Source organism: Roseococcus sp. GW821-FHT12F05, assembly GCF_058806835.1.
In genome coordinates, this window is the sequence record NZ_JBXAQB010000016.1 from 1 (window position 1) to 55,416 (window position 55,416).

Consider the following 55,416-nt stretch of genomic DNA (forward strand, 5'->3'; position numbering starts at 1 on the left):
TCATCTGCAAATGCTGGACAGCCGAGCCTGAACGATTCAGCCTCGATCCAACCCATCAAATGCCGGGACTAAACACCGCATCTTCGAGGCTGTCTCGCGGGCCTATGACGGCGACCTGCAGATGGTCGATTCCTCCTCGATCCGCGTCCATCAGCATGGTGGCAACGTCAAAAAGGGGGTGCGCACGCCACGCCGGCCACCGCTCGGGACCACGCTCGAGCCCAGTGCATGGGGCGCTCGCGAGGCGGGCTGACGACCAAGATCCACGCGCTGGTCGATGCCAACGGCCTGCCTGTCCTGCTTAAGCTGACCGAGGGACAGGCCCATGATGGCCGTAGTGCCGCCGATATGCTGGGCCATCTCGGACCTGGCCAGATCCTCATGGCCGATCGCGCCTACGACAGTAACACCCTTCGCAGCACCATGGAGGCTCAAGGCGCCTGGGCCAACATCAAACCCATGCCGCGTCGGGTGAACCTCCCCGCCTTCAGCCCCTTCCTCTATCGCTACAGAAATCTCGTCGAGCGCTTCTTCAACAAGATCAAGCACTACCGCGCCGTCGCAACCCGATACGACAAGCTCGCTACCAACTACCTCGCCATCGTCAAACTCGCCGCTACACGCATCTGGCTTCGCGCTTATGAGTCGGTGACCTAGAGCATGATCGCCGCAGGGGGAAATCACCGGAGGCGTGGATCATGCTCTCGAAACAACAGGCTGCTAGGCGCGCCGCGCATCCGGCCAGAACCGCACGCCCTGCCGCGCCGGCCCGCCGCCGATCGCGACCGGCGCGCCGTCCGCCCGCCAGCAGGAGGCGCCTTCCATCAGCCCGTCCTCGTGCCAGCGGATCGCCCCCATGCCGCCCGCCACATGCGGCATGGCCACCGGCTGGTGGCCCATCGCCTCCAGCGCCGCGCGGATCTCCTCCGGGAAGGCGCCCTCCATCTCCACCGGACCGCCCATGGTCCAGAGCCGCGGCGCCTCCACGGCCTCCTGCAACGACATGCCGTGGTCGACCAGGTTCATCACCGCCTGGAAGGTCGAGGCGAAGATGCGCAACCCGCCCGGCAGCCCCAGCGCGGCATAGGGCTTGCCGTCCTTCCGGAGGATCAGCGGCGACATTGAGGTGGTGATGCGCTTGCCTGGCTCGATCGACTGCGCCAGCCCCGGCCGCGGGTCGAAGAGCGCCATGTAGTTGTTCGGGATCAGCCCGCTCTCCGGCAGCATGATCTTCGCCCCGAACAGGCTGTTGATCGTGTGCGTGCAGCAGGCGATTCGCCCCTCGTGGTCGGCCACCGTGATGTGCGTGGTGTTGGCGCTCTCCATCGCCTGGATGCCCGGCGACCAGGCCTTGGCCCGGGCGGTGTCGAGAAAGGCGCGGCGCTCGGCGGCGTAGTCCTTGCTGATGAGCTTCGCCACCGGCACGTCGAGGAAAGCCGGATCGGCGGTCGCGACGGCGCGGTCGGCGAAGGCCATCTTCAGCGCCTCGGCGATGAGGTGCAGCGTGGCCGGCGTGCCGAAGCCGCTGGCGGCGATGTCGTAGGCCTCCAGCAGGTTCAGCATCTGCAGCACGTGCACGCCGCCGGCCGAGGGCGGGGGCGGGCCATAGACCTCGATGCCGCGATAGGTGCCGCGCACCGGCTCGCGACGGATCATGCGGGCGGCCGCCAGGTCGTCGGTCGTGATGATGCCGCCCTTGCGCGCGAGGTCGATGGAGGCGGAGGTGCCGAGGTCGCCCTCGTGCAGTGCGGCCGCGCCCTCCTGGGCCACGGCGCGCAGGCTGTCGGCCAGCGCCTCGTTCACCACGCGCGAGCCGGCGGGGATGGGCTCGCCGTCCTGCAGGAAGATGCGCGAGATGGTGGCGTCCAGCTTCAGGTCGGCGGCGGTCTCGGCGATGCATTCGTGCAGGTAGCCGCTCGCCTCAAAGCCCTTCTCTGCGAGGCGGATGGCCGGCGCGATGACGTCGGCCATGGAGAAGCGGCCGTGCCGTTTCAGTCCGGCCTCCCAGGCGAGGAGGTTGGCCGGCACGGCGACCGAGAGCGCGCCCAGCGTCTGCTTTCGCGGGTCGCGCCTCTCGAACATCTCGGGCCGCGAGTTGAGGGGGCAGGTGGCCATGCCGTCCAGCACTTCATGCGTGCCGTCGGGCAGGGCGACGTGCATGAGGCCGCCGCCGAACATGCCGACCATCATCGGCTCGCAGACGGTGAGCGCGAGGATGGCGGCGACCGCGGCGTCCACCGCATTGCCGCCCTCGGCCAGCATTTGCGCGCCGGCGGCGCTGGCGGCGGGGTGGTTGGTGACCACCATGCCGCGCGCGCCTGTCGCGGGCTGCTTCTGGGGGGTGAAGGTGGTGCCCGCGCGGGCGCGCCATGTCGTCATGCCCACGAGGCTCGCGCGATGCGGGCCGGGCGGCAAGACGTTGCGAGAGCCATGCAGCGCTGACCCGGCGGAGCCGGCTGGCGATAGCCTCGGCGCGGGAACAGGCAGGCCTATGCCGACGGATCGCCATGGGAACGCTTGCTCCACCGGCTCGGCCAGCGCGCGCGACGGCCATTTCGGGGGCTCGCGGCAAGGTGCCAAATCACATCTCTGGGGATTTGCAATATTCCAAAGAATATTATTCCAATTTTCGGTTTCGTTGAAGTGATGTAAATTCGGCCATGAAAACGCCAAAGAAATGCCGCAGTAAGCGGCACAGCTTCGAGAATGTCACGAGGCCTTCCGATGCAAGACCACACCCCCGTCCCGAATCAAGTGACGCAAATCCTCAAGCGCCGTTTTCTTCTGGTCGCGCCCCTTGCCCTGCCTATGCTGGCGACGGCTCGGCGGGCCCGGGCCCAGAACGTTACTTGGTTGCAATATCCGGGGAGCGCGCAGGACATCGGCGCCGGCGGCGGCAAGGTTTGCGTCATCGGCCGCAACCGCAGCGGGGATGGCTACGGCATCTTCCGCTGGAACGGCCGCGCCACCGGCGATGTCTGGGACTCCTTTCCGGGCGGCGGCGTCAACGTCGCCGTGGATGGCAGCGGCAATCCCTGGGTCACGACGGCGAGCAACGGCATCTACCGCTGGAACGGCAGCGCCTGGGACCGGCTTCCGGGCGCCGCGCGTGACATCGCGGCCGGTGGCGGCAAGATCTTCGTGGTGGGGAACATCTCGGTGCCGGGCGGGTTCAGCATCCATCGCTGGAACGGCAATGGCTGGGACAGGCTTCCGGGTGGCGCGGTGCGCATCGCCGCGGACGACACGGGCGCGCCCTGGCTGGTGAACGACCAGGGCAAGGTCTACCTCTGGGCCAGCAACCGTTTCGATCAGGTGCCAGGGGATGCCAGGGACATCGGCGCCGGCGGCGGCGAGGTCTATGCCATCGGGACCAACGCCGTGCTCGGGGGCTATGGCATCTGCCGCTGGGCCGGCGTGGGTGCCCGGCCATGGCAGAACATTCCCGGCGGCGCCGTGCGCGTGGCCGCCGACGGCCAGGGCAAGCCCTGGGTCGTGAACGACAGCGGGAACATCTACCGGGGCTGACCTGCATCGCCGCCGAGCAGATTTGGCCGTGCGGCCTTCACCTCCGCCCGTTTGCCGGCACTATGGCCTGGCGAGCTGCTCCGCTCGCCGGAGACCATGGCATGAGCCTTCCCTTCTCGCCCGACCGCTTCTGGCAGAGCCTCGAACAGATGGCCGCCATCGGCGCCACGCCCGAGGGCGGCGTCCGGAGGCTGGCCCTCTCGGCCGAGGATTCCGCGGCGCGGGCGCTGTTGCGGGACTGGGCGCTGACGGTGGGCTGCGAGGTCACGGTGGACCGGCTCGGCAGCATGTACCTCTCCTATGCCGGCACGGATCCGGAGGCCGCGCCGGTCGCGGTCGGCAGCCATCTCGACAGCGTGCCGACCGGCGGAAAGTACGATGGCCCTTACGGCGTTCTGCTCGGGCTGGAGATCGTGCGCGCCCTGCAGGAGGCAGGACGGCGCACCCGGGCGCCGATCACCGTGGTGAACTGGACCAATGAGGAGGGCTCGCGCTTCAGCCCGTCGATGTCGGCGAGCGGTGGGGCGATGGGCATCCTCGACGAGGCGACGGTGCTGGCCGCGCCCGACAATTTCGATCCCTCGATCACCTATGGCGACGCGCTGGAGGCCACCGGCTGGGCCGGCACCGCCGATCCGGCGATGGCCCAGAAATTCGCCGCCTATTACGAGGCCCATATCGAGCAGGGGCCGATCCTAGAGCGGGAGGGCATCCCCATCGGCATCGTCACCCATTGCATCGGGGTCGAGCAGTGGACCGTCACCGTCACGGGCCGTGACGGCCACGTCGGCTCGCCCATGGCGGGACGGCAGGATGCGCTGGCGGCGGCGTCGGAACTTGTGCTGGCCCTGGAGCGCGTGGCGATCGCGACCGGCGGCATGGCCACGGCCACGCGGCTGCTGGCCCTGGAGCCTGATGCGCGCGGTAACATCCCGTCCCTGGCGCGCTTTGCGGCGAACATCCGCCACCCCGACGCGGACGGAAACGCCCGGATGACGGCCGCTCTCCAGGAGGCTGTCGCCGAGATGACCGTGCGCCGCGGCGTCCAGGTCGAGATCGAGCGCGTCGGCGGCTATCCGCGCGTTCCCTTCGCGCCGAAGCTGCTGGATTCCCTGCGGCGCGCAGCCGATGCCGCGCAGCTCCGGCATCGCGACCTGCCCGGGCCCATTCCGCAGGACGCCCTGCATGTGGGCCTCGTGGTGCCATCGGCGCTGATGTTCATCCCCTGCCACGGCGGCGTCAGCCACCATCCCGCCGAGAGCATTTCCCGCGAGTGGTGCGCGGCCGGCCTTGCCGCCATGGGACCCGCCGTGATCGAGGCGGCGGGCGGCATCGCCTAACCCGCTGGCCCCGGTGACTTGGTCCGGGAGGTCGCCTTCATCCCGCCCGCCGCGTAGCGGAGGATGGAGGCCTGGGCGGCGACATGCGGAAGGGTATCGCCCCATCGCCGGGAATAGGCCGTGGCGAAGGCCTCGAGTTCCAGCCTTTCGCAGATGTGGAGGTGGTGGAGCAGTCGCTTCATGCCGCGCGTGCTGCTGGCGGTCTGTCGCCGGAAGATCTTCCAGAGGATCAGCGCATTGACCGCCCAGGCGTCATAGGCGTGCTCGTGCAGGCGCCGGCGGATGAGGGGCGGCAGGGAATCGAAGGCTGCCCAGTCATCGCCGTCGAAGCGCCGCCAGATCTGCGGGCGCTCCGTCACGTCGTTGACGCCGAAACGCATCACGGCCGTTAGAAGGTGAAAGTCGCCAGCAGTCGCACGGCGCGCCCCGGCAGCAGCACCTCGTCCTTCTTGAAGGAGGCCGAGTTGCGCATGTCGGAGTCCAGCAGGTTGGTGCCGATGACCGAGAAGTTGACCGCCCGCGTCCCGCCCAGCTGCCGCGTGTAGCCGACGCGGAGATTCAGCAGGTCGTAGCCGTTGGTGCGGGTCTCGTTCTCGCCGGTGCGGGTCTGGTCGAAGGCGTGCAGGTAGTCGAGGGCGGCCTGCCAGGTGGGGCTGCGCCACCAGATCCCGGCGCCCAGCCGGTGCGGCGGGATGCGCGGCACGTTGCCGGCACCATTGGCGAATTCGGCCCGCACGAAGTCATAGCGCCCCGAGACGCCGAAGGTGCCGTTGCCCAGCTGCATCACGTCCTGCTCCGCGCGCCCCTCGAAGCCGTAGAAGGTGGCGTCGCGCTGGCCATAGGCGACCTGGCGGAACTCGCCGCCGGGACCCGAGGCGCAGGACGAGAATTCCTCGCCGCAGGTGTTGCCCGTGAGCGCGCGGTAGATGAAGCCGTTGAAGCGCGAGTAATAGGCGCTGGTGTCGAAGCGGAAGGCGCCCGTCGTGCGGGAAAGCCCGAGCTCGGCGGTCGTGGCCGCCTCCTTGCGCAGGTTGGGGTCGCCGACGTCGAAGGTGCCGGAGGCATCATGCGCGCCGCGGGAGAAGAGCTCGGCGGCGCTCGGCGCGCGCTGCACGTATTGCGCCGTGGCGCGGGCCTGCATGGCCCAGGGCAGGTCTCGCAGCAGGCCGAGGCTGAAGCTCGCGGGCATGAAGTCGCGGCGGCGCGAGGCGTTCTCCAGCTCCTGCTCCGCGTCGAGCGGGAGGTTGCCCGCCGGGAAGGCCGCGGTGGAGCCCGCGATATTGACGAATTCCAGGCGAGCCGCCGCCTGCAGCCGCCAGACGGGGGAGAGCTTCAGCTCCTCGAAGACGTAGCCGGCGGTGCGGCTGGTCCGGGCGGGTGGGAGGAACTCGAAGAACTCGCCCGTCGTGCGCAGATTCTCCTGCTCGTAGGAGAAGCCGAAGGTGCCGTTCAGCTCGCCGAACCGGGTGGAGACCGGCATGTGCTGGAGCTCCAGCCGGCCGTCCCAGGAGTTGTTGCGGAAGCCGCCATGGACGTGCCGGCTGCCGACATCCACCGTCCCGTCCTCGGCCAGATCGGCGCCGAGCTCCTCGTGCCGGTAGGTCGTGTAGCCGAGCCAGAAGTTCACGCTGCGGATGGGTCCCGAGCCCGGCCGGTACTCGCCGCGGCTGGCCCAGCGCACCTGCTCCATGCGGATGGTGGTGCCGACCACGGCATCGATGTTGCCGGGGATGCCGTAGGTGCTGTTGAAGCGCGACACCGAGGTGCCGACGAAGCCCTGGTCGAAGAAGTAGCTGAGGCCGACCGCCCCGCCGTCGGTCCTGACGCCGGTATTGGCCTGCCGGCGGCCGCCGGGGATGCTGTAGTCGCCGTCGTGGCGGCCGAAGAGGTCGCCATGCATGACGAAGTTGCCGGCGCGGACGTCGGTGCTGGCGGTGCCGTCCCAGCCGCGGCTGCCGCTGTTCCAGCCGCCGGAGACGCGGCCCTTCGCGACCTGGTCGGGCAGGCTGGTGGGGATGCGGTTGTTGATGACGTTCACCACGCCGCCGATCGCCTGGGATCCCCAGCGCAGCGAGGCCGGGCCGCGAATGACCTCGATCCGCTCGGCGGTCAGCGGGTCCAGCGGGACGGCGTGGTCCTCGCCATAGGCGGAGACGTCGCCGGCGCCGAAGCCGTTCTCCTGCAGGCGCACGCGGAAGTTGTCGAGGCCGCGGATGATGGGGCGGCTGGCGCCGGGGGCGAAGGTGGTGGCGGTGAGGCCCGGCTCGTCGCGCATCACGTCGCCGAGGGAGCGGGCCGGAGAGTCCGCGATGCGCGCCTGGTCGAGGGTGGTGACGGGCACGAAGCTGCCGGGCTGGTCGCCCGCGATGGGGCTCGCGGTTACCGACATCTGCGGCAGGGCGATGGGATCCGAGGTCTGGGCATGGGCAGCCGGGGGCAGGAGGCCGGCGAGAATCCAGATCGGGGAGAGGCGCATGACATGACCCTTGAGGCGTTCAAGGGATATGTAATGCTATAACATCTTCGATGACAATCCGGACGCTATAACATCCAGTCGGATGATGCCGTCACGAGGGCGTGTGCGTCCAGATGAGTGGCCTGCGGTGTGGCGAGGATCTCTTCCGCCACGGTTTCGGCGGGCGTTCCGCCTTCCAGCTCGTCGAGCCAGTGCAGGAAGCTGTCCCGGTCCGGAGCAGTCCCGAGGGCCAGATCGCAGAGCCGGGTGAGCAGCGCCGCCTCGGCATCCGGCAGCCAGACGGGCTGGTCGAGCCGTCCTTCGCGCGGCGCGTCGAGCGCGGCCTGGACGCGGAGCTGCACCGCCTCGCCGGCGCCGGCCGCGAGACGCCCCGCCAGCGCTTCGGCCGAGCCGCCGACCTGCAGCGTGGCCGCCTCGCGGATCATCTCCATTGCGGAGGGAGCATGGCCCGTCGCGGCCAGGTAGAGGCGCTGCACCAGCGCGGCCGGATCGCCGGCGGTCAGGATCCAGTCGCCGTCGCGCAGGTCGACGACCTCGATCCCGTCATACTGGTCCTCGCCATCCTCCAGGCTGATCCGCTGGAAGCGGGTGTCCAGGCTGACCTCGGCGCGCATCCGATCGTAGCGGATCGTGTCATGGCCGGCGCCGCCGTAGAGCAGGTCGCGACCCGGGCCGCCCACCAGGATGTCGTCGCCGGCCAGCCCGTCGAGCCGGTCGTCGCCGGGGCCGCCGAGGAGCCGGTCGCCATGGCTGGTGCCGGTGACGCGGATGGCGAGGGGGCCGAGGCTCTCCACGAGGATCCGCTCCTCGGGTGGAGGGGCTGGGGGCGTGGGCCGGTGCAGGGCCATCGGCGGGGGCGTGATGATCTCGGTCGGTCCGGCGGCCTCCGGCGCGGCAGACGGCACCAGCGAGGAAGCGGGGACAGCGGCGTGCGCTTCCGGCTCTTCGATGGGCAGCTCGCTCACCAGGAAGAGGGCGGGCTCAGGAGCAGGACCGTCGGGCAGGCCCGGGAAGCGGGGGGCCGGCGCGAAGCTCCCGGCCTCTCCCGACACGGTGAAGATGCGCCCTTCCGCTTCGCCCCCGCTGCCCAGGATCGGCTTGACGAGGCGGGGCAGGAGCGGCGCGTTCATGGGCTGACAATAGGTAAAGGTCGCCTTAACCGTCAAATCATTTTTTAGACTTCGCTCATGATTGATTACCGATGCTGGAAGATGCGACCGCCCGGAAGCTCCGCCATCCCGCCCGCCGAGCGCAGCGCGCCCCAGACCGAGACGGCCACCGAATCCAGCACCATCGGCCCCAGCCGCGCCTCCAGCGCCGGCGCGCCCGGGAGCCCGCGGAAATTGGTGCAATGGATGATCACCGCCTCCGTCGGCGCCTCGGCCACCGCCGCCCGCACGAGTTCGTCGACGGTTCCGGCGGCGTGCAGGGCGAAGCTGTAGTTGCCGGGATCCTCCAGGTGCCGCTCGGCGGTGACCTGGAATCCCTCGCGCTCCAGATTGGCGGTGATCGCTTCCTGCACATCGGCGAGATAGGGCGTCACCAGCGCCACGCGCCGGGTGCCCGCGAGGCGCAGCGCATCGCGCAGGGACAGCGTCGCCGTCGTCGCCGGAATCCCGGTCCGCTCCGTGATGGCGGCGCAGAGCGCCTCGTCCTGCGCGAAGCCCAGCCAGCTTCCCGAGGTGCCGGCCCAGCAGATGGAATTCACCTTCGCATCGGCCAGCAGCTCGGCCGCGGCGAGGACCGGCGCCGTGTCGAACTGGCTGTTCGCGGCGGCGCCCAGGTTGATCGCCAGCACGCGGAACCGCGCGAAGTGCGCGGTGATCCCTGGGTGGTCGCGCAGCAGCGCCGCGATCATCGGCTCCAGCACCGTGTTGGAGGAGGGAGTCAAAAAGCCCAGTCGCATGCATCCTCCGAAATCCATCGCGAATCCATGAGCCTGCATTGCCCCGGCGCGTCAGCGGCACCATTCTTCGGGTTCCGTTGCCAGAGGAGCAAGCCATGCCCGGTGTGCCCGATATTTCGCCCGCCGATGCCTGGGCCGCCCTGGAATCCGATCCCAACGCCGTCCTGGTGGATGTGCGCACGGATGCCGAGTGGAATTTCGTGGGCGTCCCCGACCTGTCCCCGATCGGCAAGCAGGTGGTGCTGATCCCCTGGCAGGTCTTCCCGGGCATGCAGCTCAACGGCCATTTCACCGAGCATCTGCGCAAGGCCGGCGTCACCGCCGACAGTCAGGTCTACTACCTCTGCCGCTCCGGTGCGCGGAGCCTGGCGGCCGGACAGGCGGCGCAGGCGGCGGGCTTCCCGCACGCCTTCAACGTGGCCGACGGCTTCGAGGGTCCGGTGGACGGCGAGGGCCATCGCGGCCAGATCGCCGGCTGGAAGGCGAGCGACCTGCCCTGGCGCCAGCGCTGACCCGACCCTGTTGAGCGCGCCGCGGATCCAGGCCCAGGCCCTGTTGCTGGGCGAGCGCCTGGAGCTCCGCGGCCTCGCCCGCGCCGCCGGCAGCGGCACCGATCCCGTCCTGCTGCGGGAGGCGCCCGGCCTCGCCGCCTTTGCCTTCCGCTGGGGCGCGGTGGTGCTCTTCGGCGCCACCGAGGTGGAGCGCGACGCCCTGCTGCTGACGCTGCGCGAGCGGATCTCCTCGCCGCTCGACCGTCCCGTTGAGGAGAAGGCCTGGATTGCCGATGGCGCCGAGCGCGACGAGGTGGCCGAGGGCGGCGAGGTCCAGCTCATGAACCTCGCGCCGCCGCGGCTCGCGCTCGTGGCCGAGGCGCTGGCCAAGAGCGCTGCGCTCACCCACCAGGAGGGGGAACTCGCCCGCACGCTGGACGGGATGGACCCGGTGGTGACCCGGCTGCGCCGAAGGGGCCGCCTCGCCATCTTCTCGCGGGGGCTGATGCGGGCGATCGGCGACGCGCTGGCCGCGCGCAGTTATGCGACCGCGCGCGTGCAGGTGGGCGATCGGCCGGAGACGCTGTGGGAGCACCCAGAGCTGGAGCGGCTGCACCAGCGCCTGGCCGAGGAGTTCGAGCTGGCCGGCCGCTCCGCCGCGCTCGACGCCAAGCTCGTGGTGATCGGCGAGACGATGCAGACGCTTCTCCTGCTGATCCAGGGCCAGCGCTCGCAGGTGCTGGAGATCGCCGTCGCCCTCTTCATCGGCATCGAGGCATTGGCGACGCTCTATGGATTGCTGCACTAGCGCCGGCCGGGCATCCTTCCGATCCCAGGAGGAAAACATATGCCCGATCTTCTGCCGCTCGTCAGCGAGCATCTCTTCACCATGGAACTGGCCGTCGGCACGCCGCAGATGGTCGGCAAGGGGCCGGATGGGATGGACCTGCGCATCGTCCCGGTCACCGGCGGAACGGTCACCGGCCCGAAGCTGCAGGGTGAGGTGCTGGCCGGCACGGCGGCGGACTGGCTGCGCGTCGAGGCCGACGGCACCGCGCATATGGACGTGCGGCTGACGATCAAGGCGGCCTCGGGGAGCCTGGTCTACGCGCAGTACACGGGCGTGCGCACGGCGGCGCCCGAAGTGCTGGCGCGGCTCAATGCGGGCGAGCCGGTGCCGCCTTCGGACTACTACTTCCGGGTGGCGATCCGCTTCACGACGGGCGCGGCCGACCTCGCCTGGATGAACCGGGTGGTCGCGGTCGGCGTGGGCCAGCGTCCGCCGACGGGCCCGCGCTACGACGTCTACGCGATCCGCTAAGTGCCTGGGTCCAGGGCCTAAAGCCCTGGCGGGGGGGCAGCGCCCCCCGCATCAACCGAGGGTAATGGAGATCCGTCCCACGGGCGGGATCGCCGCCGCCCATTTCGTGCCGGCGATGGGCGGCGATCCCGTCGCCAGCCCGGCCACGACCAGCACGGCACCGGCCGGCAGCCCGCCCCATTTCGAGGCGGCCGCGCCGGCCTGCCGCATCAGCGCCGCCAGCGGCGCCCGCAGCGGGCGCGGTCGATCGCCAGTCAGGCCGATCCGGGCCTCGCTTTCCTCGGGCAGCGCACCGATCCAGCGCTTGCCGACCATCACGAGCCCGAGCCCGCCGAGATCGGCCACCTGTTGCGCGGCATCGACCTGCGGCGCGGCATAGCGGCTCGCAGCGATGTCGATCACGGGGTGGAAGGCGGAGAAGACGGGCAGCCCGTCCGCCAGCGGTTCCGCCAGCACGCCGAGGATTCCGGCGGAGATGCGCGCGTGCCGCAGCGACGCCATCGCGACCGGCGTGCCCGCGCGCAGCATGCGCGGCTCCAGCATCGGCGCGGAGAGCAGCGTCAGTCCGTCCGGCCCCGGCGCGAGCCGCACGCCGCAGACGGGCAGGGCCAGGGCCTCGACCAGCCCGGCGGTGATGGCCTCGCCGGCCGCGATATCGACGGGGGCGAGCCCGGCGGGGAAGGGCGCGAGGGGATCGCCGGAGGTCCAGGCTTCCGCCAGGAATTGCGCCGCTCGCGCGGCGGGGGTCTCACTCATTGAAGCGGGGGCAATTCGGGCATCTCTTCTTCCTGGAAGCCGCCCACGGGTGGCGCATCCATCTGGATGGCCGGCGGGCCGGACTGTCCCCCATACAGCTTATCGGGCAGCCAGGTCACGATGCCGGGGAAGACGTAGACCATCAGCATGGTGAAGACGACGATGTAGATGAAGGGCATGCAGCCCTTGAAGATGTCCTCGATCCGCACGTGCTTCGGCGCCACGCCCTTGAGGTAGAAGGCGGCCATGGCGACGGGCGGGGACAGGAAGCTCGTCTGCAGGTTGAGCGCGATGAGGACGCCGAAGAACATCGGGTCCACGCCGAAATCGTCGAGCAGTGGCAGGAAGATCGGCACGAAGATCACGATGATCTCCGTCCATTCCAGCGGCCAGCCGAGCACGAAGACGATGGCCTGGGCCAGCAGCATGAAGGTGAAGGTGTTGAGCGGCAGCGACTTGACGAATTCCTCCACCACCGACTGCCCGCCGAGATAGCCGAAGACCGAGCTGAAGATGTAGGAGCCGACGAAGAGCCAGCAGACCATGGCGCTGGTGCGCGCGGTGAGGAAGACGCTCTCCTTCAGCTTTTCAAACGAGAAGGAGCGGTAGGCGACGGCGAGGATAATGGAGCCGAGGCTGCCCATGGCCGCGGCTTCGGAGGGCGTAGCGAGGCCCATCAGGATCGCGCCCAGCACCATGGCGATGAGCAGCGCGAGCGGGAAGAAGCTGGTCAGCAATGCCCAGAGCAGCTTGAAGAACGGGACCTTCACCTCGTCCGGCGGCAGGCGCGGCGCGACGCTGGGCTTCACGATCGCAAGGCCGATCACGTAGAGGATGTAGAGGCCGGCCAGCATGAGGCCCGGCAGGAAGGCGGCCGCATAGAGCTGCACCACCGAGACGCCGGCCGTCGCGCCGTAGAGGATCAGCATGATCGAGGGCGGGATCAGGATGCCGAGGCAGCCGCCCGCGCAGACCACGCCGGCCGCGAGCTTCGGGTCGTAGCCCGCGCGCAGCATGGCCGGGAAGGCGAGCAGGCCCATCAGCGTCACGACAGCGCCCACGATGCCGGTGGCGGTGGCGAAGAGCGCGCAGGTGGCGAGCGTGGCGACCGCGAGGCTGCCCGGGATGTTGCCGGAGGCCATCTGCAGCGAGCGGAACAGCCGGTCCAGGATATTCGCGCGCTCGATGATGTAGCCCATGAAGACGAAGAGCGGCACGGAGATCAGCACGTCGCTGCTCATCACCGCATAGGTGCGCTGGATCAGCAGGTCGAAGACCCGGTCGCCCATGCCGAGGAAGCCGAAGAACAGCCCCATCGCCATCAGCGTGAAGGCGATCGGGAAGCCCAGCAGGATGAAGAAGAGGAAGAGGAGGAGCTGCGTCAGGCCGAGGCCGGCATCGGAGATCATCTGGCGTCAGTGTCCCTTGTGGAGCACGGCGTCGCCCTGGGCGAGCTCGCGCGCGAGCTCCTCCGGGGACTTCTCGGCGGCCTTGGCGAGAATGATCTGATCGAGTTCCTCCACGTCGGAGAGGCGCTGCGGCCATTCGCCGGCGCGGATGCAGCGCACGCAGCGCACCACCTCGACGAGGCCCTGCAGCAGGAGGAGAAAGCCGACGATGGGGATGATGCCCTTGAAGGGCCAGATGATCGGGCCGGAGGGCGAGAACATGCTGTGCTCGTTCTGCATCCGGCTCAGCTCGAAGAAGTGGAAGCCGGCGACCATGAAGGCGAAGATCGCGGGGAAGAAGAACAGGATGTAGAGCAGCAGGTCGAGCATGGCCTGCCGCCGCGCAGACATCATCCGGTAGAGGAAGTCGCCGCGGACATGCCCGTTCCGGCTCAGCGCATAGGCGCCGGCGAACATGAACAGGATGCCGTAGAGCATGTACTGGCTGTCATAGCCCCAGTTGGTCGGCGCGGCGAAGAATTTGCGGGCGATGACCTCGTAGGTGATGGCGAAGGTCAGCAGCAGGATGGACCAGGCGAAGGTCTGGCCGATGATCGTGGAGAGCTTGTCCACCGCCAGCAGCACGCGGCCCACCAGCGCGCTGCCTGCGAAGGCGATGCCGACGATCAGCGCGGCGACCACAAGGCACGCCAACCCGATGACGAAGATGCTGTCGGTCAAGTTCCCCGCCCCCTGTTTGGCAGCAAATTGGCCCGGGGATTGCCCCCGGGCCATGTCAGCGTAATCGGAACGAGCTCAGCGCTGGGCGAAAAAGTGGTTGTAGGAGACCACCGGGCTGACCGTGTAGCGCAGGTAGAAGTTGCCCACGCGGCGGCACCAGTCGCGCTGGCTGTCGCAGATCTTCTTGAAGAGCGGGCCGTTGACGGGCGCGCTGTTGTCGCCCTCCATCTTGGCGATCACGCGGTCCCAGGCCTGGAGCTGCGCGTCGAGGATGGGCCGCGGCGTCTGGCGCACGTTGACGCCCTGGGTCTGCGCCATGGCGAGCAGGTCGCGCGAGTAGCGGTCCTGCGACTTCCACGACATGTCCGCGGACGCGGCCTCGGCGGAGATGCGCAGGATGGCCTGCTGCTCGGCGGGAAGGGCCTCGATCTTGGGCCGGTTCCAGAGGATCTCGAAGCACTCCACCGCCTGGTGGTAGCTCTGGATGTAGAAGTTCTTGGCGACGTCGGGGAAGCCGAGCACGCGGTCCGAGGAGGGGTTGTTGAACTCGGCCGCGTCGATGACGCCGCGCTCCAGCGCGGGCACGATCTCGCCGCCCGGCAGCGCCACCACGGCCGCGCCCATCTCCTGGAAGAGGTCGGTCGCGAGGCCGACGGTGCGATAGCGCAGGCCGCGGATCTGGTCGGCGCGCTCGATCGGGTTGCGGAACCAGCCGAGCGGCTGCGTCGGCATCGGCGCCGACATGAAGCCCACGACATTGAGGCGCAACACGTCGTGCAGCAGCTCCTTGTAGAGCGCCTCGCCGCCGCCGTAGTAGAACCAGCCGAGCATCTGGTTGGCGTCGCCGAACCAGGGCGGCGTGGTGCCGAAGAGGCTGAAGGCCTTGTTGCGGCCGAACCAGTAGGCCGAGACGCCGTGGCCGCCGTCGAGCGTGCCGGTGTGCACGGCGTCCATGAGCTGGAAGGCGCCGACCACGGCGCCGGCGGCGAGCAGCTCGACGCGCAGGCGGTTGCCGGCCAGGCTGTTCACGCGCGTCACGTAGTCCTGGGCGAACTCATGGAAGATGTCGCGCTGCGGCCAGGTGGACTGGAAGCGCAGCGTCATGGTCTGCGCGCGGCTGACATTGGGCGTCGCCAGAACCGCCGCGCCCGTGGCGGCGACCGCGGACGCCTTCAGCAGGCCGCGACGGCCGCCGATCTTGGAATCGGACATCAATCTCTCCCGTGTTTTTCGCACCGCTCGGACGGCGGGTCGCTTCCGGAATAAAGAAACGTCAATCCCGGCGCAATGGTCGTTTTCCATGCTTCTTTTCTTGACTTTGGACAGCGCGGCGGGCGACGAAGTGCATGGAAACCCGGGATTCATGAGCGAAATCTGCGACGAAGCCGAGCCTTTGGAGCAGCCCCGGGACAGGGCCATGTACCGGCTTGACGCCTCGGCGGGACACCTCCTGCGGCGCGCGCATCAGCGCTACCAGTCCATGTTCCAGGAATGCGCGGCGGGGCTGGGCCTGACAGGGCCGCAATTCGCGACGCTGGTGCGGCTCTCGGAGCTGGGGCGCGCCACGCAGAATCACCTGGGGCGGCTGGCCGCCATGGATTCCGCGACGGTGCAAGGCGTGGTGCGCCGGCTCATCGACCGCGGCCTCATCCGCACGGCGGCCGACCCGATGGACCGCCGCATGCGCGTGCTCACCATCACGCCCGAGGGCGAGGCGCTGCTGCGCGAGGCCCAGGAAGCCGGCCAGCGCGCGAACGAGGCGCTGATGGCCGCGCTGACGCCGGCCGAGCGCGCGAGCCTGCTGGCGCTGCTGCAGCGGCTGTCGGAAGGCTAGCCCGGCCAGTCCGGCCGCTCGAAGCGCTGGACTTCGAGCGTGTAGCCGGCCGGGTCGCGGAAGAAGAAATGCGTGATGCCGTGCGCGTCCGAATAGGCCGGCGGCGGCACGTCCATTCCCTTGCCGGTCAGGAAGGCGTGCCAGGCCTCAACCTCCTGCGTCACCAGCGTGAACATCACGCCGCCGGTGATGCGCGGATCGTCCGAGAGGCGCGAGCCGCGGGCCCGGCAGATGCCGAGATGCGCGCGGCCGCCATCGACGCGGTAGATGCGCACCATGCCCTGGTCCTGGATGAGGGGCAGCTCGAGCACCTCCTCATAGAAGCGCCAGGAGGCCTCGGCGTCCTCGGCGTAAAGGAAGGTGATCTGCTGGTCGATCGGCGGGCGGGTCATTCTCGCGTCATGCCTGCGGGCGAGCGGCGAAGCAAATCAATTGCTTGCGCCGGTCACGGCCCATCCGCTGGAATGGGCCAAACCTGCACGGAGACGCGCCATGCAAGCGCCCATCAACATCCCCCAGCCACAATGGCTGAAGGACTTCAAAGCCTTCATCATGCGGGGCAACGTCATCGACCTCGCGGTGGGCTTGGTGATCGGCGCGGCCTTCACCGCGGTCGTCAGCTCGATGGTGGAGGACCTGCTCAACCCGCTGCTCGGCCTGCTGCTGGGCGGGATCGACTTCTCGAATCTTTTCCTCGTCATCGTGGGCGAGCGGCGGCCGACGCTGGAGGCCACGCGCGAGGGCGGTGCGGCGGTGCTGGCCATCGGCCGCTTCATCAACGCGATCATCAAGTTCGTGATCGTGGGCTTCGCCGTCTTCTGGCTGATCAAGGTGCTGACGCGCATCGGGCTGGAGGCCGGCAAGAAAGCCGGCCCGCCCGCGCAGGAGGTGCTCCTGCGCGAGATCCGCGACGAGCTGCGCCTGCAGAACGAGAAGAGCAGCGGGGCGCCTCCCGCGGGATGACCGGAGGCGCGAAGGCGCCGGAGGTCTGAAGCCCGCGGGCAAAAAGCTCCTACTCCGCCGCCAGCTTAGCGCCCTCGTCCATCGCCAGTTTCAGCATGCCGTCGCGCGTCTGCGGCAGCTTGCGGCCGAGCAACTGCTCGGCCACCTGGTTGCGCAGGATCTGCGCGGTGCCGCCGGCGATGGGGAACATCCGCGCGTCGCGCACGGCGCGCTCCATCGGGTTCTCGCGCGAATAGCCGGCCGCGCCCCAGAGCTGCAGCGCGGCGTTGGTGACCTCGACGGCGCTGTCGGCGGCCAGCACCTTCGCGCGGGCGGCCATCAGCCGGTCGGGGAAGCCGTTCGGGCCGGCCGAGGCCGCGGCCTGCCAGATGAGCGCGCGGCTCGCCTCCAGCTTGATGGACATGTCGGCCAGCATCCAGCCGAGGCCCTGGAACTCCGCGATGGGACGGCCGAACTGGCGGCGCTTCTGCACGAAACCCAGCGCATGGTCGTAGGCGCCGGTGGCGATGCCGAGCGCCGCCGTGGCCGCGCCGACACGCTGGCCGTTATAGGCGTCCATCAGCTTGCCGAAGCCGCGCTTGAAGCCGCCCGGCGCGCGCAGGACCATGGTGTCCGGCACTTCGAGCTCGGAAAAGTGCAGTTCCGCCTCGGGCATGCCGCAGAGGCCCATGGAAGGGATGCGCCGCTTCACGATCAGCTGCGCCGGATCGTTCTCGCCGTTGCGCACGACCAGGAAGCCGCCGATGCCCTGCTCGACGCCGTCCTCGATGGCGCGGGCGAAGATCAAGTGCAGGCGCGAGACGCCGCCGCCGGTGATCCAGTGCTTCACGCCGTTGATGACCCAGGTGTCGCCCTTGCGGACGGCGGTGGTGGTCATCTCGCCGGCCGCGGAGCCGGCCTCGGGCTCGGTGATGCAGATGGCGGGCTTGTCGCCGGCCAGGACCAGCTCGGCGGCGATGCGCTTCTGCGCCGGCGTGCCGTAGGCCATGACGGCGCCGACCGCGCCCATGTTCGCCTCGACGGCGATGCGGCCGCAGACGGCGCAGGCCTTGGCCATCTCCTCCACGACGAGCACCGCATCGAGATAGGTGCCGCCCTGGCCGCCCCATTCGCGCGGGATGGTCAGGCCCATGAAACCATTTTCGGTCATGCGGCGGACCATGGGCCAGGGATATTGCAGGCTGCGGTCCGTCTCGGCGGCCTGGGCGGCCGCCTCCTGCGCGAGCTCGCGGGCGTTATCGCGCAAGCGCGCCTGCGCGTCGGTCAGCGTGAACATCCTAACCCCCCAAACGTCGTTCGATGGCCGCGATGGCGGTCTTGTCGAGCCTCAGTGCCATCCCCAGCCGGTCGAGCCAAGCCCGTTCGTCCGGGCTGAGCTCGCCCGCGGCGCCGAAGGCGGCGGCGTAGAGCTGCGCGGCCAGCATGGGATCGTGCGCGCCGCGGGCAAGATCCTCGATGCTTGCGGGATGGTCGAAATCGCCGAGGACATGGTCGCGCTCGGCGGGCGTGAGCCCGGCGGCGTCGAGCTGCTTCGCGATGGTCGCGCGCTCCTCCCGGTCCACGGCGCCGTCGGCCCGGGCGGCGGCGATCATGGCGCGCAGCAGGAGCCGTGCCTCGGCGGTCTCGGCGGCGGCGGAGAGCTCGACCTCGGCCGGCGGCTCGCGCGGCGTGACGTCGGGGATGCGGCGCGGCGGCGCGCGGCGGGCCGGCGGCTCCTGCGGGTAGGGGCGCGGCTCGGGCGCCGAGGGGCGGGACAGCGCCTCGATGGCGATGGTGGCGAGCGTGCCGATCGCGCGGCCGACCTGGCGCGTCTCCGTCCGGTTCATGCCGAGCGGGCCGGCACCGCGGCGCGTGGAGCGGGCCCGCGGCCGCTGCGCGGCGCCGTTGAGCACCGCGCCGAGAATCCGTCCGAAATCCATGGCTCAGCCTACCCCCTCGGCGATGGCCGGCGCCAGCGACCGGAACTCGGCCGCGCGCGGGCTGCGCGGGCGCCAGGCGAGCGCGAGCATGCGGGCCGGCGTGGCCTCGCCGGGCGTGTCGGCCACGACGGGCCGGACCACGAGGTCGGTGCCGGTCAGCACGCCGCCCTCGACGGCCAGGCGCGGCAGCAGGGTCAGCCCGAGCCCGCCCGCCACCATCTGCACCAGCGTGTGCAGCGACGTCGCGGCGAAGCCTTCGGTGGAGAGCCCGCGCGGCAGACCGCAGGCCTCCTGGGCCTGGGCGCGCAGGCAATGGCCGTCCTCCAGCAGCAGCACGCGCTCGCCGGACAGCGCGCCCATGGGCACCTGCGGCAGCTGCGCGAGCCGGTGGTTCTCCGGCATGGCGAGCAGGAAGGGATCGGGCGCGATGGGCTCGATCTCGGCGGCCGTGCAGTCACAGGGGAGCGCCAGCAGCAGGAGATCGAGCTTGCCCTGGTCGAGCTGGGCCATCAGCCGCTCGGTCATGTCCTCGCGCAGGTAGAGCTTGAGGCGCGGGAAGGCGGCGCGCAGCGCTGGCATGAGCCGCGGCAGCAGGAAGGGGCCGATGGTCGGGATCACGCCCAGACGCAGCGGCCCCGAGAGCGGGTCGCGCGAGGAGGCCGCGGTCTCCGCCACCGCCTCCAGCGCGGAGAGCGCCGAGCGCGCGCGGGACACCACCTCCAGCCCGATCGGCGTGAAGACCGGCCGCTTGGTCGCGCCGCGCTCGATCAGCGCCGCGTCGAGCTGCCGCTCCAGCGCGAGGATGCCCGCGGAGAGCGTGGATTGGGTGACGGCGCAGGCGGTGGCGGCGCGGCCGAAATGCCCGTGATCGGCGAGTGCCGTGAGATAGCGGAGCTGTTGGGGGGACGGTAGGATCATGCAAGGAAGCGATCATTTGAACTAGAATAATTCATTGGACCGCATGGCGTTGGGGGACGCAAGCTCCCCCCGCATGGCAAGCAGGAAGGGAGCTCACATGGGTGTCGGTCGGCTTCCTGGATGCTTTCCATTCGCACGGGCGCGCGGCCACTGTCCGGGCCGGTTCGGGACGTGCCCCGTGGTCGACGCAGGATCGCCGCCGGGCCTTCAGGCCCGGCGATCGCACTGAAGCAAGAAGCCAGAATCGGAGAGAAGTCATGGACGGAAATATCGATAACGCCGGCAAATGCCCGTTCCCGCACGGAACCCAGCACACGACCATGGGCAGCCAGTCGAACCGCGACTGGTGGCCGAACCAGCTGAACCTGAAGATCCTTCATCAGAACTCGTCCCTGCCCAGCCCCATGGGCGAGGGGTTCAACTACGCCGAGGCGTTCAAGAAGCTCGACCTCGCGGCGGTCAAGAAGGACCTCTACGCTCTGATGACGGATTCGCAGGACTGGTGGCCTGCCGATTTCGGCCATTACGGTGGGCTCTTCATCCGCATGGCCTGGCACAGCGCCGGCACCTATCGCATCGGCGACGGGCGCGGCGGCGCGGGCTCGGGCACGCAGCGCTTCGCCCCGCTCAACAGCTGGCCGGACAACGGCAACCTCGACAAGGCGCGCCGTCTGCTGTGGCCGATCAAGCAGAAATACGGCAACAGCCTCTCCTGGGCCGACCTCATGATCCTCGCGGGCAATTGCGCGCTGGAGTCGATGGGCTTCAAGACCTTCGGCTTCGCCGGCGGCCGCCCCGACGTCTGGGAGCCGCCGGAGGACATCTACTGGGGCGCCGAGGACAGCTGGCTGGGCGACAAGCGCTACAGCGGCGACCGTGACCTCGAGAACCCGCTCGCCGCCGTGCAGATGGGCCTGATCTACGTGAATCCGGAAGGGCCGAACGGCACGCCGGATCCGCTCGCCGCCGCCAAGGACATCCGCGAGACCTTCGCCCGCATGGCGATGAACGACGAGGAGACCGTCGCGCTCATCGCCGGCGGCCATAGCTTCGGCAAGACCCATGGCGCCGGCGATGCGGCGCTGGTCGGCCGCGAGCCCGAGGGCTCGGCGATCGAGGAGCAAGGCCTTGGCTGGAAGAGCAGCTACGGCAGCGGCAAGGGCGCCGACGCGATCACGAGCGGGCTGGAGGTCATCTGGACCACGACGCCCACGCGATGGAGCAACAGCTTCTTCGACAACCTGTTCGGCTTCGAGTGGGAGCTGACCAAGAGCCCGGCCGGCGCGCACCAATGGGTGGCGAAGGGCGCGGAGGCGATCATCCCGGATCCCTTCGATCCCACGAAGAAGCGCCTGCCGACCATGCTGACCACGGACCTCTCGCTGAAGGTGGACCCGAACTACCTGCCGATCTCCAAGCGCTTCCACGAGAACCCGGACCAGTTCGCCGATGCCTTCGCGCGGGCCTGGTTCAAGCTGACCCACCGCGATATGGGGCCGCGCGCCCGCTACCTCGGCCCGGAGATTCCCGCGGAAGAGCTGATCTGGCAGGACCCGGTCCCGCACGTCACGCATCCGCCGGTCGACGCCGCGGACATCACGGCGCTGAAGGCGAAGATTCTCGCCTCCGGCCTGTCCACGGCCGAGCTGGTCTCGACCGCCTGGGCCTCCGCCTCGACCTTCCGCGGCTCCGACAAGCGCGGCGGCGCCAATGGCGCGCGCATCCGGCTTGCGCCCCAGAAGGACTGGGCGGTGAACCAGCCGGAGCAGCTCGCGGGCGTGCTGGCGAAGCTCGAGGGGATCCAGAAGGACTTCAACGCCGGGGCCTCCGGCGGGAAGCAGGTCTCGCTCGCCGACCTGATCGTGCTCGGCGGCAGCGCCGCGGTCGAGCAGGCGGCGAAGAAGGCCGGGCATGACGTGACGGTCCCCTTCGCGCCGGGCCGCACCGACGCGTCGCAGGACCAGACCGACGTGGCCTCCTTCGCGCCGCTGGAGCCGGCCGCGGACGGCTTCCGCAACTGGCAGAAGACCCGCTACGCCGTGACGGCCGAGGAGCTCCTGATCGACCGGGCCCAGCTGCTGACGCTGACGGCGCCGGAGATGACGGTGCTGGTCGGCGGCATGCGCGCGCTGGACGCCAATACCGGGCATTCCCAGCACGGCGTCTTCACGCAACGGCCGGGCACGCTGACGAACGACTTCTTCGTCAACCTGCTCGACATGGGCACGGTCTGGACGCCGGTCTCGGAGGGTGCGGAGGAGTTCGAGGGCCGCGACCGCAAGACGGGAGCGGTGAAGTGGACGGCAACCCGGGCCGACCTCGTCTTCGGTTCGAACTCGCAGCTCCGTGCGCTCGCGGAGGTGTATGGGCAGAACGATGCCAGGGCGAAGTTCGTGAAGGACTTCGTGGCGGCCTGGGTGAAGGTCATGAACGCCGACCGCTTCGACTTGATTTAGTGCCCTCAAGCGCCGGGCGGCGGCGTCCGCCGCCTTGGCTTCACCGCGCCGCTGGAGTGCCCAGCGGCGCGGTTGCTTGGGCGGCGCCGGCCGCACTTGCGGCCGGATGCTGCATAGGCGCTCCGCTTCTGGGCGGCCTTTCTACTCGGCGGGAGCCGGGGCTGCGGACACGTTCCACAACTCCGGCTTCAGCTCCTCCTTCCGGTTCGGGAACCACAGCGCGCAGACCAGCGTCACCATCCCGAAGCCCGACAGCACCACCATCGCCAGCGCGAGATTGCCCGTGGCCTCGTGCAGGAAACCCACGATCGGCGAGGCCAAAGCCGCGCCCAGGAACCCCACCGTGAAGCGGATGGAGTAGATCTTCGCGCGCAACTCGGGCGCGATGTAGCGCGCGGTCATGGTCTCGTTCACTGTCACCTGGCCGAAGATCGCCGAGGCCACCAGCGCCGAGACCGGCAGCACCACCCAGCCGTCCAGGAAGGACAGCGCCAGCAGGCTCGGCACCAGGATCAGCGCCAGCGGCATGAAGACCGACTTCAGCGTCTTGCGGTCGATCATCTGGCCCACCGTGTATTGCGTGATGCCGCCGCAGATCGTTGCCAGGAAGGCCAGTAGCCCCACGACCGGCAGCAGGTCCGGATTGCCGGCCAGCCGCTCCTGCATGAGCTTGGGCAGCAGCAGGGTGAAGGCGTTGAAGACCAGCCCCGACACCGCGCCGACGGTCAGCAGCGAGATGAGCGCCTGCCGCACCACCTGTGCCGGGATGTCCGGGAAGGGGCGGGTCTGCACGCCGGCCTTCTTCGCGTCGAAGGGCGGCTCGCGCAGGTAGACGAAGCCGACGGCGATGCAGGCCAGCCCCGGCAGGATGAAGGCGTAGCGCCAGCCCAGCTGCGCCGCGACGAAGGCCGTCACCACGGGCGCCAGCGCCACGCCGACATTGCCGAAGACGCCGTTGATGCCCATCGCGCGGCCCACGCGATTGCCGCCGGCCTCGGCGATGATGGCCGTGCCGATCGGATGGTAGATGGCCGAGAAGCCGCCCATCACGACCAGCGCGACGGCCAGGCCGAGCGGCCCGGAGGCGAAGCCAGCGGCCGCCATGCCGGCGCCCGAGCCGAAGAAGAAGGCCGTCATCATCGCCTTGCGGCCAACCTTGGAGGCGATCCAGCCCATGGGCAGCGCGCCGAGTCCGTAGACCACGAACATCGCCGTGCCGAGGGTGAGGATCGGGCCATAGGCGGTGCCGAAGATCTCGCCGTCCTGCTGGACCATGGCGAGCACCGCCGTCGCGAGGATCAGCAGGCCGTAATGGGTGAAGAGATGCGAGGCGTTGATGAGGCAGATCTGCCGGGTGGCGGGAGACATGACCATGGTTTCCTTTCGTTGCCCCGAGGAATAACCTGTCCGCTTCTCAACGTCCGGACGAGTTATGTCGCGATTCGGCCAGAACCCTCGCACCATCGCCCAGGAGAAGGTGGACCGCCCGCTCGCCGCCTTCGCGCGCGACTATGTGGAGGGCGAGACCACCGGCTGGCACGACCATGCCCGCGCGCAGCTGCTCTACGCGATCGAGGGCGTGATGCGCGTGGACACCACGGCCGCGCATTTCGTGGTGCCGCCCGGCCGCGCGCTCTGGGTGCCGGCGGAGATGGCGCATGAGGTGCGCAGCCAGGGACGCGTGGCCATGCGCGCGCTGTTCTTCCGCGCCGACGCGGCCGATGTGGGCGAGCAGGTGCCCGCCGTGCTCGGCGTCTCGGCGCTGCTGCGCGAGCTGATCCTGGCGGCCTGCGCCGAGCCGCTGGAATGGGACGAGGCGGGCCGCGGCGGCCACCTCGCGGCGCTGATCGCCGAGGAGGTGGCGCGCGCGCCGCGGCTGCCCTTCGGCGTGCCCGCGCTGCGCGACATCCGGCTGAAGCGGCTTGCGGAGGCGCTGGCGAGCGATCCGGCGAGCGACCTGACGCTGGAGGATTGGGCCGCCCGCTGCGGCGCCAGCGCGCGCACGCTGGCACGGCTGTTCCATGCCGAGACGGGGATGGGCTTCGCCCGCTGGCGGCAGACGCTGCGCCTCGCCGAGGCGGCCGCGCTGCTGGCCCAGGGCGCGACGCCGGCGCGGGCGGCGGCGGCGGTGGGCTATGCCAGCGCGCCGGCCTTCGGCGCGGCCTTTCGGGCCGCCTTCGGGATCACGCCAGGCGAGGCGCGTTAGATTTTCTCGTAGGTCAGCCGCCGCGCGAGCCAGCAGCCGACCTCGACACCTGTCGGCTTGCCGGAAGCGTCGCGCCGGAAGGCCAGCGTCCAGTCGCCGGGCGGCGTGTGGTCCAGCGCGCGCGGGCAGGGCAGGGCCCAGAGGTCGGGTGCGATCGGGTTCAGCAGCTCCATGCGCCCCTGGCCGAGGAAGCCGGAAAAGCCGCCATAGAGCGTGCCGCCGCTCTCCACGATGGAGACCTCAGCCTCGAGCTCGGCGCAGCGGTAGCGGCCGCCGAGATCGACCTTCGGCTCGCCCGAGACGGCCTGCAGGCGCGCGGCGAAATTCTCCTGCGGCCGGTCCATCCAAAGGCCGTCTCGTTCCATTCGCAGCTTCGTGCGTCCGTTGCCCGCGGTGCCGTCGGCGGAGAGGTCGAGGCGTTCGGGCGAATGGCCGAAGCGCAGCAGAAGCTGACCGGGCGCGACATTCTCGACCCGCGCGGAAAGCCCGGTCTCCGGCTCGACATAGGCGCCGAGCCAGGCCGGGGCGGGCAGGCTGGTGTCGGCCGAGGGCCGCTCCTCGCCGAGCACGGCGGCCAGCAGGTCCAGCGCGGCGCCATGCGCGTCGCCGAAATGGTTGAACATCACGACGACGGAGACACGCTCCGACGGCATATACATCCGATGGCTGCGCCAGCCGCGCAGCGCGCCGCCATGGCTGGTGTGCGCGCGGCCGAAATCCGTGCCGCGCCCCAGGCCGAAGCCATAGGGCGCCTCCGCGCCATCCGCGAAGCCGACTGGCGCGGCGATCCGGCCGTAAAGCGAATCCGCATCGTCGCGCGTCGCGTCGATGTGGCGCTCCCAGGCGATCATGTCGTCGAGCGAGGCGCCGAGCCCGGCGTCGCCCGTCCAGAGGATGCGGTTCTCCGCCGCCCGGAAGCCGCCGGTCTGGGTGCCTTCGTAGCCCTCGGTTCCGTCGGGCAGGGCGCGCGTGTCGGCGGCGAGGAGGGCGGTCTCCATGCCCGCGCGATCGAAGACGCGCTCGCGCAGCAGGTCGGCGAAGGGCCTTTGGGCCCGCTCCTGCAGCAGGTCCGACAGCAGCCGGAAATTCTGGTTCACGTAGGAGTAGCGCGTGCCCGGCGCGAAATGCAGCGAGCGCGTGCCGCCGATCACGCGCGCGGCTTCCGCGTCGCCGAAGGGCGCCTCCACGGGCGAGCCGTGCAGCATCGCCACCGCCCAGTAGTCCCGCAGGCCGGACTGGTTGTGGCAGAGATGCAGGGCCGAGGGCGCCGGGCCCTCCAGCAGCGGCAGCTTTTCCCTGATATCACCGTCCAGCACCGTGGGATCGGGGAAGAGGTCCAACAGCGCCGCGCAGGTGAACTGCTTGGTGATGGAGCACATGCGGAACAGCGTGCGCGGCGTGAAGGGGATGCGCCGCTCGGCATTGGCCCAGCCCCAGGCGTGGCGCGCGAGGATCTCGCCGTCCCGCAGCACCGCGACTGCGCCGCCCGGGCCGGGATATGTGCGCGGAAGCTTGGCGAGGGCGGCGTCGAGGCGGTCGGTCATGGGATCAGCTTCTCACGGCGGGCGTCGCTTCGCGAGAGCGCCGCCATGCGCCCGGCGGCATGCCCACCAGCCTGGAGAAGGCGCGGCTGAATGCGGCCTCGGAATCGTAGCCGACCTCCAGCGCCACCTGGCCCACGCGGCCGCCCTCGGCGAGCCTTCCGGCGGCGAGCTGCATGCGCCATTGGGCCAGATATTGCACCGGCGGCTGTCCCACGAGGCGCGTGAAGCGCTCGGCCAGCGAAGAGCGCGAGAGCGCCACCTCGCGCGCCAGCGCCTCCAGCGTCCAGGGCTCCGCCGGCCACGCATGCAGCAGGTTGAGCGCGCGGCCCACATGCGGGTCGCGCAGCCCGGCGAACCAGCCGGTGCCGCCGGACGGCAGGGCTTCGGCATGGCGGCGGATCAGCTCGGCGAACATGAGCTCGCTGAGCCGCGTCAGCATGGAATCCCGGCCCATGCGCTGCTGCTCGGATTCCACCAGCGCCGCCTCGAGGAAGCGCTCCAGCCAGGGCCCATCCCCGCCGTCGCCGCGGCGGAGGTGCAGCATGCGCGGCAGCGCGCCGAGCAGCGGGTTGAAGGGCCGCGCATCGCAGCCGAGGAAGCCGCAGACGATGCGGCCGCTGACCTGGTTGCCCTCGCCGATCGAGACCGTGAAGGGCGTTCGCGCCTGGCCGGCGTTCCGGTAGAAATCCGTGTAGTCGGTCGCGTCGCGCAGGCCGGGCCTGCTCGCGAGCACATGCGCATCGCCCTGTGGGAAGGCGATGACGTCGCCCGCCTCCACCCGCACGGGCTCGACGCCCAACGGCCCTGCCCAGCAGCTGCCCTCGGCGATGACGTGGTACTCGATGACGTGCTGCGCGCGCGGCAGGACGAAGGGCGCGCAGGCGGCGGAAGGCGGCGTCTCCGCCACCCATTCGCCGCGCACGTCCACGCGGAAGAAGATCGCGGCCGTCAGCCGGACGGCGCGCAGCACCTCCGAGAACGCGTCCGCCTCCATCCTCTCCCCCGAACGCCTTGCCGGAGCACCCTTCGCGGGAAGATGGACGATCGGTCAAGTTTTCCGGCAGCGCCGTCATTCAGCCGCCGACCGCTCTCCCCTACCCAGCGCTCATCCAACGAGGAGAGCCACCATGGACGGAATGACCCCTATCCCCGCCGCGCCCGATCCCCAGGCGCTGAACGAATTCGTCGGCCGCATGCTGGGCGACCTGGGCGCGGCGATGGCCGTGCCGCTGGTGCGTCTCGGCGACGAGCTCGGCCTCTACGCCGCCCTCGACGGCGCCGGGTCCATGACTTCGGTGCAGCTCGCGGAGCGCACCGGCGTCTACGAGCGGTTGCTACGCGAATGGCTGAACGCCCATGCCGCCGCCGGCTACCTGAACTACGATGCGACGAGCGCGACCTTCCTGATGACGCCCGAGCAGGCGATGGTTTTCGCGCGCCCTGACAGCCCGGTCTATCTGCTCGGCGCCTTCGAGATCGCGGCCGCCAACGTGCTGGACCAGCCCAAGGTCGCCCGCGCCTTCCGCGAGCCGGCCGGCCGCGGCGCGGGCTACGGCGCGCGCTGCAACTGCCTCTTCACCGGCATGGCGCGCTTCTTCCGTGCCGGCTACGAGGCGCATCTGCTACAGGACTGGCTGCCCGCGCTGGACGGCGTTGTGCAGCGGCTGACCGAGGGTGGGGTCGTCGCCGATATCGGCTGCGGGCATGGTGTGCCCATCGTGCTGATGGCCCGGGCCTTCCCGAACTCGCGCTTCTTCGGCTTCGACGACCACGCGGCCTCCATCGCCTGCGCCACCCAGGAGGCCGCCCTCGCCGGCGTTGCGGACAACGCCTTCTTCGGCGTCGCGGGCGCCGGCGATTTCGCGCTGGAGCCTTGCGACCTCATCGCCTGCTTCGATGCGCTGCACGACATGGGCGACCCTGTCGGCATCGCCGCGCGCATCCGCCGGTCGCTGCGGCCGGACGGCACCTTCATGCTCATCGAGCCGCGGGCCGGTGACCGCGTGGAGGACAACCTCAATCCGGTCGGGCGTCTCTACTATGCGGGATCGACCATGATCTGCACGCCCGTCTCGCTGGACCAGCCGGGGGCGGCGGCGCTCGGCGCGCAGGCAGGGCCCTCGCGACTCAAGGAGATTCTGCGCGAGGCGGGCTTCAGCCGCGTGCGCCTGGCGATGGAGACGCCCTTCAACCTCGTGATGGAGGCGCGGCCCTGAAGGGCGGCTTCGCGGCGGCATGTCGTTATACTAACATTCCCATTCCTGGCCTGCCGGGACCAGAAGAACAGGGAAACGCATCATGCCGTCACGTCGCCGGACCTTGGCCCTTTCGGGCGCGTTCGCCGCAGGCGCGGGGCTGCCGCTCCGCGCGACGGCGCAGTCCGCCTGGCCCAGCCGATCCATCACGATCATCGTGCCCTTCGGGCCGGGCGGCGGGACGGACATCCTGGCGCGGCTGCTCGCGCAGCAGATCGCGCCGGCGCTGGGCCAGTCCGTCGTTATCGACAACCGCGCGGGCGCGACCGGTACCGTCGGCATGGCCGCGCTCGCCCGGTCGCGGCCGGACGGCTACACGCTGGCCGTCGCGCCCAACGGCACCTTCGCCATGGCGCCGCCGCTGCTCAGCCTGCCCTACGACAACGACCGCGCCTTCGCGCCCATCGGCCTGCTGGCGACCAACGCCATGTTCGTCTGCGTCCATCCGCAGGCGCCCTGGCGGTCGCTGCGCGATCTGCTCGACGCGGCGAAGGCGCAGCCGGGACAGCTCACCTATGCCTCCTCCGGCGCCGGGGCCACCAACCACCTGGGCGTCGAGCTGATGCTGGACATGTCCGGCACGCAGATGACCCACGTCTCCTACCGCTCGGCGGCGCAGGCGGCGCAGGCGGTGATGACGCGGGAATCCGCGATCTCGCTGGCCGATGCCGCGGTGGCGCTGCCCTATCTGCGCTCCGGCGAGCTACGCGCGCTGGCCATCACCGGCACCGAGCGCAGCGCCAAGATGCCGGACGTGCCGACCGTCGCCGAGAGCGGGCTGGCCGGCTACCGCGCCACCGTCGATCTCGGCTTCTTCGCGCCCGCCGGCACGCCGCAGCCGATCCTCGACCGGCTCGCGGCCGAGGCGCGCACGGCGATGCTGTCCGACGAGATGAAGTCGCGGCTGGAGCCCCTCGCGATGGATGCGATCGGCGGCCGCCCGGCCGAGTTCGCCGCCTACCAGGTCGAGGAAAGCCGGAAGTGGGCGGAGCTCATCCGCCGCCGCAACATCCGGCTGGAGTGAGCGTCAGGCCGGCTCCAGCAGGCCCATCCGCCAGAGCCTTCCCGTGAATTCCCGGTCCTCCGGCTCCGCGCCCTCGCTGAGGGCCGCCAGCGTCGCGGCCTGTTCCGGCGTGAGATCCACCGTCCCGCCGGTCCAGAACAGCGTCGCCGCGCCGTCATCGGCCTGGACGAGGTGGGTGTGCATGCCCTCGGCGAGGCGCAGCGCGCCCTCCGGCATGGGCGCGAAGAGGCCGCGGGCGGGCAGGGGCTGGCGGTCGGCGGCGAGCTGCTTCAGCAGCAGGTTGGTGAGGCGCCCGGCATGCTCGGGTTTCGCCATGCCGTTGAGCCGGGCGGCGAGCGCCGCGAACAGGTCCGCCTCGCCGATGCGCCAGGTGGGCACGCTCTCGCGCAGCACGGGATCGCTGAGCTCCAGCTCGTCGACGAGGCTGCGGATGGCCTGGGCCCAGCTCGCCTCCAGCAGGCCGAGCGTGACGTGGAGCGACCGCTCGCCGGGCAGCGTGGCCGCGTCGTGCATCACGCCGCGCGGGATGTAGAGCACGTCGCCCGGCGACATCATGACCTCGTGCGGCTCGCCCTCGGGCAGCATGTTGCCGGGCCAGGGTGTGCGGCGCGTGGGGCGGGCCAGCCGCTCGCCGTCCCAGACGCGCCAGCGCTTGCGGCCCTCGATCTGCAGGACGAAAACGTCATGCGTGTCGAAATGCGTCCGGAAGCCCTGCGCGGCGGGCGGCGTGAGGTAGATGTTGGCCTGCACGCCATGCAGGAACAGCCGCTCCAGCCCGCGGCAGAAATCGGCGAGCGGCGGGTGGGTCTCGTGGAATTGCGAGACGACGAGCGAGGCGCCGGCATCGAAGCGCATCAGCAGGCTGGGCAGGTCCACGCGGCCGTCGGGCAGGGTGAACTCGTGCTCGGGCACGCCGGCGCTGCCGTTGCGGGATTCGTCGGCCATGGAGATGCGCGGGCTGCGCGCGCCGTCGGTGCGCAGATGCGCATCGAGCGCGGCAACGCTGAGCAGATGATCGAACCGCTTCGGATCGGGCGCGGGAAAATGCCGCCAGTCCAGGCCCTCGCGCAGCGCGAGCACCTCGTCCACCTCCAGGCCCGGAAAGGCGAGGGCGAAGGCAGCTTCCGTCAGTCCTTGATCCATGGGGCCCTGGTCGATCGGCGTATCCATCAGGCATTCCGGCGAGTTGTTCGAGGGCAGCTTAGCGCAGGTGCCGACGATGCCGATGGCCCCGGCGGCATCTGCTGAGAGGGGGGCCGCTTCGGCGATTCGCCCGCTAGTAGCGGCCGCGGCCAGGCGCATCATAGGGGTCGGCGTCGGAGCGGCCGGTGCGATATCCGCGGTTCCCGCCACGTCCGTTGCCGGGTCCGTCATTCGGGTCGGCATCGGTGATGCCGGTGCCGCGGCGGTAGCCGCCGCCGCGCCCGTTGCCGGGGCCGTCGTTGGGATCCGCGTCGGTGATGCCGGTGCCGCGGCGGTAGCCGCCGCCGCGCCCGTTGCCAGGGCCGTCGTTGGGATCCGCGTCGGTGATGCCGGTGCCGCGGCGGTAGCCGCCGCCGCGCCCGTTGCCGGGGCCGTCATTCGGATCGGCGTCGGTGATGCCGGTGCCGCGCACGGGCTGCGGGTAATAGCCCGGGGCCGGCGGCGGCACGCAGGCCGTGACCGCCGCTCCGGTCCCGCCGAGTGCCGCGGCGCGAAGGACCAGCAGGCGGCGGGATAGACGGTCTCCCAATGGGTTCTTCCTTTTTGAGTTGCTGCGATCAAAGCTGCCGATCGTGGCAACTCAACGGCGAAGATGCGCTTCGGTTGTCCAGTGGCCGTCGCCTAGTAGCGGCCCCGGCCCGGACCGTCCGACGGGTCTCGGTCGGTGCGGCCCGTATAGCCGCCCCCTCGATAGCCGCCGCGCCCATTGCCGGGCCCGTCGCTCGGATCGTTGTCGGTGATTCCGGTGCCGCGACGGGCGGGTGGGGCACGGTAGCCGCCACGTCCGTTGCCGGGGCCGTCGTTGGGATCGTTGTCGGTGATGCCGGTCCGGCCCCCTCGATAGCCGCCACGCCCATTGCCGGCCCCGTCGCTGGGGTCGTTGTCGGTGATGCCGGTCCGGCCGCGATAGCCGCCGCGCCCGCGGCCAGGCCCATCGTTCGGGTCGTTGTCCGTGATGCCGGTGCGGGGCTGGGCTTCGGCCGGGCTGGAGGCCGCCGCCAAGGCGGCGGCGGTCAGGCCAGCCCCGCTTGCCACCCGGGCGACCAGCAGTCGGCGCGTCAGGCGGGGATCTTTCTTCTCGTTTTCGGACATCTGGGCGCCCCGTTTGCCTTGGATACAGCAGCTTGGGGCCAGACATTGCCGTATCGCAAGGTCTTTCCCCGCTGCAATGCAGCGAGCTATCGCAATTGTAATCAGTACGTTGAGGATTGCGGCATCCTATGCGTAAGCACGAAAATAGATGGACCGCCCGGAAATCCGGCCTTTTCGCCGGAGCGGGCCCGATCGCCGCGCCGGACCTCCCGGTTGCGCGGCGCGCCGTCCCGGAACAATTCTGCGGCGAACCCGATGCCGGCGGGAAAAGCCCCGGAACACGTCAAGAAAGGGCCGAGCCCATGAATCGCCGATCCGTCCTGGCCGCCGCCGCGCTCTCGCCGCTGGCCGCCGCGCCCCATGCTTCCGCCCAGGGGAGCGCTGCGCCGCGCTTCGCCAACATGAACATGTTCATCCCGGCCGGCCCCGGCGGCGGCTGGGACGGGCTCGGCCGCGCCATCGAGCAGGTGTCCCGCCAGGCGGGCCTCGTCGGCAACTTCCAGTTCGAGAATGTCGGCGGCGCCGGCGGCATTGTCGGCCTGCCGCGCTTCGTGGCGCAGCGCCGCGGCCGCGGCGACGCGCTGATGGTCTCGGGCTCCATCATGGTGGGCGCGGTGCTGACCAACCGCTCGCCGCTCGGCCTCTCCAGCGTCACGCCGATCGCGCGCATGACGCAGGAGGTCGGCGTCGTGGTCGTGCCGGCGCAGTCCGACATCCAGGATATCGCCGGCCTGCTGAACGCCTTCCGCACCAATCCCGGCGGCACCTCGGTCGCCGGCGGCAGCGCCGGCGGCACGGACCACATCACCCTCGGCCTGATCCTGCGGGCGCTCGGCCGCAGCGCGCGCGAGGGCAGCTACGTGGCCTTCGCGGGCGGCGGTCCGGCCCAGGCGGCGATCCTCGGCGCGCAGGTGAAGTGCGGCATCTCCGGCTACTCGGAATTCGCCGAGCAGATCCGCGCGGGCCGGATGCGCGCCCTGGCCACCACCGGCGAGACCCGCAGCGAGCCGAACATCCCGACGCTCAAGGAATCCGGCATGGATGTCGTGATCGCCAACTGGCGCGGCGTCTTCGGCGCGCCCGGGATCAACGCGAACCAGAAGGCGGCGCTGACGGGCTACATCACCGCCCTCGTGGAGCTGCCGGCCTGGAAGGAACTGCTGGAGACGCGCGGCTGGGACAACGCCTTCCTCGCCGGCCCCGAGTTCGAGCGCTTCCTCGCCGCCGACATCGCGGCCACCGAGACTGTGCTGAAGGAGCTCGGCCTCGCGGGGTGAATGAGCGTCATCACGGGGGCTGATTTCCCGGATGACAACCCCATAACCAGTCTGCGGGAAAGGGAACGTCGCGTTCCCTTTCGCATGGAGACTGTGATGACGAACACCCTCTTCTCGCCGGTCCGCCTCGGCGCGCTGGATCTGCCCAGCCGCCTGGTCATGGCGCCGATGACCCGCAACCGCACGCCGGGCCAGACGCCCAATGCGCTCAACGCCGAATACTACGCCCAGCGCGCCGGCGCCGGGCTGATCGTGACCGAGGGCACGACCCCGGACGCCTCGGGCCGCGGCTACATCGACATCCCCGGCCTCTACGCGCCGGAGCATGTCGAGGGCTGGCGCAAGGTGGCCGAGGCCGTGCACGCCAGGGGCGGGCATATCTTCGTGCAGCTCATGCACACGGGCCGCATCTCGCGCAGCGACTTCCTCGATGGCGGGCAGCCGGTGGCGCCCTCGGCCATCGCCAAGTCCGGCGAGATCTACACGCATGCGGGCATGAAGCCCTATGGCGAGCCGCGCGCGTTGGACGCCTCCGAGATCGCGCCGCTGGCCGAGACCTATGGCCGCGCCGCGCATCTCGCCCGCGAGGCCGGGCTGGACGGCGTGGAGATCCACGGCGCCAACGGCTACCTCCCGAGCCAGTTCCTGAGCCCCAACACCAACCACCGCACCGACGAGTGGGGCGGCTCCGTCGAGAAGCGCGCGCGCTTCCTGCTGGCCGCGACCGACGATGCCATCGCCGCGATCGGCGCCGACCGCGTGGGCGTGCGGCTGAGCCCGGGCGGCAAGTTCAACGACATCGACGATCCCGACGCGGAGGCGACCTTCGCCTATGTCGCGAGGGAGCTGACGAAGCGGAAGCTCGCCTATCTGCACATCTTCGACACCAAGCCCGGCTTCGACGTGCCGGCGCTGATCCGCGCGCACTACAAGGGCACGCTGGTCCTGAATGGCGGCTACGACCTGGCGCGGGCGAACGCGGATATCGGCTCCGGCCTCGCCGACCTCGTGGCCTTCGGCGTGCCTTACCTCGCCAATCCGGACCTTCCCGAGCGGCTGAAGACGGGCGCGGCGCTGAACGCGCCTGATACCGCGACCTTCTACGGCGGCACGGCGAAGGGCTACACGGACTACCCGGCGCTCGTCGCCGCCTGATCGCCCTGTTGGGCGAGCCACACGGTGTGCCCGCCGCAGTCCGGATCCTCGGCGCGGTGGGCCATCACCCGGAAGCCGTTCGCCTCCAGCAGGGCCCGGTACTCGGCCGGATCCAGGCTGGAGTGGAAGAGGGGCTCGCCCTCGAAACTTCCCATCGCCACTCCCTGGGACGGGCCGCTCGTGAACATCAGCGCCGCGCCCGCCGCGGCGTGGTCGCGGAACACGGGAAACATGCGGCGCTGGTCGTCGTGGCCCAGGTGGAAGAAGCTGCCCCAGGCGAGGAGGCCGTCGAAGCGCCGGCCGAGCGCGAGGCCGCGCATGTCGGCCACCTGCCAATCCTGGTCCGGGAAGCGTGTCCGGCACATGGCGATCATCGCGGGCGCGGAATCGACGCCCGTCACCCGGAAACCTGATTCCAGCAGGTGCCGCGCAATCGGCTCCCCCGAGCCGCAGCCCAGGTCCAGCACGGCGCCGCCCGGCGGGAGGAGGGCTGCGAACCGGTCCAGCCATCCCCGCTCGAACAGGTTTTTCCCGCGTTGCGTGTCGAAGGCCACGGCATGGCTCTGGTAGAGGCCGATGATGCTTGCGGCGTCGGGGTCCATGCTTGCAACCTGCGCCGGATCGCGGCTGATGTCACCGCATGACAGCGAAGCCATGTACCGGACAGGTGACTCTCCGTCGCAAGCTGCCAAGAAGCAAAGAACTGAGGAATCGCTGATCTCGATGACATCCCGAATCCCGTGGCCCGACCTGTTCGCCGGGCTCGCCGTCCTGGGCTTCGGCCTCATCGGCTTCTGGCAGGCCTGGGCGATTCCGGTCTCGCCGCTTTATGCGCAGGTCGGCCCCAAGGCGATTCCCTATGTCGTCGCGGCCGGGCTGACGATGCTGGGCCTTGGGCTGGTCATCTCCGCCTTGCGCGGCGGGTGGTCGCACGGGATCGCCGAACTGGCCGAGGCCGGGCCGCCCAACTGGCGGGCGCTGGGCTTCCTCTTCGCCGGGCTGGCAGCGAACCTGATCCTGATCGGGCCGGCCGGCTTCTCCATCGCGGCTTCCGTGCAGTTCGTGCTGGTGGCCGCCGCCTTCGGCAGCCGCTCCATGGCGCGCGACCTGCTGATCGCGCTGCCGCTGACGCTGCTGGTCTGGTTCCTCTTCGTGCAGGGGCTCGGCGTGAATATCGGGGCTGGGCTGCTCGAGGGTTTCATCCTGCGGCTGATGGGCCAGGAGCCGGTCTGATGGAAGCGATCAACGGACTGTCCCTGGGCTTCTCCCACGCCCTCAGCCTGAGCAACCTCGCCTGGGCGCTGCTGGGCTGCTTCCTCGGCACGGCGGTGGGCGTGCTGCCGGGCATCGGGCCGGCGCTGACCATCGCGCTGCTGCTGCCCATCACCTACCAGGTGAGCGCGACGGGGGCCTTCATCCTCTTCTGCGGCGTCTTCTACGGCGCGATGTACGGTGGCAGCACGACCTCGATCCTGCTGAACACGCCGGGCGAATCCGGCTCCATCATCACCGCGCTGGAGGGCGCCAAGATGGCGCGCAGCGGCCGGGCCGGGCCGGCGCTGGCGACGGCCGCCATCGGCAGCTTCGTGGCGGGCGTGGTGGGCACGCTGGGCATCGCCTTCCTCGGCCCCGTCATCGTGGACTTCGCCCTGCTGCTGGGGCCGGCCGAGTATTTCTCGCTGATGCTGCTCTGCTTCGTCACGGTCTCGGCGTTGCTGGGCGGCTCGCCGCTGCGGGGGATGGTCAGCCTGTTCTTCGGCCTGACATTGGGCCTGGTGGGCATCGACCTGCAGACGGGCCAGCCGCGCATGACCTTCGGCCTGCCGGAGCTCTTCGACGGAGTGAACGTGGTGCTCGTGGCGGTCGCGCTCTTCGCCGTCGCCGAGGCGCTGTACATGGCCTGGCACCATGTCGAGGGGAAGCTGCAGGTGCTGCCGGTGGGGAGCCTCTGGCTGTCGAAATCCGACCTGAAGCGCAGCTTCTGGCCCTGGATCCGCGGCGCCGGGCTCGGCTTCCCCTTCGGCGTGATGCCGGCCGGCGGCACGGAGATGCCGACCATGCTCAGCTACTACGCCGAGCGGAAGCTGGTCGCGCCCGAGCACGCGCACGAATTCGGCACGACCGGCGCCATCGAGGGCGTGGCCGGGCCGGAGGCGGCGAACAACGCGGCGGCGGCCGGCATCCTCGTGCCCATGCTGACGCTGGGACTGCCGACCAGCGCGACGGCGGCCATCATGCTCTCCGCCTTCCAGAGCTACGGCATCCAGCCGGGGCCGCTGCTCTTCCAGACCCAGGCCGAGCTGGTCTGGACGCTGATCGCGAGCCTCTTCATCGCCAACGTCATGCTGGTGGTGCTGAACCTGCCGCTGATCGGGCTCTGGGTGAAGATCCTGAAGATCCCGACGCCGCAGCTCTATGCGGGAATCCTGGTCTTCGCGACGATCGGCACCTACGGCATCTCGAACTCCATCACCGACCTGCTGCTGCTCTATGGCATCGGCATCATTGGCATGTTCATGCGCCGCTTCGACTTCCCGGTGGCGCCTGTCGTGATCGGCATGATCCTGGGGCCCATGGCCGAGCAGGCGCTGCGCCAGGCCATGACCATCAGCGAGGGCGACTGGACCACCTTCGTGACCCGGCCGGGCAGCCTCGCCATCCTGATCCTGGCGGCGCTGGCGCTGGTGGGGCCGCGGCTCTACGGGCTGGCCATGCGGCGCTGGGGGGCGGTGCGCTAGGCTGATCCTGTCAGGATTTACCTTGTGATTCGCGAGGCTTTCGGCTAGCTGAGGGGCATGCGGGATTCCGGCCTTTCCAGGGCGATCGAGCGGGCAGGGGGCGTCAACGCCCTGGCCCGGGCGCTCGGCCTCGCCAGCGCCTCGGTGGCGCAATGGCGCAGCGTGCCGCCGGCCCGGGTGGGCGAGGTCGCCCGCGCCACCGGCCTCTCGCCCGCCGAGCTCCGGCCCGACCTGCAGCCCGGCTTTGCCGAGACCCAGACGCCCTTTGCGGAAGCCGAGGCGCTCGGCCTCGACGCGGCCGCCATCGCAGCGAAGGCCTTGCGCGAGGCGGTCCGTGCGGAAAAGGCCCGCCGCTGGCTGGAGGAGAACCGCGAGGCGATCGAGGCCCACAACAAGTGGGTCGAGGAAAACGGCCTGCCGCTCGCCGCATACCGCATGTTCTGACGATGGCACGCTTCGACCTCTATCGGCCGAAGCGTGGCCCGGGGTATCTCCTCGACGTCCAGTCTGACTGGCTCGAAGCCTTGCCCTCAAGGATCATCGTGCCCTTGCTCCCGCCGACGTCCGCGCTGCCCGTGATCCGCGACCTCACGCCGCTCTTCGAGGTGGCGGGGGAGGAGGTCGCGATGATGACGCACTACCTGACGGCCGTGCCGAAGCGCGAGCTCGGCCGCCCCGTCGGCACCCTCGCCGAGCACCGCGACGAGATCATCCGCGCCCTCGACACCCTGCTGATGGGCTTCTGACCATGCCCGAAGCTCCCCTGCTCAAGCCCGACGAGGCCGGCCCGGTCCCGGAGCGGACCCGCCGCCGCTGGGTCTCGCCGCTGCTGCGGCGCATCCTGCTGGTGAACGCGCTGCCGCCGGCACTGCTGGCCGCGGCGCTGCTCTACCTCGACCAGTACCAGAACGGGCTGCTGGCCGCCGAGGTCGAGGCCATGCGCAACCAGGCGCGCATCTATGCCGGCGCCATCGCCGAGGCCGCCGTCCGCATCCAGGACGACCGCGCCGTGCTTGTGCCCGAACAGGCGCGGCCGCTGCTGCGCCGCCTCGTCGAGCCCTCGCCCAACACCCAGGCGCGGCTCTTCGACACGGCCGGCCTCGTGGTCGCCGACAGCCGCGTGCGCGAGGCGGTGGGCGGCGCCGTCGTCACCGAGCCACTGCCGGCGCCGGTCTCGCGCGGGGCGCTCTCGGACTCTGTCTCCGGCCTCTACGAGCGGGTGCTCGGCCTGCTGCCCAGCCAGTCGCGCAACCCCGTCGTGCTCGACACCACGCCCGACGCGCAGAGCTTCGACTGGCAGCCCGACCTCGGCCCGGAGCGCCAGGCCGAGCTGCGCCTGGCGCTGGAGGGTGGCGTCACGCCCTATATCCGCCGCACGCCCGACGGCCGCCTGCTGGTCTCCGTCGCCGAGCCCGCGCGGCGCGGCGCCCAAGCCGTCGGCATCGTGCTGCTGACGCGCGAGGCGCGCGAGGTGGACGAGCGCCTCTTCGAGATCCGCGCCAGCGTGCTCGGCCTCTTCGTCCTCGCGCTGATCCTGACGGTCGCCGTCTCGCTCTATCTCGCGCGCACGATCGCCACGCCGATCCTGCAGCTCGCCGGCGCCGCAGCGGAGATGCGGCAGGGCAAGGGCCGCACCGGCAGCGTGCCGGCCGGCCTGCTGGAGCGGCGCGACGAGATCGGCGTGCTCTCGCGTGACCTGCAGGCCGCGGCCCGCGCGCTCTGGGCGCGGATCGACGCCAACGAGCGCTTCGCCGCCGATGTCGCGCACGAGCTGAAGAACCCGCTCACCAGCGTGCGCAGCGCCATCGAGACGCTGCGCCGCGTGGAGGATCCCGCGCAGCAGCGCCGGCTGCTCTCCATCATCGCCAATGACGCGGTGCGGATGGACCGGCTGATCGGCGATATCTCCGACAGCTCGCGGGTCGATGCCGAGCTCTCGCGCACCATCGCCGAGCCGGTGGATATCGGCCCGATCCTCGCCGTGCTGGTCGAGCTGCACAACACGACGCGCCAGCCGAACGATCCGGAGATGCATCTGGAGGCCCCGGAGAAGCTGGTCGCGATGGGGGTGGAGGACCGCCTCGTGCAGGTGATCCGCAACCTGCTGGGCAACGCCGTCTCCTTCAGCCCGGAGAACGGCAACGTCTGGCTCCGGGCCCGCGAGACCGCGAACGAGGTCGAGCTCACCGTCGAGGACGAGGGGCCCGGCATCCCCGACGCCAAGCTCGAAGGCATCTTCGACCGATTCTACACCGAGCGCCCCCGCGGCGAGCGCTTCGGCCAGCATTCGGGGCTGGGCCTCTCCATCTCGAAGCAGATCATCGAGGGGCTGCGCGGACGGATCGGCGCGGAGAACCGCAGGGACGCCGACGGCAAGGTGCTGGGCGCCCGCTTCACGGTGCGGCTGCCGAAGGCCTAGGCGGGCACGGGACGAGGGCGCCAGCCGCCCCGGTCGGCGTTGACGGCACACTTGGCCCGGTTCAATCTACAACAAAATCAAAGACATTCAACGATGTTGAATGTCGCCGACGACCGGAACCATGACCTTGGGTGGGAGGGAAAGAGACATGCAAGACCGTGCATCCGCGCTCGCGCGCCGTCCGCTTCTCGCGGCGGCGGCGGCAGGCTTTCTCGCCGCAGGGCCGGCGCGGCATGCTGCGGCACAGGGAACGCCCGCCTATCCGACCAAGCCCGTGACCATCATCGTGCCCTTCGCGCCCGGCGGCCTCGCGGACATCCTGGCCCGGCTGATGGCGGAGAAGCTACGGCAGGAGTTCGGTGCGCCCTTCGTGGTGGAGAACCGGCCGGGCGCCGGCGGCATCGCGGGGGCCCGCACGGTCGCTTCCGCCGCGCCGGATGGCCATACCCTGCTGCTGGGCAATACGAACCTGGCCATCAACCCCAGCCTCTATCGCAGCCTTCCCTACGACACCGCAACGGCCTTCACGCCCATCGTGCTGGCGCTGACCCTGCCCAATGTCATCGTCGTGCGCTCGGACCTTCCGGTGAGGACGCTGGGCGAGCTGATCGCCCTGGCCCGGGCGGAGCCGTCCCGCCTGAACTACGCCTCGGCCGGCAACGGCACCTTTCCGCATCTGGCCATGGCCCTCTTCCTCCAACGGGCGGGCATCGCCATGACGCATGTCCCGTTCAACGGCGCGGCGCCGGCCATGTCGGCCATCGTGGCCCGGCAGGTGGACGTGCTGTCGAGCGATCCGCCCGGCGCCCTGCCGCAGATCGCGGCGGAGGTGCTGCGGCCGCTGGCCGTGACCTCCCCGGCGCGGCTGTCCTCACTGCCCGACGTGCCCACCGTCTCGGAGGCGGGGCTGCCGGGCTTCGAGGCCCTGGCCTGGCAAGGGCTGGTGGCGCCCGCCGGTACGCCCGCCTCGGTGATCCAGCGGCTGCACGACGCGGCCGTCCGTGCCCTCGCCGCGCCCGACGTCCGCGCGCGGCTGCTCTCCCAGGGCGTGAGCTTCGGCGCCGGCAGCGTGGCGGATTTCGCCGAGTTCCTGCGGCGCGACACCGAGAAGTGGAAGGCCGCGGTCGAGGCCTCCGGCGCCTCGGTGGATTGAGGCGATGGAGGAACGGAATCTCGGCCGGTCGGGCCTTGTCGTCTCGGCCATCGGGCTGGGCTGCAACAACCTCGGAGGCCGCTGCGACTTCGAGGCGTCGCGCGCCGTGGTGCATGCGGCGCTCGATGCCGGCGTGACGCTCTTCGACACCGCCAATGTCTATCCGCGCGGCGGGGCCGGCCGGTCGGAGGAGTTCCTCGGCCGGCTGCTGGGCGGCCGGCGCAAGGACGTCGTGCTGGCGACGAAGGTCGGCATCCCCATGGACGGGCGGCTGGGCGGGCTGTCCCGTCGCACGGTGATGACCTCCGTCGAGGAGAGCCTGCGGCGGCTGGGGACGGACTGGATCGACCTCTACCAGCTCCACCGCTTCGACCCGCTGACGCCGGTGGAGGAGACGCTGCGCGCCATCGAGGACCTCGTCCGGCAGGGCAAGGTCCGCTATCTCGGCTGCTCGCGCTTCGCCGCCTGGCAGGTGGTGGACGCGCTCTGGACCTCGAGGGTGAACGGGCTCTCCGCCTTCGTCTCCTGCCAGGACGAGTACAGCCTGCTGGCGCGCGAGCCGGATGCGGGGCTGCTGGACGCGATGGCCGCCCATGGCCTCGGGATGCTGCCCTACTTCCCGCTGGCGAGCGGGCTGCTGACGGGCAAGTATCGCCGCGACGCGCCTATGCCGGAGGGCGCGCGGCTGGCCTATACGCCCGTGCTGTCCGACCACTTCGTGACCGAGCACAACTGGTCCGTCCTCGAGCGGCTGGAGCGCTTCTGCGCCGCCCGCGGACGCGGCCTGCTGGAGCTTGCCTTCTCCTGGCTGCTGGCGCGGCCGACGGTGGCCAGCGTGATCGCCGGCGCCACGAGGCCCGGGCAGATCCTGCAGAACATCGAGGCCTCGGGCTGGGCGCTGAGCCCGGAGGAGATGGCGGAGGTGGACGCGATCACTGCGCCCCAGCGGGCGGTCCCGGCGCCCTAGGCAGGAACCTTCGCCGCGGGCAAGGTTCGGCCGCAGCGGATACGAGACATGATCGAAGTCGCTTCCATCCTGATCGGCGCGGAAACCATACGGCGCCGCTGGTGGGTGATTGCCGCCGTCGGGCTGTCGTGGATGGCGCTCGGCGCCTTCTTCTTCGTCAACGCCATGGTGGAGGAACTGCGGATCAACGACGTGTATTTCGTGATCCCGCTGCTGGTCGACGGCAGCCTCTCCCTGGCGGCGGCCTTCAACAGCTCCGGCACGGGCCGAAAGGTCCGCTTCGCCAAGGCCGCCGCCTTCCTGGCCATCGCGCTGCTGGTGATCTTCGAGCACGGGCACAGCGCGATGATCATCGGCTTCGTCGCCGGCACCTACCTGATCATCGACGCCGTCTGGCGGGCCGCGAGCGCTTATGTGGTCCGGTTCCGGCGATGGCGCCTCTCGTTGTTCAACGCCGGTATCGAGTTTCTGCTGGGCGCCTGGTCCTTCGTGCCCTGGCCGACGCAGTGGCAGGGCGAGGTCGGCATCGATGTCGGGCTGCTCCTCATGGTCTCGGCCCTCGGCATCTGCGGGATGGCCTGGCGCATCGTCCGGCTGCCGCCCGGCACGCCCATGTCCAGGATCCTGTCGGACGGGGGCGGCCGGGAGGCGGCGCATGCCCGCGGCCCGGCCGTCCCTGCCGGGCCGGAGGCCACCGTCACCGTCCATGTCTGGACGCCCACCGGCGCGCTCGCGCCGATCGGCCGGGGCGTCAGCCGCTATGTGGCGGCGCTCGACGAGCAGGGCGTCATCTCGACCGGCCATGCCGCGCTCGCCGGGCCCGGCTTCTATGTCAGCCACTATCCGGCGGTGGAGATCGACCGCTCGGCGGGGGATTTCCGGCGGACGCTGCGGGCGACGCACGACAACGACGTGCCGGGCCGCTTCCAGCCGAGCTACGAGGAGGAGAGCGCCGGCTGGTGCCCCTCCACGCTGCAGGTGCGCCTGCCGGGCCTCGACACGCGCGCGATGCGCGAATTCTGGGACGCCTACAGCGCCGACACGACCTACAACCTGACGAACCGGAACTGCTCGAGCACCGTCGCGGCGGTGATCGAGTCGGGGCTGGAGGGAATCTTCGCGGCGCATGCGGGCTCGCCCTGGTTCCTGCTGCGGCTCCTGCTGAGCCCCGAGCTCTGGATCGCCGGCCACCTGCGCGCCCGCGCGGCCGCCATGGCCTGGACGCCCGGCGTCGTGCTGGACTATGCGCGCGCCCTCTCCTATGTCGTCGCCCTGCCGGAACGCCTGGGGCGCGCGCGGCCCTGATGCCCCGGAGCGCTGCACCCTTGCATCGGCATCCCGAAAGCGTCATATGGGGGCCTTACCAACACCATCCGTTCTTAGGGGGGTGGCCTTCCGGGGCCGCCTTTTTTGTTTTTGACGATCGAACGTCCGCGACATGAAGGGCTCGACGCCCGTATTGCCGATCTCGTGGCTCCCACCATCGAGCACATGGGTTATGAGCTCGTCCGCGTGCAGATCAGCGGCAAGGAGCGGCCCACGGTCCAGATCATGGCCGACCGGATGGACGGCGCGACCTTCACCGTCAGCGATTGCGAGAACATCAGCCACGCCGTGGGCGCCGTGCTCGACGTCGCCGATCCGATCAAGGCCGAATGGATGCTCGAGGTGTCCTCGCCCGGCATCGACCGCCCGCTGACGCGCACCAAGGACTGGGAGCGCTACGCCGGCCATATCGCGACGGTGGAGATGCAGATCCCCGTCGAGGGCCGCAAGCGCTTCCGCGGCATCGTGCTGGGCGCCGACCTGGAGAATGCCCGGCTCCGCCTGGACGAAGGCCCCGAAATCTCGCTGCCGCGCGACCAGATGCGCCGCGCGAAACTCGTCCTCACCGATGAACTCATCGCCGCCACGTCGGCGAACAAAGGGAACTGAGACATGGCCCTGGATGTTGCGATCCCCCGCCCCGAATTCCTGCAGGTCGCCGAGGCCGTCGCCCGCGAGAAGATGATCGAGCGCGAGGAAGTGCTCGAGGCCATGGAACTCGCCATGGGCAAGGCCGGCAAGCAGAAGTACGGCCTCGAGAAGGACATCCGCGCCACCATCGACCGCAAGAACGGCGAGGTCCGCCTCTCCCGCTGGACCGAGGTGGTCGAGCAGGAGCCGGTGGAGAACGAGGACACCCAGATCCCGCTGCGCATCGCGCAGAAGGTGAAGCCGGGAATCGCCATCGGCGAGTTCATCGTGGACCCGCTGCCGCCCATCGACTTCGGCCGCATCGCCGCGCAGACCGCCAAGCAGGTCATCGTGCAGCGCGTGCGCGAGGTCGAGCGCAAGAAGCAGTTCGACGAGTACAAGGACCGCGTCGGCGAGATCATCAACGGCACGGTGAAGCGCACCGAGTACGGCAACCTGATGGTGGAGCTCGGCAAGGCCGAGGCCCTGCTGCGCCGCGACGAGACCATCCCCCGCGAGGCCTTCAAGAACGGCGACCGCGTGCGCGCCTATATCTACGACGTCCGCGAGGAGCCCCGCGGCCCGCAGATCTTTTTGTCGCGCACGCATCCCGGGTTCCTGGCGAAGCTGTTCGCCCAGGAGGTCCCTGAGATCTACGACGGGATCATCGAGATCAAGGCCGTGGCGCGTGACCCCGGCAGCCGCGCGAAGATGGCCGTCATCAGCCGCGACTCCAGCATCGACCCGGTCGGCGCCTGCGTCGGCATGCGCGGCTCGCGCGTGCAGGCGGTCGTCGCCGAGCTGCAGGGCGAGAAGATCGACATCATCCCCTGGAGCCAGGACATCGCGACCTTCATCGTGAACGCGATGGCCCCGGCCGAGGTCTCCAAGGTCGTGCTGGACGACGAGAGCAAGCGCGTCGAGGTCGTGGTGCCGGACGAGCAGCTCTCGCTCGCCATCGGCCGCCGCGGCCAGAACGTGCGGCTGGCCTCGCAGCTCACGCGCTACGACATCGACATCCTGACCGAGGCCGGCGAATCCGAGCGCCGGCAGGAGGACTTCCGCAAGCGCAGCGGCCTTTTCGTCGAGGCGCTGGACGTGGACGACGTGATCGCCGGCCTGCTGGTGACCGAGGGCTACTCGACGATCGAGGAGATCATCGAGGTGGACGACGAGGAGCTCGCGGGCATCGAGGGCTTCGACGAGGCCATCGCCGCCGAGCTGAAGCGCCGCGGCATGGCCTTCCTCGAGGCGAAGGACGCCGAGTTCGAGAATCGCCGCGTCGAGATCGGCGTGTCGGACCAGATCGCCGAGATCGGCACCTTCACGCCCGCCATGCTGGTGGCCCTCGGCGAGGCCGGCATCAAGACGCTGGACGACCTGGCCGACCTGGCCTCGGACGAGCTGATCGAGATCCTGGGCGCCGACGCGATGGACGAGGACACGGCCAATGCCGTCATCATGGCCGCGCGCGCGCACTGGTTCGGCGAGGACGGCGAGCACCCCGAGGGCGAGGAAGGGGAAGCCGCTCCTGGCTGACCTTGCGCAACCCGCCGCGGACGACGATATCCCGGACGACGCGATCGCGCGCGAGCGCGGTCCGTTGCGCCGATGCATCGTCACGCGGCAGGTGCTTCCCAAGGAGCGGCTGATCCGTTTCGTCATAGGTCCTGCGCGCGAGCTGGTCCCCGATCCGGGTGGACGTCTGCCGGGCAGAGGCCTATGGTTGCTGGCGCAGGAAGACGTGTTGCGCAAAGCGCTGAAGCAGGGCGCCTTCGCCAAGGCAGCGCGGGGCTCCGTGGGAGTTCCGGGCGATCTTGGCGCGCTCGTCGTTTCCGGCCTGCGACAGCGCATCCGCGATTTCCTGGGCTTCGCCCGGCGCAGCGGCGAGGCGGTCGCGGGGCGTGAGGCGGTGATGGACTGGCTCCGCCACGACAAGGTGGCGCTGCTCGTCCAGGCTTCGGATGGCAGCCCGGCCGAGCGGAGCAGACTGGTCGGCAGCCGAGAGCTGCCGGTGCTGACTCCGCTCACGGCCGCGGAGTTGGGTGGGGTTTTCGGACGGGATCGCGCGGTGCATGTCGCGGTCTCCCCGGGTCGGATGGTGTCCTCGCTGCAGGCGGAGGCGGCCCGGTTGGCCGGCTTCGAGCCGGCAGCCGGGGTTTAGGGATTGGTTTCGGAACGGCGAATGAGCGACCAGAACGATCAGGATGCGGCGAAGAGCCGGTTGAGCCTCCGCCCCGCGGGCCGCTTGGAGTTGGGGAAGACTGTGGATGCCGGGAGCGTCCGGCAGAGCTTCAGCCATGGGCGGTCGAAGGTCGTCCAGGTCGAGGTCGTGAAGAAGCGCGCGCCGGTGCCCGGCACGCCGCCGGCGACGCTGCGCGCCCCGACGCCGCCCGCGCGCCCCGGCGCTCCGCGCCCGGCCACGCCCGGCGGTCCGGCCAAGCCCGGCGGCGCGCCGTCGCGCGGGCCCGCGCCCAGCGCCGGCCGCCCGCTGACGGCCAGCGAGCTCGCCACGCGCCAGCGCGTTCTCGAGGAGAATCGCCGCGTCGAGGCCCAGCGCGAGCGCGAGCAGCGCGAGCAGCAGGCCCTCATGGTGCGCAGCGCCGCCGAGGAGGCCGCCCGCCGCGCCGAGGACGAATCCCGCCAGCGCGAGGAGGAGGAGGCCGAGGCCCGCGCCGCCCGCCAGGAAGCGCAGCGCGCCGAGCGTGAGGCGGCCCGCAACGCGCCGCCGCCGGCTGCGACGCCTGCTCCGGCGAGCCCGGCCGCAGCCGCTGCTCCGACCGCGGCCGCAGCGCCTGCGGCCGCGCCGCGCCCGGCCGCGCCCGAGGCCCCGCGCCCGGCGGCGCCCAGCGCTGCGCCGCGCGTGACGCCGCTGGCCGCCCGCGCCACGCAGGGTCCGGCCGTCCGGCCGTCCAGCCCGCCGCCGTCCTCCGCGCCCGCGGCGAGGCTCTCGCTCAACCCGCGTGCGCGCGGCGAAGAGGAAGACGACCGCCGCGGTCCGCCGCGCCGTCCTGGCGGCGGCATGTCGCCCGGCGGCGTGAAGCGCCCGATGCCGGCGCCCGTGAAGAAGACTCCGCTGGCCGGTGGCCGGCGTGACGCCAGCGGCCGAATCGACGTCGCCGCCGCGATGGATGGCGAGGACGAGCGCAGCCGCTCGATGGCCTCGGTCCGCCGGGCCCGCGAGCGCGAGCGCCGGCAGCAGGAGCTGGCCCGCCTCCGCGCCGGCCAGGAGCGTGTCGTCCGCGACGTGATCATTCCCGAGACCATCACGGTCCAGGAGCTTGCCAACCGCATGGCCGCCCGCGGCGGCGAAGTGGTGAAGGCGCTGTTCCGCATGGGCGTGATGGCGACGCTGACCCAGAGCATCGACGCCGACACGGCCGAGCTGGTCGCACAGGAATTCGGCCACCGCGTGAAGCGCGTGGCGGAAGACGACGTGGAGATGGGCCTGGAGGGCATGATCGACGAGGACGAGGCGCTGCAGCCGCGCCCGCCGGTCGTAACCATCATGGGCCATGTCGACCACGGCAAGACGAGCCTGCTCGACGCGCTGCGCAAGACCGACGTGGCGGCGCGCGAGGCGGGCGGCATCACCCAGCACATCGGCGCCTATCAGGTCGAGACGGCGCAGGGCCGCGTGACCTTCATCGACACGCCGGGCCACGAGGCCTTCACCGCGATGCGCGCCCGCGGCGCCGGCGTCACCGATATGGTGGTGCTGGTGGTCGCGGCCGACGACGGCGTGATGCCGCAGACCATCGAGGCCATCAAGCACGCCCGCGCGGCGGACGTGCCGCTGATCGTCGCGGTGAACAAGATCGACAAGCCGGGCGTCAACCTGGACCGCGTGCGCAACGAGCTGCTGCAGCACGAGGTCGTGGTCGAGAGCCTGGGCGGCGACACGCAGGAGATCCAGGTCTCCGCGACCAAGGGCACGAACCTCGACAAGCTGCTGGAGGCCATCATCCTCCAGTCGGAGATCCTGGACCTGCGCGCCAATCCGGACCGCGCGGGCGAGGGCACCGTGATCGAGAGCAAGCTCGACCGCGGCCGTGGCCCGGTGGCGACGGTGCTCGTGCAGAACGGCACGCTGAACCAGGGCGACATCGTGGTAGCCGGCTCCGAATGGGGCCGCGTCCGCGCGCTGGTGGACAATCGCGGGGCGCAGCTGAAGTCGGCCGGGCCCTCGATGCCGGTGGAGATCCTTGGCCTTTCGGGCGTGCCCTCGGCCGGCGAGAACTTCATCGCGGTCGACAGCGAGTCCAAGGCCCGCGAGGTCAGCGAGTTCCGCCAGCGGCGGGCGCGCGACAAGGCGGCGGCGCAGCTCGGCGCCAACCGCGGCTCGCTCAACGAGATGCTGGCGCGCATCCAGGCGGGCGAGCAGAAGGAAGTGGCGGTCGTCGTCAAGGCGGACGTGCAGGGCTCGGCCGAGGCGATCAACGTCACCCTCGGCAAGCTCGGCAACGACGAGGTGCGCGTGCGCGTGCTGCACTCGGCGGTCGGCCAGATCACCGAGAGCGACATCCAGCTCGCCAAGGCATCCAACGCCGTGGTTGTGGCCTTCAATGTCCGCGCCACGACGCAGGCGCGCGAGATGGCGCAGCGGGACGGTGTGGACATCCGCTACTACTCGATCATCTACCAGGTGTCGGACGACATCGAGGCGATCTTCAAGTCGCGGCTGGCACCGGTGCAGCGTGAGAACTTCATCGGCTACGCGACGATCCTGCAGGTCTTCGAGGTCAAGCGCATCGGCAACGTGGCGGGCTGCCGCGTGACCGAGGGCGTGGTGAAGCGCGGCTGCGGCGTGCGCCTCATCCGCGAGGGCGTGGTGGTCCACGAGGGCGAGCTGTCCACGCTGCGCCGCTTCAAGGACGACGTCCGCGAGGTCACCAACGGCTACGAATGCGGCATGGGCTTCAAGAACTACGACGACATCCGCGTCGGCGACCAGATCGAGTGCTTCGAGACGGAGACCGTCGCGGCCGCCTGATTTCCGCGGTTCGAGGGATAGGGGCGCGGTGGGGCAGCCCGCCGCGCCCTTTGCTTTTCAGAGAGACGAGACATGGCCAAGCGCCACAACGACACCCCGCCCGGCGCGCCCTCGCAGCGCCAGCTCCGCGTCGCGGAGGAGGTGCGCCACGCGCTGGCGGCCGTCTTCGAGCGCGGGGATTTCCGGGATCCCGACCTTGCCAACGCGCGGATCACGGTGACGGAGGTGCGGGCCAGCCCGGACCTCAAGCACATGACCGCCTTCATCAGCGGCCTCGGCCGCGACGTGCCGCCGGAACAGTTCGCCGCGCTGAAGCGGGCGAGCGCCTTCCTGCGCGGGCAGGTGGCGAAGTCCGTGCGGCTGAAGTTCGCGCCCGACCTGCATTTCCAGCCGGACCATGCGCTCGACTACGCCATGAAGATGGACGTGCTGATGAAGCAGCCTGCGGTGGCACGGGACCTCGCCGTGGAGAAGAAGGATGCGCCGGATGGTGAGGCGAGCTAGCATCGGCCATCGATGCCGCGCTGTCTCCTGATGATGCGGAAGCCATAACCGCCGCGGAGGGCAGCCAAGCCCTTGCCCCCGCAAACTTGCTCTACCCATCCCCGCGCAACCGGCTAGAACGCGCCTTCACTTCGGACCGACTCCCCAGGACATGGCACGCAACTTCCGCAAGAAGCCCCGCGGTCGCGAGATCGACGGCTGGCTCATCATCGACAAGCCCACCGGCATCGGCAGCACCGACGTGGTGAACAAGGTCAAGCGTGCCTATGACGCGCAGAAGGCCGGGCACGGCGGCACGCTCGACCCGCTGGCCACCGGCCTACTGCCCATCGCCTTCGGCCATGCCACCAAGACCGTGCCCTATGTCATGGATGGCACGAAGGTCTATCGCTTCACCCTGCGCTTCGGCGAGGCGCGCGACAGCGACGACGCCGACGGCGCGGTCGTCGAGACCAGCGATTCCCGTCCCTCGGACGAGGCCATCCGCGCGGCGCTGCCCGCCTTCACCGGCGACATCATGCAGATCCCGCCGATCTATTCCGCCATCAAGGTGAACGGCGAGCGCGCCTACGACCTCGCACGCGACGGCCAGGCCGTCGAGCTGGAGGCCCGCCCCGCGCGCGTCGACCGCTTCGAACTGATCGAGCGCCCCGATGCCGACACGGCCGTCTTCGAGGTCCAGTCGGGCAAGGGCGTCTACATGCGCTCGCTGGCGCGCGACCTTGCCCGGGCCACCGGCGCGCTCGGCCATATCGCCGCCTTGCGCCGGCTGCGGGTCGGCCCCTTCAAGGAAGCCGACGGAATCCCCCTGGACAGGATCGTCGTGACGGGCGATACGCCACCCCCTTCGCTGGACCTCCTTCTCCCCCTGACGACCGCGCTGGCCGACATCCCGGCACTGGCCGTTGTGGAAGGGGAGGCCGCCCGCCTCAGTTTCGGCCAGGCCCTGAGCCTCGTGGATCTGATGGGCCGGGTTCCATCCGAGGCCAGTCCCGATGGGGGGCTGGTCCGCGTGATGGCAGGGGGGCGGTTCGTCGGCCTGTGTCGCCTCGAGGAGGGGATGCTGCGGCCCGAGCGGTTGATGGCTTCTGCCTGAAAACCAACGGATCGGTTCATCTCTCAGCCGCGCTGGGCTCAGTCCCTGGGCGGCCAACCCGAAGGATTTCACGATGTCGATCACTGCGGAGCGCCGTCAGGCGCTCATCATCGAGCATGCCAAGAAGCCCGGTGACACGGGCAGCCCCGAAGTGCAGGTGGCCCTGCTCTCCGAGCGCATCTCGAACCTCACCGAGCACCTGAAGACCCACGCCAAGGATTTTCACAGCCGCCGCGGCCTGCTGGTCCTGGTCGGCCAGCGCCGTGGCCTGCTCGACTATGTGAAGCGCAAGGACAAGGCGCGCTACGACGCGCTGATCGCCAAGCTCGGCCTGCGCCGCTGAGGCCGGGCGGGCCTGAGCGCCCGCCCCCTTTCCGCCGGACCCGGCCGCACCACCTCCGGAGGGTGATCGGCCGCCGGCTTCTGCTTGCCCTACCCCTGCTGCCCGCGCTTCCGGCGCGGGCTCAGCGGGCGCGCTACGCCTTCGACCAGGACAGCGGCCGGATCGGCTTCACCTTCCGGCACCTGTTGCTCTTCACCGCCATGGGCCGGTTCGAGCGCTTCCGGGGCATGCTGATGCTCGACCCCGCGCATCCGATGATGATGGGCGTGGACTGCGTTCTCGACATGGCCGAGGTCCGGGTGTCCCTGCCGGGCGCCACCGAACGCCTCCGCTCCGAGCCCTTCTTCGACGTCGCGCATTTCCCCGAGGCCCGCTTCCACGGCACGGCGAACGGGCAGGGCGACGCCGCCTCCTTCCCCATCATGGGCGAGCTCACCCTGCGCGGCGTCACGCGCCCCTTCCGGATGCAGGCCCGTCTGATCGACCGGCGGCCGGGCGCGGTGCGCTTCGAGGCCGAGGGCGAGATCAGCCGCGCCGCGTTCGGCCTGCTGGCGGATCGGCCGCTTGTGTCGGATGCGATCCAGTTGAGCGTGGATGTCTGGATTGCGCTGTAGAGCGAGAGGGCTTCGCCCCTCGCCGGGACCTGGGTCCTGCACCCTGTTCTGGGTTTCAAAATATGGGCCGGAGATGCAAGAAGCTGAGGTTCTTGCCGGGGAGTTTGAGAGGCGCCCCTCAAGGAGCCACCCCAGAATTCGCACTGGCGCTCGCGGCCCATCCGGTCCATAAGGCCGCCCAGCCGATCCCGGGACTGTCCAGGGCCGGCCCAACCACGCGCGCAGCGGCGGGTTGTCAGAGCCTCCGAGCCCCCTGAACGGAAGACGGGTCTGGCGGCGTTTCCGGCCACATGGCTTCGCCGCGGGTGCAATCCCCGGCCCCCATGTTCCCCGAGACGCCGAAAGCCTCCCTCCCCGAAGGGCCTTTTCTGCGGACGGACTGTCACCCTGCCGCATGCGTACCCGAAAAGTCCCCGCGCCGATGCGGGGCAAGAAGGACGACGCATGTTCGACAACTACTTCCGCAAGGATATCTCCTGGGGCGGTCAGATCCTGACGCTGGAGACCGGCAAGGTCGCCCGCCAGGCCGACGGGGCCGTCATGGCCCGCCTGGGTGACACCATCGTGCTCTGCACCGTGGTCGGCGCCCGCGGCGTGAAGCCCGGCCAGGACTTCTTCCCGCTCACGGTGAACTACCAGGAGAAGGCCTTCGCGGCCGGCAAGATCCCGGGCGGCTTCTTCAAGCGCGAGGGCCGGCCCTCCGAGAGCGAGACCCTGATCTCGCGCCTCATCGACCGCCCGCTCCGCCCGCTCTTCCCCGAGGGCTTCCGCAACGAGGTGCAGGTCATCGCGACCGTCCTCAGCCATGACCTCGAGAACGATCCGGATATCGTGGCGCTGGTCGGCTGCTCGGCGGCGCTGACGCTCTCGGGCATTCCTTTCTTCGGCCCGGTGGGCGGCGCGCGCGTCGGCTACATCGACGGCGGGTACGTGCTCAACCCGACCGCCGCCCAGCGCAAGCTGAGCGCGCTCGACCTCGTGGTCGCCGGCACGGCCGAGGGTGTGCTGATGGTCGAGTCCGAGGCGAAGGAGCTCTCCGAGGACGTGATGCTCGGCGCCGTCGAGTTCGGCCACAAGTCGTTCCAGGCGGTCATCGAGGGCATCATCGCGCTGGCCGAGGTCGCCGCGAAGGAGCCCTGGAACGTCGCCGAGGCCGATCCGGCGCTCGTCACGCTGAAGGCCCGCATCGCCGAGCTCGGCACGGCCTCCGTGGGCGAGGCCTACAAGATCACTGAGAAGCTCTCCCGCCAGAAGGCCGTGGGTGAGGCCAAGAAGGCCATCGTCGCCGCGCTGGAGACCGAAGGCGCCGACGTCGCCGCGGCCAAGGGCCTGCTGAAGGAGCTGGAGGCGGACGTGGTCCGCAACGCGATCCTCGACACCGGTCTCCGCATCGACGGCCGCGACACCAAGACGGTCCGCCCGATCCTCGCCGAGGTCGGTGTGCTGCCGCGCGCCCATGGCTCCGCGCTCTTCACCCGCGGCGAGACGCAGTCGCTCTGCGTGGCCACGCTGGGCACGGGCCAGGACGAGCAGGTCATCGACGCGCTCGCCGGCGAGTACCGCGAGCACTTCATGCTGCACTACAACTTCCCTCCCTACTCCGTGAACGAGACGGGCCGCATGGGCTCGCCCGGCCGCCGCGAGATCGGCCACGGCAAGCTGGCCTGGCGCGCGATCCATCCGGTGCTGCCGGAGAAGGAGAAGTTCCCGTACACCATGCGCGTGGTCTCCGAGATCACGGAATCCAACGGCTCGTCGTCGATGGCGACGGTCTGCGGCACCTCGCTCTCGCTGATGGACAGCGGCTGCCCGCTGCTCCGTCCGGTGGCCGGCATCGCCATGGGCCTGATCAAGGAGGATCGCGGCTTCGCGGTGCTCTCCGACATCCTGGGCGACGAGGATCATCTCGGCGACATGGACTTCAAGGTGGCGGGCACCGAGGCCGGCATCACCGCGCTGCAGATGGACATCAAGATCACGTCCATCACCTTCGACATCATGAAGACGGCGCTGGGCCAGGCCAAGGACGGCCGCTTCCACATCCTCGGCGAGATGGCCAAGGCCATCAGCGGCGCCCGCGGCGAGATGGCGGCCACCGCGCCGCGCATCACCGTGATCACCGTGCCGAAGGACAAGATCCGCGAAGTCATCGGCACGGGCGGCAAGGTGATCCGCGAGATCGTCGAGCAGACCGGCACGAAGATCGACATCGAGGATGACGGCACGATCAAGATCGCGTCGAGCAACCCCGAGGCGACCCAGGCCGCGATCGACCGCATCAAGGGCATCACGGCCGAGGCCGAGATCGGCGCCATCTACAACGGCAAGGTGGTGAAGACCGCCGAGTTCGGCGCCTTCGTGAACTTCCTCGGCGCCAAGGACGGCCTGGTCCACATCTCCGAGCTGGCCAACGAGCGGGTGAACAAGACCACCGACGTCGTCAAGGACGGCGACGCGGTGAAGGTCAAGGTCATCGGCTTCGACGACCGCGGCAAGGTGAAGCTCTCCATGCGCGTGGTCGACCAGGCCACGGGCGCCGATATCACCGAGCAGGTCGGCGAGCGCCGGCCGCGCGAGCCGGGCGAGGGCGAGGACCGCCCCCGCCGCGACCGCGACGACCGGGGCGGCCGCGACCGCCGCCCCCGCCGCGACTGATCGGGGAATCGGCCGGGCTTTCTAACCCGGCCGAAAAACCCCATATCCACCCGGCGCCTGATGGCGCCGGGTGTTTTCATGCTAGTGTCACATCCGGAAATATGGACGGCAGGGACGACGCGGAAGTGAAGGCCATCAATACCATCCGCATGGGCGGCGTGGACGTTCTTCCCCTCGTGGAGGGCGGCAAGGGCGTGGCCGTCAGCAACGGCCTGACCGCCGGGGCCTGGGCCGCGGCGGGCGGGGTCGGCACCTTCTCCGCCGTCAATGCCGACAGCTACGATCCCGAGGGCCGGACCATCCGGCAGACCTATACGGGCCGCACGCGCGTCGACCGTCATGAGGAGCTCGTGGCCTACGGCATCGCCGGCGGCATCGCCCAGGCGCGCGAGGCCCGCGAGGTCGGCGGCAAGGACGCCCGCATCCACGCCAATATCCTCTGGGAGATGGGCGGCGCCGAGCGCGTGATCCGCGGCGTGCTGGAGGGGGCCAAGGGCCTCATCAACGGCATCACCTGCGGCGCCGGCATGCCCTACCGCCTGTCGGAGATCGCGCGCGAGTTCGGCGTGCACTACTACCCCATCGTCAGCTCGGCCCGGGCCTTCAGCGCGTTGTGGAAGCGCAGCTATTCCAAGGTCAGCGACTGGCTGGGCGGCGTGGTCTACGAGGATCCCTGGCTCGCCGGCGGCCATAACGGCCTGTCCAACAGCGAGGACCCGAAGAAGCCCGAGGCGCCCTACGAGCGCGTGCGCAAGCTGCGCGAGCAGATGCGCGCCTTCGGCCTGGATGACACCCCCATCATCATGGCGGGCGGCGTCTGGTGGTTGGAGGAATGGGACGACTGGATCGACAATCCCGAGCTCGGCCCCGTTGCCTTCCAGTTCGGCACGCGGCCGCTGCTGACCAAGGAAAGCCCGATCAGCGAGGCCTGGAAGCAGCGGCTGACCACGCTGAAGCCGGGCGATGTGCTGCTGCAGCCCTTCTCGCCGACGGGCTTCTATTCGTCGGCCGTGCGCAACGAGTTCCTCCAGGACCTCGAGGCGCGCAGCGAGCGCCAGGTGGCCTACAGCAGCGAGCCGGTCGGCGAGCACACGGCGGAGTTCGGCATCGGCCCGCGCAAGCGCCTCGTCTGGCTGACGCCGGCCGACCGCGAGCACGCCATCGGCTGGACCAACCAGGGCTTCAGCGAGGCGCTGCGCACGCCGGATTCCACGCTGGTCTTCGTGACGCCGGAGAATGCGCGCGAGATCGTGAAGGACCAGGTGGACTGCATGGGCTGCCTCAGCCAGTGCCGCTTCAGCAACTGGACGCAGCACGGTCCGGAGTTCAGCACGGGCAAGAAGGCCGATCCGCGCAGCTTCTGCATCCAGAAGACGCTGCAGGACATCGCGCATGACGGCAGCCTGGAGAACAACCTGATGTTCGCCGGGCATAATGCCTATCGCTTCGGGTCGGACCCCTTCTACTCCAACGGCTTCGTGCCGACGGTGAAGCAGCTGGTCGAGCGGATCCTCACCGGGCGGTAGCCTCTTCGGCCATCGCTATTTGTCGGAAATGCAAGAACCTGGGGTTCTTGCCGGGGTGCTCGAGGGGCGGAGCCCTTCGATGCCACTCGCGAGCATTCGCGCTGCGTGCCGCAGCGCGCCCGGCTCATGCCCCGAAAATCCGAGCATGAGCGCCTGGATCGGCCGCTCGGCCATAAACATCGGACTGACCGGCCGCGCGATGACGCCCGCGCGTTCTGCGGCCGCTGAGATCTCCGTGTCGAGCCATCCCGGCCGCAGCCGCGCGAGCAGCTTGAGGCCCTGATCCGGCGCCTCGACGTCGAGGAAGCGTCCGCAGGATTCCCGCAGCGCCTCCACCAGCGCGTCGCGCGAGAGCCGGTAGCGCTGCCGCATGCGCCGCAGGTGCTGGGCGAAATGCCCCTCGGCCAGGAAGTCGGTGACCACGCCCTCCTGGAAGACGGGCGGATGCCAGTCGGACAGAAGGCGGGCCGACTGCACCGGTTCCAGCAGCTCCGGCGGCAGCACCGCATAGCCCAGCCGCAGGCCGGGGAAGAGCACCTTGCTGAAGGTGCCGATGTAGATCACGCGCCCCGCGTCATCCACGCCCTGCAGCGAGGCCAGCGGGCGGCCGGCGTAGCGGAACTCGCTGTCGTAGTCGTCCTCGACGATCCAGGCGCCGG

52 protein-coding genes and 1 pseudogene (1 of these 53 only partly in view) are annotated in these 55,416 nt (G+C 70.3%); 32 read left to right on the forward strand and 21 right to left on the reverse strand.

All coding sequences use genetic code 11. The annotated features are described in order from the left end of the window. Positions 1–192 precede the first annotated feature (192 nt). Positions 193–657, forward strand: a pseudogene (locus AC1ROY_RS27640) (IS5 family transposase); the annotation flags it as partial. A gap of 63 nt (positions 658–720) precedes the next feature. Here the strand turns inward: AC1ROY_RS27640 and ggt are convergent. Then, positions 721–2,379 carry a gamma-glutamyltransferase gene (ggt, locus tag AC1ROY_RS27645; protein ID WP_493152150.1) on the reverse strand — a complete coding sequence of 553 codons (1,659 nt, stop codon included), beginning with the start codon at positions 2,377–2,379 and terminating at the stop codon, positions 721–723. A 345-nt stretch (positions 2,380–2,724) separates the two neighbouring features. Between ggt and AC1ROY_RS27650 the strand changes: the two genes are divergently transcribed. After that, on the forward strand, positions 2,725–3,528 hold the full coding sequence (locus AC1ROY_RS27650; RefSeq protein WP_493152151.1) for a tectonin domain-containing protein: 804 nt from the start codon (positions 2,725–2,727) through the stop codon (positions 3,526–3,528). A 101-nt stretch (positions 3,529–3,629) separates the two neighbouring features. Next, on the forward strand, positions 3,630–4,868 hold the full coding sequence (locus tag AC1ROY_RS27655; protein ID WP_493152152.1) for a M20 family metallo-hydrolase: 1,239 nt from the start codon (positions 3,630–3,632) through the stop codon (positions 4,866–4,868). Here AC1ROY_RS27655 and AC1ROY_RS27660 read toward each other — a convergent pair. The 4 genes from AC1ROY_RS27660 to AC1ROY_RS27675 form a co-directional block, all read right to left on the reverse strand. Further along, positions 4,865–5,248 carry a DUF6525 family protein gene (locus AC1ROY_RS27660; protein ID WP_493152153.1) on the reverse strand — a complete coding sequence of 128 codons (384 nt, stop codon included), beginning with the start codon at positions 5,246–5,248 and terminating at the stop codon, positions 4,865–4,867. The genes AC1ROY_RS27655 and AC1ROY_RS27660 overlap by 4 nt on opposite strands. An 8-nt stretch (positions 5,249–5,256) precedes the next feature. Then, positions 5,257–7,344, reverse strand: coding sequence for a TonB-dependent receptor (locus AC1ROY_RS27665; protein ID WP_493152154.1), 2,088 nt, complete (start codon positions 7,342–7,344; stop codon positions 5,257–5,259). Between the two features lie 65 nt (positions 7,345–7,409). Next, the gene (locus AC1ROY_RS27670) at positions 7,410–8,474 is read right to left on the reverse strand and encodes a calcium-binding protein (RefSeq protein WP_493152155.1); all 1,065 of its coding nucleotides are present in this window, start codon (positions 8,472–8,474) and stop codon (positions 7,410–7,412) included. Between the two features lie 65 nt (positions 8,475–8,539). Beyond that, the gene (locus AC1ROY_RS27675; protein WP_493152156.1) at positions 8,540–9,250 is read right to left on the reverse strand and encodes a maleate cis-trans isomerase family protein; all 711 of its coding nucleotides are present in this window, start codon (positions 9,248–9,250) and stop codon (positions 8,540–8,542) included. A gap of 95 nt (positions 9,251–9,345) precedes the next feature. Between AC1ROY_RS27675 and AC1ROY_RS27680 the strand changes: the two genes are divergently transcribed. From AC1ROY_RS27680 to AC1ROY_RS27690, 3 genes are read left to right on the forward strand one after another with little or no spacing between them, the layout of a single operon-like run. Then, the gene (locus AC1ROY_RS27680; protein WP_493152157.1) at positions 9,346–9,762 is read left to right on the forward strand and encodes a rhodanese-like domain-containing protein; all 417 of its coding nucleotides are present in this window, start codon (positions 9,346–9,348) and stop codon (positions 9,760–9,762) included. Positions 9,763–9,772: 10 nt separating this feature from the next. After that, positions 9,773–10,549 (forward strand): RMD1 family protein, encoded by a 777-nt coding sequence (locus tag AC1ROY_RS27685; RefSeq protein WP_493152158.1) that lies wholly within the window; start codon positions 9,773–9,775, stop codon positions 10,547–10,549. Between the two features lie 39 nt (positions 10,550–10,588). Then, positions 10,589–11,062 (forward strand): DUF3237 domain-containing protein, encoded by a 474-nt coding sequence (locus AC1ROY_RS27690; RefSeq protein ID WP_493152159.1) that lies wholly within the window; start codon positions 10,589–10,591, stop codon positions 11,060–11,062. 51 nt (positions 11,063–11,113) lie between these two features. On the opposite strand, the gene AC1ROY_RS27695 is transcribed toward AC1ROY_RS27690, so the two are convergent. The 4 genes from AC1ROY_RS27695 to AC1ROY_RS27710 form a co-directional block, all read right to left on the reverse strand. Then, on the reverse strand, positions 11,114–11,818 hold the full coding sequence (locus AC1ROY_RS27695) for a hypothetical protein (RefSeq protein WP_493152160.1): 705 nt from the start codon (positions 11,816–11,818) through the stop codon (positions 11,114–11,116). After that, a complete protein-coding gene (locus AC1ROY_RS27700; RefSeq protein WP_493152161.1) occupies positions 11,815–13,227 on the reverse strand; it encodes a TRAP transporter large permease in 1,413 nt (470 codons plus the stop codon). Before AC1ROY_RS27700 ends, AC1ROY_RS27695 begins: the two co-directional genes overlap by 4 nt. Positions 13,228–13,233: 6 nt before the next feature. After that, positions 13,234–13,947 (reverse strand): TRAP transporter small permease subunit, encoded by a 714-nt coding sequence (locus tag AC1ROY_RS27705; protein WP_493152162.1) that lies wholly within the window; start codon positions 13,945–13,947, stop codon positions 13,234–13,236. 75 nt (positions 13,948–14,022) lie between these two features. Then, positions 14,023–15,159 carry a TRAP transporter substrate-binding protein gene (locus AC1ROY_RS27710; protein WP_493152163.1) on the reverse strand — a complete coding sequence of 379 codons (1,137 nt, stop codon included), beginning with the start codon at positions 15,157–15,159 and terminating at the stop codon, positions 14,023–14,025. A 151-nt stretch (positions 15,160–15,310) separates the two neighbouring features. Here AC1ROY_RS27710 and AC1ROY_RS27715 point away from each other — a divergent pair, with 151 nt between their 5' ends. Further along, positions 15,311–15,781: a MarR family winged helix-turn-helix transcriptional regulator gene (locus tag AC1ROY_RS27715; RefSeq protein WP_493152164.1), complete on the forward strand. Its 471-nt coding sequence runs from the start codon at positions 15,311–15,313 to the stop codon at positions 15,779–15,781. Here the strand turns inward: AC1ROY_RS27715 and AC1ROY_RS27720 are convergent. After that, entirely contained in the window at positions 15,778–16,173 is a 396-nt protein-coding gene (locus tag AC1ROY_RS27720; RefSeq protein ID WP_493152165.1) for a VOC family protein, read from the reverse strand. The two genes, AC1ROY_RS27715 and AC1ROY_RS27720, sit on opposite strands and share 4 nt — an antisense overlap. Before the next feature lie 100 nt (positions 16,174–16,273). On the opposite strand from AC1ROY_RS27720, the gene mscL reads away from it, so the two are divergent. Further along, positions 16,274–16,744, forward strand: a complete 471-nt coding sequence (mscL, locus tag AC1ROY_RS27725; RefSeq protein ID WP_493152166.1) for a large conductance mechanosensitive channel protein MscL — start codon at positions 16,274–16,276, stop codon at positions 16,742–16,744. A gap of 49 nt (positions 16,745–16,793) precedes the next feature. Here the strand turns inward: mscL and acdA are convergent, their stop codons facing one another. From acdA to AC1ROY_RS27740, 3 genes are read right to left on the reverse strand one after another with little or no spacing between them, the layout of a single operon-like run. Beyond that, the gene (gene acdA / locus AC1ROY_RS27730) at positions 16,794–18,020 is read right to left on the reverse strand and encodes a 3-sulfinopropanoyl-CoA desulfinase (protein ID WP_493152167.1); all 1,227 of its coding nucleotides are present in this window, start codon (positions 18,018–18,020) and stop codon (positions 16,794–16,796) included. A 1-nt stretch (position 18,021) separates the two neighbouring features. After that, positions 18,022–18,663, reverse strand: a complete 642-nt coding sequence (locus AC1ROY_RS27735) for a DUF533 domain-containing protein (protein WP_493152168.1) — start codon at positions 18,661–18,663, stop codon at positions 18,022–18,024. 3 nt (positions 18,664–18,666) lie between these two features. After that, positions 18,667–19,581, reverse strand: coding sequence for a LysR substrate-binding domain-containing protein (locus AC1ROY_RS27740; protein WP_493152169.1), 915 nt, complete (start codon positions 19,579–19,581; stop codon positions 18,667–18,669). 257 nt (positions 19,582–19,838) lie between these two features. Between AC1ROY_RS27740 and katG the strand changes: the two genes are divergently transcribed. Then, positions 19,839–22,037, forward strand: a complete 2,199-nt coding sequence (gene katG, locus AC1ROY_RS27745) for a catalase/peroxidase HPI (protein ID WP_493152170.1) — start codon at positions 19,839–19,841, stop codon at positions 22,035–22,037. 141 nt (positions 22,038–22,178) lie between these two features. Here the strand turns inward: katG and AC1ROY_RS27750 are convergent, their stop codons facing one another. Continuing rightward, complete coding sequence (locus tag AC1ROY_RS27750; protein WP_493152171.1) at positions 22,179–23,405, reverse strand: MFS transporter; 1,227 nt, start codon at positions 23,403–23,405, stop codon at positions 22,179–22,181. 64 nt (positions 23,406–23,469) lie between these two features. Here AC1ROY_RS27750 and AC1ROY_RS27755 point away from each other — a divergent pair, with 64 nt between their 5' ends. Further along, positions 23,470–24,243, forward strand: a complete 774-nt coding sequence (locus AC1ROY_RS27755) for an AraC family ligand binding domain-containing protein (RefSeq protein WP_493152172.1) — start codon at positions 23,470–23,472, stop codon at positions 24,241–24,243. Here AC1ROY_RS27755 and AC1ROY_RS27760 read toward each other — a convergent pair. After that, the gene (locus AC1ROY_RS27760) at positions 24,240–25,787 is read right to left on the reverse strand and encodes a D-aminopeptidase (RefSeq protein WP_493152173.1); all 1,548 of its coding nucleotides are present in this window, start codon (positions 25,785–25,787) and stop codon (positions 24,240–24,242) included. The two genes, AC1ROY_RS27755 and AC1ROY_RS27760, sit on opposite strands and share 4 nt — an antisense overlap. A 4-nt stretch (positions 25,788–25,791) precedes the next feature. Continuing rightward, positions 25,792–26,781 (reverse strand): AraC family transcriptional regulator, encoded by a 990-nt coding sequence (locus AC1ROY_RS27765; protein WP_493152174.1) that lies wholly within the window; start codon positions 26,779–26,781, stop codon positions 25,792–25,794. A 133-nt stretch (positions 26,782–26,914) separates the two neighbouring features. Between AC1ROY_RS27765 and AC1ROY_RS27770 the strand changes: the two genes are divergently transcribed. After that, positions 26,915–28,003 carry a class I SAM-dependent methyltransferase gene (locus AC1ROY_RS27770; RefSeq protein WP_493152175.1) on the forward strand — a complete coding sequence of 363 codons (1,089 nt, stop codon included), beginning with the start codon at positions 26,915–26,917 and terminating at the stop codon, positions 28,001–28,003. Between the two features lie 82 nt (positions 28,004–28,085). Next, the gene (locus tag AC1ROY_RS27775; protein ID WP_493152176.1) at positions 28,086–29,066 is read left to right on the forward strand and encodes a Bug family tripartite tricarboxylate transporter substrate binding protein; all 981 of its coding nucleotides are present in this window, start codon (positions 28,086–28,088) and stop codon (positions 29,064–29,066) included. A 3-nt stretch (positions 29,067–29,069) separates the two neighbouring features. Here the strand turns inward: AC1ROY_RS27775 and AC1ROY_RS27780 are convergent, their stop codons facing one another. From AC1ROY_RS27780 to AC1ROY_RS27790, 3 genes are all read right to left on the reverse strand, one after another. Then, positions 29,070–30,236: a cupin domain-containing protein gene (locus tag AC1ROY_RS27780; RefSeq protein WP_493152177.1), complete on the reverse strand. Its 1,167-nt coding sequence runs from the start codon at positions 30,234–30,236 to the stop codon at positions 29,070–29,072. A 106-nt stretch (positions 30,237–30,342) separates the two neighbouring features. Then, positions 30,343–30,798 carry a hypothetical protein gene (locus AC1ROY_RS27785; protein WP_493152178.1) on the reverse strand — a complete coding sequence of 152 codons (456 nt, stop codon included), beginning with the start codon at positions 30,796–30,798 and terminating at the stop codon, positions 30,343–30,345. A 92-nt stretch (positions 30,799–30,890) separates the two neighbouring features. After that, on the reverse strand, positions 30,891–31,361 hold the full coding sequence (locus AC1ROY_RS27790) for a hypothetical protein (protein WP_493152179.1): 471 nt from the start codon (positions 31,359–31,361) through the stop codon (positions 30,891–30,893). A 302-nt stretch (positions 31,362–31,663) separates the two neighbouring features. Between AC1ROY_RS27790 and AC1ROY_RS27795 the strand changes: the two genes are divergently transcribed. After that, a complete protein-coding gene (locus tag AC1ROY_RS27795) occupies positions 31,664–32,638 on the forward strand; it encodes a Bug family tripartite tricarboxylate transporter substrate binding protein (protein WP_493152180.1) in 975 nt (324 codons plus the stop codon). Positions 32,639–32,734: 96 nt separating this feature from the next. Continuing rightward, positions 32,735–33,793: an alkene reductase gene (locus AC1ROY_RS27800; protein WP_493152181.1), complete on the forward strand. Its 1,059-nt coding sequence runs from the start codon at positions 32,735–32,737 to the stop codon at positions 33,791–33,793. On the opposite strand, the gene AC1ROY_RS27805 is transcribed toward AC1ROY_RS27800, so the two are convergent. Beyond that, positions 33,769–34,395 (reverse strand): class I SAM-dependent methyltransferase, encoded by a 627-nt coding sequence (locus tag AC1ROY_RS27805; protein ID WP_493152182.1) that lies wholly within the window; start codon positions 34,393–34,395, stop codon positions 33,769–33,771. The genes AC1ROY_RS27800 and AC1ROY_RS27805 overlap by 25 nt on opposite strands. 121 nt (positions 34,396–34,516) lie before the next feature. Between AC1ROY_RS27805 and AC1ROY_RS27810 the strand changes: the two genes are divergently transcribed. From AC1ROY_RS27810 to AC1ROY_RS27895, 18 genes are all read left to right on the forward strand, one after another. Then, positions 34,517–35,026, forward strand: a complete 510-nt coding sequence (locus tag AC1ROY_RS27810; RefSeq protein WP_493152183.1) for a tripartite tricarboxylate transporter TctB family protein — start codon at positions 34,517–34,519, stop codon at positions 35,024–35,026. After that, positions 35,026–36,531, forward strand: coding sequence for a tripartite tricarboxylate transporter permease (locus tag AC1ROY_RS27815; RefSeq protein ID WP_493152184.1), 1,506 nt, complete (start codon positions 35,026–35,028; stop codon positions 36,529–36,531). The genes AC1ROY_RS27810 and AC1ROY_RS27815 overlap by 1 nt, the downstream gene beginning before the upstream one ends. 57 nt (positions 36,532–36,588) lie before the next feature. Then, positions 36,589–36,975: a type II toxin-antitoxin system CcdA family antitoxin gene (locus AC1ROY_RS27820; protein ID WP_493152185.1), complete on the forward strand. Its 387-nt coding sequence runs from the start codon at positions 36,589–36,591 to the stop codon at positions 36,973–36,975. 2 nt (positions 36,976–36,977) lie between these two features. Next, positions 36,978–37,277 carry a CcdB family protein gene (locus tag AC1ROY_RS27825; RefSeq protein WP_493152186.1) on the forward strand — a complete coding sequence of 100 codons (300 nt, stop codon included), beginning with the start codon at positions 36,978–36,980 and terminating at the stop codon, positions 37,275–37,277. Between the two features lie 2 nt (positions 37,278–37,279). Beyond that, positions 37,280–38,950, forward strand: coding sequence for a stimulus-sensing domain-containing protein (locus AC1ROY_RS27830; RefSeq protein WP_493152187.1), 1,671 nt, complete (start codon positions 37,280–37,282; stop codon positions 38,948–38,950). 148 nt (positions 38,951–39,098) lie between these two features. Next, positions 39,099–40,103, forward strand: coding sequence for a tripartite tricarboxylate transporter substrate binding protein (locus tag AC1ROY_RS27835; RefSeq protein WP_493152188.1), 1,005 nt, complete (start codon positions 39,099–39,101; stop codon positions 40,101–40,103). A gap of 4 nt (positions 40,104–40,107) precedes the next feature. After that, positions 40,108–41,070, forward strand: a complete 963-nt coding sequence (locus AC1ROY_RS27840; RefSeq protein WP_493152189.1) for an aldo/keto reductase — start codon at positions 40,108–40,110, stop codon at positions 41,068–41,070. 48 nt (positions 41,071–41,118) lie between these two features. Beyond that, a complete protein-coding gene (locus AC1ROY_RS27845; protein ID WP_493152190.1) occupies positions 41,119–42,375 on the forward strand; it encodes a protease in 1,257 nt (418 codons plus the stop codon). A 111-nt stretch (positions 42,376–42,486) separates the two neighbouring features. Then, positions 42,487–43,005 (forward strand): ribosome maturation factor RimP, encoded by a 519-nt coding sequence (gene rimP / locus AC1ROY_RS27850; protein ID WP_493152320.1) that lies wholly within the window; start codon positions 42,487–42,489, stop codon positions 43,003–43,005. A 3-nt stretch (positions 43,006–43,008) separates the two neighbouring features. Beyond that, a complete protein-coding gene (nusA, locus tag AC1ROY_RS27855; RefSeq protein ID WP_493152191.1) occupies positions 43,009–44,565 on the forward strand; it encodes a transcription termination factor NusA in 1,557 nt (518 codons plus the stop codon). After that, complete coding sequence (locus AC1ROY_RS27860) at positions 44,477–45,190, forward strand: RNA-binding protein (RefSeq protein WP_493152192.1); 714 nt, start codon at positions 44,477–44,479, stop codon at positions 45,188–45,190. The genes nusA and AC1ROY_RS27860 overlap by 89 nt, the downstream gene beginning before the upstream one ends. Positions 45,191–45,211: 21 nt before the next feature. After that, positions 45,212–48,019 (forward strand): translation initiation factor IF-2, encoded by a 2,808-nt coding sequence (infB, locus tag AC1ROY_RS27865; RefSeq protein WP_493152193.1) that lies wholly within the window; start codon positions 45,212–45,214, stop codon positions 48,017–48,019. A gap of 72 nt (positions 48,020–48,091) precedes the next feature. Next, the gene (gene rbfA, locus AC1ROY_RS27870) at positions 48,092–48,523 is read left to right on the forward strand and encodes a 30S ribosome-binding factor RbfA (protein WP_493152194.1); all 432 of its coding nucleotides are present in this window, start codon (positions 48,092–48,094) and stop codon (positions 48,521–48,523) included. Positions 48,524–48,674: 151 nt separating this feature from the next. Then, entirely contained in the window at positions 48,675–49,619 is a 945-nt protein-coding gene (gene truB, locus AC1ROY_RS27875; protein ID WP_493152195.1) for a tRNA pseudouridine(55) synthase TruB, read from the forward strand. A 73-nt stretch (positions 49,620–49,692) separates the two neighbouring features. Beyond that, positions 49,693–49,962 (forward strand): 30S ribosomal protein S15, encoded by a 270-nt coding sequence (gene rpsO, locus AC1ROY_RS27880; protein ID WP_493152196.1) that lies wholly within the window; start codon positions 49,693–49,695, stop codon positions 49,960–49,962. 62 nt (positions 49,963–50,024) lie between these two features. Next, positions 50,025–50,576, forward strand: coding sequence for a YceI family protein (locus AC1ROY_RS27885; RefSeq protein ID WP_493152197.1), 552 nt, complete (start codon positions 50,025–50,027; stop codon positions 50,574–50,576). Positions 50,577–51,020: 444 nt separating this feature from the next. Next, positions 51,021–53,231 (forward strand): polyribonucleotide nucleotidyltransferase, encoded by a 2,211-nt coding sequence (gene pnp / locus AC1ROY_RS27890; protein WP_493152198.1) that lies wholly within the window; start codon positions 51,021–51,023, stop codon positions 53,229–53,231. Between the two features lie 125 nt (positions 53,232–53,356). Further along, entirely contained in the window at positions 53,357–54,757 is a 1,401-nt protein-coding gene (locus tag AC1ROY_RS27895; RefSeq protein ID WP_493152199.1) for an NAD(P)H-dependent flavin oxidoreductase, read from the forward strand. A gap of 15 nt (positions 54,758–54,772) precedes the next feature. On the opposite strand, the gene pdxR is transcribed toward AC1ROY_RS27895, so the two are convergent. Then, on the reverse strand, positions 54,773–55,416 hold the final stretch of the coding sequence (gene pdxR / locus AC1ROY_RS27900; RefSeq protein WP_493152200.1) for a MocR-like pyridoxine biosynthesis transcription factor PdxR. It continues 850 nt past the right edge of the window; only the last 644 of its 1,494 coding nucleotides appear in the window; its start codon lies off the right edge, out of view — the gene reads right to left on this strand; its stop codon occupies positions 54,773–54,775.

Excerpts from the sequence above, each read along its gene's own strand:
- infB (WP_493152193.1), top strand. The coding sequence starts at position 45,212 with ATGAGCGACCAGAACGATCAGGATGCGGCGAAGAGCCGGTTGAGCCTC.
- AC1ROY_RS27770 (WP_493152175.1), top strand. The coding sequence starts at position 26,915 with ATGGACGGAATGACCCCTATCCCCGCCGCGCCCGATCCCCAGGCGCTG.
- AC1ROY_RS27720 (WP_493152165.1), bottom strand. The coding sequence starts at position 16,173 with ATGACCCGCCCGCCGATCGACCAGCAGATCACCTTCCTTTACGCCGAG.
- ggt (WP_493152150.1), bottom strand. The coding sequence starts at position 2,379 with ATGACGACATGGCGCGCCCGCGCGGGCACCACCTTCACCCCCCAGAAG.
- AC1ROY_RS27750 (WP_493152171.1), bottom strand. The coding sequence starts at position 23,405 with ATGTCTCCCGCCACCCGGCAGATCTGCCTCATCAACGCCTCGCATCTC.
- AC1ROY_RS27775 (WP_493152176.1), top strand. The coding sequence starts at position 28,086 with ATGCCGTCACGTCGCCGGACCTTGGCCCTTTCGGGCGCGTTCGCCGCA.
- rbfA (WP_493152194.1), top strand. The coding sequence starts at position 48,092 with ATGGCCAAGCGCCACAACGACACCCCGCCCGGCGCGCCCTCGCAGCGC.
- AC1ROY_RS27690 (WP_493152159.1), top strand. The coding sequence starts at position 10,589 with ATGCCCGATCTTCTGCCGCTCGTCAGCGAGCATCTCTTCACCATGGAA.
- AC1ROY_RS27765 (WP_493152174.1), bottom strand. The coding sequence starts at position 26,781 with ATGGAGGCGGACGCGTTCTCGGAGGTGCTGCGCGCCGTCCGGCTGACG.
- AC1ROY_RS27660 (WP_493152153.1), bottom strand. The coding sequence starts at position 5,248 with ATGCGTTTCGGCGTCAACGACGTGACGGAGCGCCCGCAGATCTGGCGG.
- mscL (WP_493152166.1), top strand. The coding sequence starts at position 16,274 with ATGCAAGCGCCCATCAACATCCCCCAGCCACAATGGCTGAAGGACTTC.
- nusA (WP_493152191.1), top strand. The coding sequence starts at position 43,009 with ATGGCCCTGGATGTTGCGATCCCCCGCCCCGAATTCCTGCAGGTCGCC.
- AC1ROY_RS27700 (WP_493152161.1), bottom strand. The coding sequence starts at position 13,227 with ATGATCTCCGATGCCGGCCTCGGCCTGACGCAGCTCCTCCTCTTCCTC.
- AC1ROY_RS27675 (WP_493152156.1), bottom strand. The coding sequence starts at position 9,250 with ATGCGACTGGGCTTTTTGACTCCCTCCTCCAACACGGTGCTGGAGCCG.
- AC1ROY_RS27845 (WP_493152190.1), top strand. The coding sequence starts at position 41,119 with ATGATCGAAGTCGCTTCCATCCTGATCGGCGCGGAAACCATACGGCGC.
- AC1ROY_RS27695 (WP_493152160.1), bottom strand. The coding sequence starts at position 11,818 with ATGAGTGAGACCCCCGCCGCGCGAGCGGCGCAATTCCTGGCGGAAGCC.
- AC1ROY_RS27860 (WP_493152192.1), top strand. The coding sequence starts at position 44,477 with ATGCCGTCATCATGGCCGCGCGCGCGCACTGGTTCGGCGAGGACGGCG.
- AC1ROY_RS27670 (WP_493152155.1), bottom strand. The coding sequence starts at position 8,474 with ATGAACGCGCCGCTCCTGCCCCGCCTCGTCAAGCCGATCCTGGGCAGC.
- AC1ROY_RS27710 (WP_493152163.1), bottom strand. The coding sequence starts at position 15,159 with ATGTCCGATTCCAAGATCGGCGGCCGTCGCGGCCTGCTGAAGGCGTCC.
- rpsO (WP_493152196.1), top strand. The coding sequence starts at position 49,693 with ATGTCGATCACTGCGGAGCGCCGTCAGGCGCTCATCATCGAGCATGCC.
- AC1ROY_RS27790 (WP_493152179.1), bottom strand. The coding sequence starts at position 31,361 with ATGTCCGAAAACGAGAAGAAAGATCCCCGCCTGACGCGCCGACTGCTG.
- AC1ROY_RS27830 (WP_493152187.1), top strand. The coding sequence starts at position 37,280 with ATGCCCGAAGCTCCCCTGCTCAAGCCCGACGAGGCCGGCCCGGTCCCG.
- AC1ROY_RS27755 (WP_493152172.1), top strand. The coding sequence starts at position 23,470 with ATGTCGCGATTCGGCCAGAACCCTCGCACCATCGCCCAGGAGAAGGTG.
- truB (WP_493152195.1), top strand. The coding sequence starts at position 48,675 with ATGGCACGCAACTTCCGCAAGAAGCCCCGCGGTCGCGAGATCGACGGC.
- AC1ROY_RS27800 (WP_493152181.1), top strand. The coding sequence starts at position 32,735 with ATGACGAACACCCTCTTCTCGCCGGTCCGCCTCGGCGCGCTGGATCTG.
- AC1ROY_RS27665 (WP_493152154.1), bottom strand. The coding sequence starts at position 7,344 with ATGCGCCTCTCCCCGATCTGGATTCTCGCCGGCCTCCTGCCCCCGGCT.
- AC1ROY_RS27820 (WP_493152185.1), top strand. The coding sequence starts at position 36,589 with ATGCGGGATTCCGGCCTTTCCAGGGCGATCGAGCGGGCAGGGGGCGTC.
- AC1ROY_RS27715 (WP_493152164.1), top strand. The coding sequence starts at position 15,311 with ATGAGCGAAATCTGCGACGAAGCCGAGCCTTTGGAGCAGCCCCGGGAC.
- AC1ROY_RS27805 (WP_493152182.1), bottom strand. The coding sequence starts at position 34,395 with ATGGACCCCGACGCCGCAAGCATCATCGGCCTCTACCAGAGCCATGCC.
- acdA (WP_493152167.1), bottom strand. The coding sequence starts at position 18,020 with ATGTTCACGCTGACCGACGCGCAGGCGCGCTTGCGCGATAACGCCCGC.
- AC1ROY_RS27760 (WP_493152173.1), bottom strand. The coding sequence starts at position 25,787 with ATGACCGACCGCCTCGACGCCGCCCTCGCCAAGCTTCCGCGCACATAT.
- AC1ROY_RS27780 (WP_493152177.1), bottom strand. The coding sequence starts at position 30,236 with ATGGATACGCCGATCGACCAGGGCCCCATGGATCAAGGACTGACGGAA.
- AC1ROY_RS27815 (WP_493152184.1), top strand. The coding sequence starts at position 35,026 with ATGGAAGCGATCAACGGACTGTCCCTGGGCTTCTCCCACGCCCTCAGC.
- AC1ROY_RS27735 (WP_493152168.1), bottom strand. The coding sequence starts at position 18,663 with ATGGATTTCGGACGGATTCTCGGCGCGGTGCTCAACGGCGCCGCGCAG.
- AC1ROY_RS27835 (WP_493152188.1), top strand. The coding sequence starts at position 39,099 with ATGCAAGACCGTGCATCCGCGCTCGCGCGCCGTCCGCTTCTCGCGGCG.
- AC1ROY_RS27840 (WP_493152189.1), top strand. The coding sequence starts at position 40,108 with ATGGAGGAACGGAATCTCGGCCGGTCGGGCCTTGTCGTCTCGGCCATC.
- AC1ROY_RS27650 (WP_493152151.1), top strand. The coding sequence starts at position 2,725 with ATGCAAGACCACACCCCCGTCCCGAATCAAGTGACGCAAATCCTCAAG.
- AC1ROY_RS27810 (WP_493152183.1), top strand. The coding sequence starts at position 34,517 with ATGACATCCCGAATCCCGTGGCCCGACCTGTTCGCCGGGCTCGCCGTC.
- AC1ROY_RS27825 (WP_493152186.1), top strand. The coding sequence starts at position 36,978 with ATGGCACGCTTCGACCTCTATCGGCCGAAGCGTGGCCCGGGGTATCTC.
- AC1ROY_RS27655 (WP_493152152.1), top strand. The coding sequence starts at position 3,630 with ATGAGCCTTCCCTTCTCGCCCGACCGCTTCTGGCAGAGCCTCGAACAG.
- katG (WP_493152170.1), top strand. The coding sequence starts at position 19,839 with ATGGACGGAAATATCGATAACGCCGGCAAATGCCCGTTCCCGCACGGA.
- AC1ROY_RS27740 (WP_493152169.1), bottom strand. The coding sequence starts at position 19,581 with ATGATCCTACCGTCCCCCCAACAGCTCCGCTATCTCACGGCACTCGCC.
- AC1ROY_RS27795 (WP_493152180.1), top strand. The coding sequence starts at position 31,664 with ATGAATCGCCGATCCGTCCTGGCCGCCGCCGCGCTCTCGCCGCTGGCC.
- pnp (WP_493152198.1), top strand. The coding sequence starts at position 51,021 with ATGTTCGACAACTACTTCCGCAAGGATATCTCCTGGGGCGGTCAGATC.
- AC1ROY_RS27680 (WP_493152157.1), top strand. The coding sequence starts at position 9,346 with ATGCCCGGTGTGCCCGATATTTCGCCCGCCGATGCCTGGGCCGCCCTG.